This window comes from Mesorhizobium sp. WSM4820, from assembly GCF_055811075.1.
Genome location: NZ_JBVVQN010000012.1, coordinates 1 through 56,312, shown reverse-complemented (window position 1 = coordinate 56,312; position 56,312 = coordinate 1). Strand labels below are relative to the sequence as shown.

The 56,312-nt window shown below is 62.2% G+C and carries 55 protein-coding genes (1 of these 55 running past the window's edge); 22 read left to right on the top strand and 33 right to left on the bottom strand.

Going from position 1 to position 56,312, the window contains the following annotated elements; translation table 11 throughout:
• Window positions 1-321 carry the 5' portion of a c-type cytochrome, methanol metabolism-related gene (locus tag AC0L2R_RS19860; RefSeq protein WP_023797676.1) on the bottom strand. 201 nt of this gene lie to the left of the window's left edge, so the window shows 321 of its 522 coding nt (coding positions 1-321); its start codon is at window positions 319-321; the stop codon falls past the left edge of the window.
• Between the two features lie 183 nt (window positions 322-504).
• Window positions 505-2,403: a methanol/ethanol family PQQ-dependent dehydrogenase gene (locus AC0L2R_RS19855; protein ID WP_473510981.1), complete on the bottom strand. Its 1,899-nt coding sequence runs from the start codon at window positions 2,401-2,403 to the stop codon at window positions 505-507.
• 673 nt (window positions 2,404-3,076) lie between these two features.
• Between AC0L2R_RS19855 and AC0L2R_RS19850 the strand changes: the two genes are divergently transcribed.
• Window positions 3,077-3,430, top strand: coding sequence for a hypothetical protein (locus tag AC0L2R_RS19850; protein WP_023797678.1), 354 nt, complete (start codon window positions 3,077-3,079; stop codon window positions 3,428-3,430).
• Window positions 3,431-3,476: 46 nt separating this feature from the next.
• On the opposite strand, the gene AC0L2R_RS19845 is transcribed toward AC0L2R_RS19850, so the two are convergent.
• From AC0L2R_RS19845 to AC0L2R_RS19820, 6 genes are all read right to left on the bottom strand, one after another.
• The gene (locus AC0L2R_RS19845; protein WP_473510980.1) at window positions 3,477-4,340 is read right to left on the bottom strand and encodes a quinoprotein dehydrogenase-associated SoxYZ-like carrier; all 864 of its coding nucleotides are present in this window, start codon (window positions 4,338-4,340) and stop codon (window positions 3,477-3,479) included.
• A gap of 113 nt (window positions 4,341-4,453) precedes the next feature.
• Window positions 4,454-5,425 (bottom strand): quinoprotein relay system zinc metallohydrolase 2, encoded by a 972-nt coding sequence (locus AC0L2R_RS19840; RefSeq protein WP_473510978.1) that lies wholly within the window; start codon window positions 5,423-5,425, stop codon window positions 4,454-4,456.
• 36 nt (window positions 5,426-5,461) lie between these two features.
• Window positions 5,462-6,202, bottom strand: coding sequence for an ABC transporter ATP-binding protein (locus AC0L2R_RS19835; protein ID WP_128173417.1), 741 nt, complete (start codon window positions 6,200-6,202; stop codon window positions 5,462-5,464).
• Window positions 6,171-6,950: an ABC transporter permease gene (locus AC0L2R_RS19830; protein WP_287259163.1), complete on the bottom strand. Its 780-nt coding sequence runs from the start codon at window positions 6,948-6,950 to the stop codon at window positions 6,171-6,173. Before AC0L2R_RS19830 ends, AC0L2R_RS19835 begins: the two co-directional genes overlap by 32 nt.
• Window positions 6,951-6,994: 44 nt before the next feature.
• Complete coding sequence (locus AC0L2R_RS19825) at window positions 6,995-7,978, bottom strand: ABC transporter substrate-binding protein (protein WP_473510977.1); 984 nt, start codon at window positions 7,976-7,978, stop codon at window positions 6,995-6,997.
• 42 nt (window positions 7,979-8,020) lie between these two features.
• Window positions 8,021-8,230, bottom strand: coding sequence for a hypothetical protein (locus tag AC0L2R_RS19820; RefSeq protein WP_473510975.1), 210 nt, complete (start codon window positions 8,228-8,230; stop codon window positions 8,021-8,023).
• Between the two features lie 594 nt (window positions 8,231-8,824).
• Between AC0L2R_RS19820 and AC0L2R_RS19815 the strand changes: the two genes are divergently transcribed.
• Window positions 8,825-9,205 (top strand): c-type cytochrome, encoded by a 381-nt coding sequence (locus AC0L2R_RS19815; RefSeq protein ID WP_027151302.1) that lies wholly within the window; start codon window positions 8,825-8,827, stop codon window positions 9,203-9,205.
• Between the two features lie 80 nt (window positions 9,206-9,285).
• On the opposite strand, the gene gph is transcribed toward AC0L2R_RS19815, so the two are convergent.
• From gph to AC0L2R_RS19765, 10 genes are all read right to left on the bottom strand, one after another.
• Entirely contained in the window at window positions 9,286-9,975 is a 690-nt protein-coding gene (gene gph, locus AC0L2R_RS19810) for a phosphoglycolate phosphatase (RefSeq protein WP_473510973.1), read from the bottom strand.
• Between the two features lie 8 nt (window positions 9,976-9,983).
• Window positions 9,984-10,541: a thioredoxin family protein gene (locus AC0L2R_RS19805; protein ID WP_027151304.1), complete on the bottom strand. Its 558-nt coding sequence runs from the start codon at window positions 10,539-10,541 to the stop codon at window positions 9,984-9,986.
• Window positions 10,542-10,562: 21 nt separating this feature from the next.
• On the bottom strand, window positions 10,563-11,249 hold the full coding sequence (gene rpe, locus AC0L2R_RS19800; RefSeq protein ID WP_473510971.1) for a ribulose-phosphate 3-epimerase: 687 nt from the start codon (window positions 11,247-11,249) through the stop codon (window positions 10,563-10,565).
• Window positions 11,250-11,310: 61 nt separating this feature from the next.
• Window positions 11,311-12,249 (bottom strand): CbbX protein, encoded by a 939-nt coding sequence (gene cbbX / locus AC0L2R_RS19795; RefSeq protein ID WP_473510969.1) that lies wholly within the window; start codon window positions 12,247-12,249, stop codon window positions 11,311-11,313.
• A gap of 8 nt (window positions 12,250-12,257) precedes the next feature.
• The gene (locus tag AC0L2R_RS19790) at window positions 12,258-12,692 is read right to left on the bottom strand and encodes a ribulose bisphosphate carboxylase small subunit (RefSeq protein WP_023797690.1); all 435 of its coding nucleotides are present in this window, start codon (window positions 12,690-12,692) and stop codon (window positions 12,258-12,260) included.
• A gap of 18 nt (window positions 12,693-12,710) precedes the next feature.
• Entirely contained in the window at window positions 12,711-14,204 is a 1,494-nt protein-coding gene (locus AC0L2R_RS19785; RefSeq protein ID WP_023797691.1) for a ribulose-bisphosphate carboxylase large subunit, read from the bottom strand.
• A 21-nt stretch (window positions 14,205-14,225) separates the two neighbouring features.
• Window positions 14,226-15,305 (bottom strand): class II fructose-bisphosphate aldolase, encoded by a 1,080-nt coding sequence (gene fba, locus AC0L2R_RS19780; RefSeq protein WP_473510968.1) that lies wholly within the window; start codon window positions 15,303-15,305, stop codon window positions 14,226-14,228.
• Window positions 15,306-15,318: 13 nt separating this feature from the next.
• Window positions 15,319-17,325, bottom strand: a complete 2,007-nt coding sequence (gene tkt / locus AC0L2R_RS19775) for a transketolase (RefSeq protein WP_473510967.1) — start codon at window positions 17,323-17,325, stop codon at window positions 15,319-15,321.
• A 10-nt stretch (window positions 17,326-17,335) separates the two neighbouring features.
• The gene (locus tag AC0L2R_RS19770) at window positions 17,336-18,208 is read right to left on the bottom strand and encodes a phosphoribulokinase (protein WP_023797694.1); all 873 of its coding nucleotides are present in this window, start codon (window positions 18,206-18,208) and stop codon (window positions 17,336-17,338) included.
• A gap of 5 nt (window positions 18,209-18,213) precedes the next feature.
• Complete coding sequence (locus AC0L2R_RS19765; protein WP_023797695.1) at window positions 18,214-19,260, bottom strand: class 1 fructose-bisphosphatase; 1,047 nt, start codon at window positions 19,258-19,260, stop codon at window positions 18,214-18,216.
• Between the two features lie 119 nt (window positions 19,261-19,379).
• Here AC0L2R_RS19765 and AC0L2R_RS19760 point away from each other — a divergent pair, with 119 nt between their 5' ends.
• Window positions 19,380-20,336: a LysR family transcriptional regulator gene (locus AC0L2R_RS19760; protein WP_473510966.1), complete on the top strand. Its 957-nt coding sequence runs from the start codon at window positions 19,380-19,382 to the stop codon at window positions 20,334-20,336.
• A 43-nt stretch (window positions 20,337-20,379) separates the two neighbouring features.
• Here AC0L2R_RS19760 and AC0L2R_RS19755 read toward each other — a convergent pair whose 3' ends face one another.
• From AC0L2R_RS19755 to AC0L2R_RS19735, 5 genes are all read right to left on the bottom strand, one after another.
• Complete coding sequence (locus tag AC0L2R_RS19755) at window positions 20,380-20,934, bottom strand: TetR/AcrR family transcriptional regulator (protein ID WP_473510964.1); 555 nt, start codon at window positions 20,932-20,934, stop codon at window positions 20,380-20,382.
• A 202-nt stretch (window positions 20,935-21,136) separates the two neighbouring features.
• Complete coding sequence (locus AC0L2R_RS19750; protein ID WP_473510963.1) at window positions 21,137-24,256, bottom strand: efflux RND transporter permease subunit; 3,120 nt, start codon at window positions 24,254-24,256, stop codon at window positions 21,137-21,139.
• Window positions 24,257-24,258: 2 nt separating this feature from the next.
• A complete protein-coding gene (locus AC0L2R_RS19745) occupies window positions 24,259-25,368 on the bottom strand; it encodes an efflux RND transporter periplasmic adaptor subunit (RefSeq protein WP_473510961.1) in 1,110 nt (369 codons plus the stop codon).
• A 35-nt stretch (window positions 25,369-25,403) separates the two neighbouring features.
• Complete coding sequence (locus AC0L2R_RS19740) at window positions 25,404-25,814, bottom strand: hypothetical protein (protein WP_473510959.1); 411 nt, start codon at window positions 25,812-25,814, stop codon at window positions 25,404-25,406.
• 436 nt (window positions 25,815-26,250) lie between these two features.
• Window positions 26,251-26,709, bottom strand: coding sequence for a nuclear transport factor 2 family protein (locus AC0L2R_RS19735; protein ID WP_473510957.1), 459 nt, complete (start codon window positions 26,707-26,709; stop codon window positions 26,251-26,253).
• Between the two features lie 83 nt (window positions 26,710-26,792).
• Here AC0L2R_RS19735 and AC0L2R_RS19730 point away from each other — a divergent pair, with 83 nt between their 5' ends.
• From AC0L2R_RS19730 to AC0L2R_RS19715, 4 genes are all read left to right on the top strand, one after another.
• The gene (locus tag AC0L2R_RS19730) at window positions 26,793-27,371 is read left to right on the top strand and encodes a TetR/AcrR family transcriptional regulator (RefSeq protein WP_473510956.1); all 579 of its coding nucleotides are present in this window, start codon (window positions 26,793-26,795) and stop codon (window positions 27,369-27,371) included.
• Window positions 27,372-27,418: 47 nt separating this feature from the next.
• A complete protein-coding gene (fabF, locus tag AC0L2R_RS19725) occupies window positions 27,419-28,723 on the top strand; it encodes a beta-ketoacyl-ACP synthase II (protein WP_473510955.1) in 1,305 nt (434 codons plus the stop codon).
• Window positions 28,724-28,793: 70 nt separating this feature from the next.
• Complete coding sequence (locus tag AC0L2R_RS19720; protein WP_473511203.1) at window positions 28,794-29,609, top strand: oxidoreductase; 816 nt, start codon at window positions 28,794-28,796, stop codon at window positions 29,607-29,609.
• Between the two features lie 259 nt (window positions 29,610-29,868).
• Window positions 29,869-30,069, top strand: coding sequence for a hypothetical protein (locus AC0L2R_RS19715; protein ID WP_023797709.1), 201 nt, complete (start codon window positions 29,869-29,871; stop codon window positions 30,067-30,069).
• A 23-nt stretch (window positions 30,070-30,092) separates the two neighbouring features.
• Here AC0L2R_RS19715 and AC0L2R_RS19710 read toward each other — a convergent pair whose 3' ends face one another.
• The 6 genes from AC0L2R_RS19710 to AC0L2R_RS19685 all read right to left on the bottom strand — a co-directional run bounded on the left by AC0L2R_RS19710 (window position 30,093) and on the right by AC0L2R_RS19685 (window position 35,279).
• Window positions 30,093-30,722 (bottom strand): hypothetical protein, encoded by a 630-nt coding sequence (locus AC0L2R_RS19710; protein ID WP_473510953.1) that lies wholly within the window; start codon window positions 30,720-30,722, stop codon window positions 30,093-30,095.
• Window positions 30,722-31,597 carry an ABC transporter permease gene (locus AC0L2R_RS19705; RefSeq protein ID WP_473490797.1) on the bottom strand — a complete coding sequence of 292 codons (876 nt, stop codon included), beginning with the start codon at window positions 31,595-31,597 and terminating at the stop codon, window positions 30,722-30,724. The genes AC0L2R_RS19710 and AC0L2R_RS19705 overlap by 1 nt, the downstream gene beginning before the upstream one ends.
• Complete coding sequence (locus tag AC0L2R_RS19700; protein WP_473510952.1) at window positions 31,594-32,382, bottom strand: ATP-binding cassette domain-containing protein; 789 nt, start codon at window positions 32,380-32,382, stop codon at window positions 31,594-31,596. Before AC0L2R_RS19700 ends, AC0L2R_RS19705 begins: the two co-directional genes overlap by 4 nt.
• A gap of 85 nt (window positions 32,383-32,467) precedes the next feature.
• A complete protein-coding gene (locus AC0L2R_RS19695) occupies window positions 32,468-32,962 on the bottom strand; it encodes a cupredoxin domain-containing protein (protein WP_473510951.1) in 495 nt (164 codons plus the stop codon).
• Window positions 32,963-33,035: 73 nt separating this feature from the next.
• Entirely contained in the window at window positions 33,036-33,962 is a 927-nt protein-coding gene (locus AC0L2R_RS19690) for a YVTN family beta-propeller repeat protein (protein ID WP_473511202.1), read from the bottom strand.
• A gap of 66 nt (window positions 33,963-34,028) precedes the next feature.
• Complete coding sequence (locus AC0L2R_RS19685) at window positions 34,029-35,279, bottom strand: ABC transporter substrate-binding protein (RefSeq protein ID WP_287190915.1); 1,251 nt, start codon at window positions 35,277-35,279, stop codon at window positions 34,029-34,031.
• Window positions 35,280-35,504: 225 nt separating this feature from the next.
• On the opposite strand from AC0L2R_RS19685, the gene AC0L2R_RS19680 reads away from it, so the two are divergent.
• Genes AC0L2R_RS19680 through AC0L2R_RS19665 form a run of 4 tightly spaced genes read left to right on the top strand, consistent with a single transcriptional unit; the run spans window position 35,505 to window position 39,882 of the window.
• Window positions 35,505-37,346, top strand: a complete 1,842-nt coding sequence (locus AC0L2R_RS19680; protein ID WP_473510949.1) for a (5-formylfuran-3-yl)methyl phosphate synthase — start codon at window positions 35,505-35,507, stop codon at window positions 37,344-37,346.
• A gap of 3 nt (window positions 37,347-37,349) precedes the next feature.
• Window positions 37,350-37,901, top strand: coding sequence for a flavoprotein (locus AC0L2R_RS19675; RefSeq protein ID WP_473510948.1), 552 nt, complete (start codon window positions 37,350-37,352; stop codon window positions 37,899-37,901).
• Window positions 37,894-39,288, top strand: a complete 1,395-nt coding sequence (locus AC0L2R_RS19670) for a DUF6513 domain-containing protein (RefSeq protein WP_473510946.1) — start codon at window positions 37,894-37,896, stop codon at window positions 39,286-39,288. Before AC0L2R_RS19675 ends, AC0L2R_RS19670 begins: the two co-directional genes overlap by 8 nt.
• Window positions 39,289-39,291: 3 nt before the next feature.
• Window positions 39,292-39,882, top strand: a complete 591-nt coding sequence (locus AC0L2R_RS19665; protein WP_473510944.1) for a DUF447 domain-containing protein — start codon at window positions 39,292-39,294, stop codon at window positions 39,880-39,882.
• A 181-nt stretch (window positions 39,883-40,063) separates the two neighbouring features.
• Here AC0L2R_RS19665 and AC0L2R_RS19660 read toward each other — a convergent pair whose 3' ends face one another.
• Together AC0L2R_RS19660 and AC0L2R_RS19655 are read right to left on the bottom strand one after the other, a co-directional pair.
• Window positions 40,064-41,146 (bottom strand): FAD-binding oxidoreductase, encoded by a 1,083-nt coding sequence (locus AC0L2R_RS19660; RefSeq protein ID WP_473510942.1) that lies wholly within the window; start codon window positions 41,144-41,146, stop codon window positions 40,064-40,066.
• A gap of 89 nt (window positions 41,147-41,235) precedes the next feature.
• Entirely contained in the window at window positions 41,236-42,093 is an 858-nt protein-coding gene (locus AC0L2R_RS19655) for a LysR family transcriptional regulator (RefSeq protein WP_287119401.1), read from the bottom strand.
• A gap of 134 nt (window positions 42,094-42,227) precedes the next feature.
• On the opposite strand from AC0L2R_RS19655, the gene AC0L2R_RS19650 reads away from it, so the two are divergent.
• The 7 genes from AC0L2R_RS19650 to AC0L2R_RS19620 all read left to right on the top strand — a co-directional run bounded on the left by AC0L2R_RS19650 (window position 42,228) and on the right by AC0L2R_RS19620 (window position 49,959).
• A complete protein-coding gene (locus tag AC0L2R_RS19650; protein ID WP_031254382.1) occupies window positions 42,228-43,310 on the top strand; it encodes an amidohydrolase family protein in 1,083 nt (360 codons plus the stop codon).
• Between the two features lie 12 nt (window positions 43,311-43,322).
• Entirely contained in the window at window positions 43,323-43,676 is a 354-nt protein-coding gene (locus AC0L2R_RS19645; protein WP_027155059.1) for a Rieske (2Fe-2S) protein, read from the top strand.
• Between the two features lie 112 nt (window positions 43,677-43,788).
• Window positions 43,789-45,396, top strand: a complete 1,608-nt coding sequence (locus AC0L2R_RS19640) for an ABC transporter substrate-binding protein (protein WP_473510940.1) — start codon at window positions 43,789-43,791, stop codon at window positions 45,394-45,396.
• Window positions 45,397-45,461: 65 nt separating this feature from the next.
• Complete coding sequence (locus tag AC0L2R_RS19635) at window positions 45,462-46,508, top strand: ABC transporter permease (protein WP_473510938.1); 1,047 nt, start codon at window positions 45,462-45,464, stop codon at window positions 46,506-46,508.
• The gene (locus AC0L2R_RS19630; protein WP_023797726.1) at window positions 46,505-47,389 is read left to right on the top strand and encodes an ABC transporter permease; all 885 of its coding nucleotides are present in this window, start codon (window positions 46,505-46,507) and stop codon (window positions 47,387-47,389) included. Before AC0L2R_RS19635 ends, AC0L2R_RS19630 begins: the two co-directional genes overlap by 4 nt.
• The gene (locus AC0L2R_RS19625) at window positions 47,379-49,031 is read left to right on the top strand and encodes an ABC transporter ATP-binding protein (protein WP_023797727.1); all 1,653 of its coding nucleotides are present in this window, start codon (window positions 47,379-47,381) and stop codon (window positions 49,029-49,031) included. The genes AC0L2R_RS19630 and AC0L2R_RS19625 overlap by 11 nt, the downstream gene beginning before the upstream one ends.
• Window positions 49,032-49,530: 499 nt before the next feature.
• Window positions 49,531-49,959 carry a YybH family protein gene (locus AC0L2R_RS19620; protein WP_287249332.1) on the top strand — a complete coding sequence of 143 codons (429 nt, stop codon included), beginning with the start codon at window positions 49,531-49,533 and terminating at the stop codon, window positions 49,957-49,959.
• Between the two features lie 348 nt (window positions 49,960-50,307).
• Here AC0L2R_RS19620 and AC0L2R_RS19615 read toward each other — a convergent pair whose 3' ends face one another.
• A complete protein-coding gene (locus AC0L2R_RS19615; protein ID WP_473510936.1) occupies window positions 50,308-51,582 on the bottom strand; it encodes an RNA polymerase sigma factor in 1,275 nt (424 codons plus the stop codon).
• Window positions 51,583-51,613: 31 nt separating this feature from the next.
• The gene (locus AC0L2R_RS19610) at window positions 51,614-51,964 is read right to left on the bottom strand and encodes a YciI family protein (protein ID WP_023797731.1); all 351 of its coding nucleotides are present in this window, start codon (window positions 51,962-51,964) and stop codon (window positions 51,614-51,616) included.
• Window positions 51,965-52,782: 818 nt separating this feature from the next.
• On the opposite strand from AC0L2R_RS19610, the gene AC0L2R_RS19605 reads away from it, so the two are divergent.
• From AC0L2R_RS19605 to AC0L2R_RS19590, 4 genes are all read left to right on the top strand, one after another.
• On the top strand, window positions 52,783-53,862 hold the full coding sequence (locus AC0L2R_RS19605) for a mechanosensitive ion channel family protein (RefSeq protein ID WP_473510935.1): 1,080 nt from the start codon (window positions 52,783-52,785) through the stop codon (window positions 53,860-53,862).
• A gap of 70 nt (window positions 53,863-53,932) precedes the next feature.
• Window positions 53,933-54,655: an RNA polymerase sigma factor gene (locus AC0L2R_RS19600; protein ID WP_473510934.1), complete on the top strand. Its 723-nt coding sequence runs from the start codon at window positions 53,933-53,935 to the stop codon at window positions 54,653-54,655.
• A gap of 158 nt (window positions 54,656-54,813) precedes the next feature.
• Entirely contained in the window at window positions 54,814-55,677 is an 864-nt protein-coding gene (locus tag AC0L2R_RS19595) for a ferritin-like domain-containing protein (protein ID WP_473510932.1), read from the top strand.
• A 36-nt stretch (window positions 55,678-55,713) separates the two neighbouring features.
• Entirely contained in the window at window positions 55,714-56,022 is a 309-nt protein-coding gene (locus AC0L2R_RS19590) for a twin-arginine translocation signal domain-containing protein (RefSeq protein WP_091593897.1), read from the top strand.
• Window positions 56,023-56,312: the final 290 nt, after the last annotated feature.

Sequence of the window (56,312 nt, the reverse complement as noted above, 5' to 3'; positions counted from 1 at the left end):
CTCGGCGACGATCGAGATGAAAGTGGCGTAATCCATTGTTTTCAGGCTGTTGAGCAAGGCCGGCGCATAGCTCGAACCGGTGCCGTCCGGTCCGTGACAGACATGGCAATCGGAGTGATACCGGCGGTAACCGCTGAACGTGTACCAGTCGACGGCTCCGTTTTCGATCTTGAAGGTCGGATTTCCCTCCGCGTCGAAATGCTTGCCGCCTTCTTCCGTCACGGCCTTGGCTTTTTCAGCGCTGTCCTGGGCATGCGCGAGGCTTGAACTTGCCAGAGGCAGCGCCAGGGCGAGAGCGGAAATTACAATGCGAACGGACATTCAGCTACTTCCTTGATTTCTTGATTTCGCCTGCACACGGTATTGCTGTCGTGAAGCGGCATGGATCGATGTGGGTGCGCGGCGAAATTGAGAGCCCGGTCCTGGCTTCCCGGTGATCCGGGCTCTCGCTTTTCAAGCCTTGGTCTTCTCAAAAAACCGAGGCGTGCCTATGGTTCCCGTGTCTCAGTCCGGGAGACCGAAGACGGTGAGCTGGCCGCCCAGCGTCGTGTAGTCGGCAAGTGCTGCGTAGCCACCGACCGCGCCCAGACCAGCAGTCCCAACGACCGCAGCCTCGTCGCCTTGCGCACGGCCCTGATCGACGGCGCCATGCCAGGCAGCGGCGTTTTCGGGCGAAAGCAGTCCGCCTGCCAGACCGATACCGGCCCATCCGCCGACGCCGGACAGAACGGCAATGTATTGCTTGCCGCCATGCTCATAGGCCGTGATGTTGCCGATGATGCCGGACGGGGTCTTGAACTTGTAGAGTTCATTGCCGTCATGATCGACTGCCTTGATGTAGCCCTCGAGCGTGCCGTAGAAGACGACGTCACCGTCGGTCGCCAGCGCGCCCGACCAGACCGAGAACTTCTCGGGCTTGGACCAGACGATCTCGCCCTTGGCAGCATCCCAGGCAATGAAGTTGCCCATGTGGTCGGCTCCAGCGGGAGGATACATCGACACGGTGGCGCCCACGTAAGGCTGACCGGCGGTGTAGCTCACCTTGTAGGGCTCATAGTCCATGCAGACATGGTTTGTCGGCACGTAGAACAGACCGGTCTTCGGCGAATAGGTCGCCGGCTGCTGGTCCTTGGTTCCAAGCGCGGCCGGGCAGATGCCCGTCGAGTTGGTGTCTTCGCCGTTCTGCTGGGTCGAATATTTGGCGACCACCTGCGGGCGGCCGTACTGGTCGCTGCTGGGGTCCATGTTGACTTCCGTCGCCCAGTTCACTGCCGGATCGTATTTCTTGGCGACGAGAAGCTCGCCATTGGCGCGATCCATGGTGTAGGCAAAGCCATTGCGGTCGAAATGCACCAGCACATCGCGCTTGGCCCCCTTGATGTCCATGCCGTCGACAAGGATCATCTCGTTGACGCCGTCATAATCCCACTCGTCATGCGGGGTCATCTGGTAGAGCCACTTGGCCATCCCGGTATCCGCATCGCGAGCCATGATCGTCATCGACCAGCGATTGTCGCCTGGCCTCTGGACCGGGTTCCAGGTCGATGGATTGCCGGTGCCGTAGTAGATCAGGTTAAGCTTGGGATCATAGGCGTACCATCCCCAGGTCGTGCCGCCACCGGTCTTCCACTGCTCGCCTTCCCAGGTGTTCGTGCCCGAGTCCGCGCCGACTGGTTTGCCGAGATGGGTGGTCTTTTCGGGATCGATCAGGGTTTCTGCATCGGGTCCCGTCGAATAGGCCCGCCAAGCAAGCTTGCCATCCGAAAGATTGTAGGCCGAGAGGTGGCCGCGAACACCATATTCGGCGCCAGAGATGCCGACGATAACCTTGTCCTTGACGACCACAGGCGCCGACGTGCCGGATTCGCCCTTTCCGCCGTCGATCTGATCGCCGTTCTTGACCGTCCAGACGACTTTGCCGGACTTGGCATCGAGCGCCACGACGGTGGTGTCGGCCTGGTTGAGGATGATCTTGCCGTCACCATAGGCGACGCCACGGTTGACCGTGTCGCAGCACATGATGCCAATAACATTCGGGTCTTGCTTGGGCTCGTATTTCCAGAGGATCTTTCCGTCATCCTTGAGATCGAGAGCATAGACGGTGTTCGGGAACGGCGCGTGGACATACATCACATCGCCGATGACCAGCGGCCCGCCTTCATGGCCGCGCAGCACGCCAGTGGAGAAGGTCCACTTGACCTGCAGGTTCTTCACATTGTCCTTGGTGATCTGGTTGAGCTTGGAAAAGCGGGTGTTGGCGTAGTCACCCGTCTGCATCACCCAGTCCTTGGGATTCTCGGCCATTTTCATCAGTTCTTCATTGGCCGACGTCATGTGGACCGCGCCGAACGACATGAGCGCCGCGGTCGTTAGTAGGTAGGCAGTTTTCGCTAATACACGCATCAAAGTCCTCCCAGGGTGCACAATGACGAATCGTCCGTTGAGCCCACCAGGGCTTGCCCAAGCGATTCATGTGGGGGAAGTATTTCCGGCAGCGTGTCACGACCTAAGCCGAATGAGCAGAGGGCACCGTTACTGCCCATCCCACCTGGCCTACGAAAGACTGTCGCCGCTCCCTAATTGACGGTGACGCCCTTGAAGCCGGAAACAGGATGAAGCTATGTCATCCCCAGAAGGAAGGCAAGAAAAATCACTTCCATCTATGTTGCACTGCAATATAGAGAAATAGATATGAAAAAATCCGGACTGAAAGCTATTGATCGACTGTGGATGAAGCGCGATTTATATAAGTGGTTAAATTTTACGTATTTTTTGGGCAAAATGTATTGATTTTTATTTGGGAATATTCGCTTGATCGTATGATTTTAAGTATGCGCGCGTCGCTCCCTCTGGCGATAGTGGAGGAGACCTGAAATCAAGCTCAGCACCAGGATTCGGAGCCGATGTTCGTGCTGTCGGGGAGGCCTTTTGCCGGCCGGGACGGCCCTGTCCTTTGGTACTATATGGCCTGCATGAGAACTTGACGGGCGTGGCGGCAGGAGGCCAACTGGTGCGGTGATCCGTCTCGATCCAGCGGGCTCGATCCGTCACGTTCCGGGCCAATCGGAGGTTCCCCATGATCAGATATGTCGGCTTTTCGAGCTTGCCGCTGTTGCTCACGTCGGCCCTGGCCTTCGCCAATCCGGCCGGCGCCGCCTCAGATTATCCGACGGTGACGGTTGTCGACTATGTGCTCGGCTGCATGCAGACGAATGGCCAGACACGTCGGGCGCTGGAGAGCTGTTCCTGCTCGATCGATGTCATCGCCTCGATCCTTCCATTCGAGGATTATGAAAGGGCCGAGACCTTCAAGAGCATGTCCCTGACGACTGGGGAGCGGTCGGGGCTGTTCCGCGAAAGCGCGCCGGCAAAAGCCGCAAGCACGGGACTGAAGCGCGCGCAGGCGGAAGCTGACGTGCGCTGCTTTTAGACGCTGTGTAAGACCGCCGACGGCGGCTGCATACGGTTTCGAGGCTTCAAAGCCCCGTAGCCTCCAGCGGCCATTGATTGCGAAATACCTTGCCGTCCGTATCGATCGCTTCGACCTGGATTTGGCCAGTGCCGTGCGCGGTGAAATCGAACCGGAAATTGGGATCTTCCGAAATCGATATCCCCCCTTCCATCGACAGGATCAGCCGGTCGGCCTGCGAGACCGACAGTTTCTGAACGAAATGCGCGGGGATGAAATACTGGGTCAAGGGGTTGCGCTGCAGGCCCGAATTGTTCGGGTGGCGGATCATCAGCTGCAATTCCTGCGCCTTTGTCATCGTCTCTTGCGGCGGGAATTGGCGCAGCTTCATCTGCCCCATCGTTGCCATCGCTTCGTCTTGGTTCTTGAGCGCCGGGGCGGAGCATCCGCCTGACGCCTTGACGAAGGTCTGGGCCATGTGAAGCTCGCCGCCCTGCGTCTCTGCTATGGCACGCAGATAGGAATAGTCGTCGACGCGCACGCGCGTCGACAGATGTGTCACACCGGCGTCCTTGCCGATCTCGAACGTCGCCGCTACCGGCGCTGGATTGACGTCGATGATCAAGGTGACGGATTTGATGCCGGCGGGCGCCTTGGCCGGGTCGATATAGATGTCGACGGGCACGATGGCGGCATCCTGCGCCCGCTTCGGCGCCTCGATCCTGACGACGCCGCTATCGACCAGAATTGCCCGATCGCCGAACACGTCGCCTTTCATATCCTGCCAGATCCTGTCCGAAGAGGCGGTTGTCTGCTGGGCGTTGGCGGCGCCGGAGGCGCCAAAGAGCGCACCGACGGCCAGGATGATCGCGGCGAAGATGGCTGGCAGCGGCAAGCCGAGCTGCCGGCTCCGGTAAGCGTGGTTCTGCATTTCGATGCCTCCACCAATGTCAGAGAGGTGGTGCCCAGGCCGATGTCGAGGATAGACCCTTGACGATGCGTTTGGCAAATCGATCCACCACGTCCAGCGTTCGTCGCTGTGACCTATTCCCATTCGAGTTCGGCAAAGGCGGCTGTTGCATTGCGCTCGTTGTAGTCGTCGAACAGATGCCAATTGCTCCGTTCGCTTGCGCCGGCGGTCTTGACGGCGTCGCGGAGCGGCGTCCCGTCGGCGATCGCCTTGCGAATATCGCGCGCCAGAATTTCGAAATAGCGCCGCTCTGCCATCAGCGCCTGCGGCCAGTCGGCCGGCACCGGGCCGTGACCCGGCACGACGCGCGTGGCGCCAATCGCGGCGAGCCCATCCATCTGGCGGAGCCAGCCGAGCAGCGATCCGTCGAGCGTCGGCAAGGAACCGATGAAAACCAGATCGCCGGCAAACAACGTGCGGGTCGCGCTGTCGAAGACGGTCAGGTCGTTGTCGGTGTGAGCCGCCTTCCATGCCTGCAATTCGAGCACGCGTCCGCCGAGGTCGAGCTGCAGGCGATCGTCGACCAGCGTCGTCGGCGGTATGATCTCGATCCCTTTGATGAGCGCGTCGCCGATCTGTTCGCGAAAGTTCTGCAGGTAGAAGGCGCCGCGTGCCTCGAGGGCGCGCGGCAGATTGTGGTGGCCGACGATGGTGGCGCCGATTTGCCGGAACGCCGCGTTGCCGAAGACATGGTCGGGGTGCATGTGGGTGTTGATCAGGTAGCGGATCGGCTTGGCGCTTATCTTGCCTATTTCGGCGATGAGGGCGTTCGCCTCGATCAGGCTGCCGCCGCTGTCGATGACGGCGACGGCGTCGGCGCCGACGACGACGCCGAGGTTGGAGATCGCGCCCTGGTTGGCGGCGCTCATCAATTCATCGACGCCCTGGAACGCGAAGACGCCGTCGGCGACTTTCCTGAGCTTGAATTCAAGGCCATAGGCTGCGGCGAGAGCGGCCCGCCCGAGGCAACAGGGCAGCATCGCGGCGCTGACCGCGGTGCAGGCGAAGCCGTTCACAAGCTTGCGTCGTATCCTGTCGATCGGCATGGCTTCCTCCCGATATGGTTCCGAACTGTAAGGCGATCAGGCCACGCCCGGAAATTTTTGCTGGAACGACCGTAAAAGGTCGCTCATCACCTGTGGATTGCGATAGTGCCGCGGCAGCCTTACGTCGAACATGCCGAGGACATGCGCCGGCCGCTGCGCGAGCACGATGATGCGGTCCGACAGCATCAGGGCCTCCCGCAGATTGTGGGTTACCATCAGGGCGGTCGTGGGCCGCGCCGACCACACGGTCAAAAGCAGGTGCCGAAGCCGCTCGGCGGTCCGTTCGTCGAGCGAGGCAAAGGGTTCGTCCAGGAACAGCACCGCCGGTTCGGTGGCGAAGGCCCTGGCAAGCGCTGCCCTGCGTGCAAGGCCGAGCGAAAGCTCGGCCGGATAGAGCGAGCGCATGCCGGCGAGGCCGAGCGTGTCGAACAGCCCGTCGAGGTTCTTCGTTCTCAGGCTTTTCGGCAGCGCCAGCCTGACATTCTGCTCCACCGTCCGCCACGGCAGCAAGACCGGCTCCTGGAACACGGCGGCGATCCGGTCGGAGCCGCCTTCAGGCAGCTGGAACGAGCCGGAAAAGTCCTTGTCCAACCCAAGCAGGATGCGCAGCGTCGTGGTCTTGCCGCAGCCGGACGGCCCCAGCAGGCAGGCGAATTCGCCTTGCCGGACCTCGAAGGAAAGGTCCTGGAGCGCCGTGATCGAGACGCCTTGCGCGGACCTGAAAGTCTTTTCGGCGATGTCGACCCTAAGCGGGACGACGGCGCCAACGGGTTGCATGTCGTTCAACGGGCTGCACCAGAAGGAGTTCGATGACAAGCATCACCGCCACGAAAGTCAGGGTGTAGGCAAGTATGGCGGCGACGTCGAAGAGCTGGAAATAAAGATAGATCTGGAAGCCGACGCCGTTGGAGCGGCCGAGCAGTTCGACCACCAGGACGATCTTCCAGATGAGAGCGATGCCGGATCGTGAGGCGGCGGCAAGATAGGGCTGCAGTTGCGGCAGCAGGACATGGCGAGCGCGGTCGAGGAGACCGAAGCGGTAGACGGCGGCCATTTCGGCGTAACTCGGATCAAGCGCTCTGGCGCCCTCGCGCATCGTCACCACGACATTCGGGATCTTGTTGACGGCAACCGCGCCAATCGCCGCCGCTTCGTTGAGGCCGAACCAGATGTAGGCAAGCACTATGACCACCAGCGCGGGAATGTTGAGGAACAGAACCACCCAGGGAGCGAAGAACCGGTCTGCGCTGCGGTGGCTGCCGAGGAGGACGCCGATGACCGAGCCAACGACCATAGCGACGACATATGCCGCGGCAACCCGGCCGAGCGTCGCGCCGAGATGGTAGAAAAGATCGCCGTTCGCCGCCTCTGCGAGCAGTACCTGCCAGACCTGTCCCGGCCCTGGAAAGGCACGGCTCGGCCAGGCATTTGCCGCAAGGCCCCACAGCAGGCCAAGCCCGAGCAGAGAGGCCGCGACCGTCAGCACCGGTGTCAGCGCCGCTGCCAGGCCGGATTGGCTGGACATGCCGGCCGCAGCGCCAGGCGGGCGATCGCCGGTGTCAGGTGCGCTCATTGCGGGGGTACCTGCCAGAACGTGCCGGGCGCCATCTCGGGCGCGCGGCCGACCAGCTTTTCGCCGCCGATCTCGGCCAGCACACGATAGAGCTTGCCGGCGTCGGCCGCATCCTCGGCGACCGGGCGTCTGGGAATGCCTTCGCGGTAGCGGTTACGCAGTTTTGCCAGTTCCTCGCCTTGCGCGCGGATATCAGGCGCAAGGCGCAGCCACTCGTCGTCGGATCGGGCCAGCAAGTCCTTGGACTGCGCCGAAGCCTTGATGAAGCCGCTGATAGCGTCCGGATGTTCGTTCGCCCATTCGTCATGAAAGACATAGCCGAGCGCCGATACGGCGCCCGAGGCTCCGAGCGCTTTCGCCGCAGCATCGGCGCCGATCAGGCGACGAAAGCCGTTGGCCTCGAGGCGGGCGCAAAAATGCCAGAAATTGAGCACCGCATCGAGCTCGTCCTGCATCGCCTTTTCCGAAATCAGCGGCGGCGCGCCAAAGACGATGTCGCTGGTTGCCGCCAGGTCGAGGTCGTGATCGCGTCTGGCCAGCGCCTGGATCAGCAGCCAGCTTTTGTCGAGCGGTCCGCCGGCGACGCCGAGCTTTTTTCCGCTGAGATCGGTGATCGTGCGGATCGGCGCTCCCTCCTTCACCATGATCGCCCCGACGGCGGTCGAATAGGGGACCAATGTGAGGTCGACGCCTTCGGAGCGCTGGCGCGAGACCCACAGCCAGTCGGAGACGATCATGTCGATCGCACCGGCCAGCAAGGCGACGTTGGTTGCATCCTCGCCGGCGAAATCGACGACCTCCAGATCGATGCCGTTGGCTGTGTCGAACTTGTGGTGCTTCAGCGTGTCAAGCGCCCAGCTCACGGTGCCGAATTTCAGCACACCGATGCGAACCCGGTTCGTGGCGAATGAGGGCTTTGGGACAAGTGCCGCGGCTGTTCCAAGAGCCGCCAGCCGGAGCGTTCCTCGACGCGAAATCATGATGATGTCTCCTCCCGGGGCCATAACGGGCCGGGGCGCCGATCAGATCGCACGGTCTTTGTTCGGCAAAGCGCATTTCCAGCGCTTGACCTTGAGGGTCGGGTGTTCCTGCGACCATTTCGCGATTTCGGTGGGCGCCAGCATCATGCATTGGAACAGAGAGCCGCGGCTCTCGAAATAGAGACGTTCGTCTCGGCAATTGCCCGGATTGGCAATCAGGCAAACCGTCAAGATGAGGTCGACCATATCCATTCAGCACCTCTTGCGCGCTTGAAGACGCCCGCTTTGACGAGTTCCGGCCCGATCCGCGAGCCTGGACAAAATCGCCAACTGCCGGAGTCCCGAGGTGCCCATGGAAAACCGGAATGGTTTGAGGCTACGCGCTCGCCCGATGGCCGTCAATCGCGCCGTTGGTGAAGTTGCCGATCTCCCCCCTTGTGGGGGAGATGCCCGGCAGGGCAGAGGGGGGTGCTGTCCCTCCGACCTGTCGATCAATTACAGCCACACCCTCAGGCTGATTTCCGGTTGGGATGGATAAAGCCGAAAGTTGGCGATCCTTCCCACCCCCCTCTGTCCTGCCGGACATCTCCCCCGCAAGGGGGGAGATTGGATGTCGCTTCGGCTTTCGCCAGCCTTCAACGCTGGAAGGCAGCGCAAACCCGAAGCGACTGCCTTGAACTTGGGTAGCGGTTGACATCGCTCATCGGCCGGGTAGCTTCCAGGATGCAGGCGTTGCAACTCCACAAGGGAGACGTTTTCGCTCTGTATAAAACGATGCATGCCGATGATCAGACAAAGGCATGCGCTAATCGTCCAGGGCACCTTGACGATCAATGAGGAAATGCCATGCGTGCAGTCGCATTTTTCGCCGTCGTGTCCGTTGCGACGTTTATTACAAACCAATCGCAGGCACAGGATGCCGCGGCGGGTGAGAAGGTCTTCGCCAAATGCAAGGCCTGCCACGTCGTCGACGAGGACAAGAACAAGATCGGTCCGTCGTTGAGCGGCGTTATCGGCCGGACGGCCGGCACGCATCCGGGGTTCAAATATTCCAAACCGATGGCCGAGGCGGGTAAATCCGGCGTCAAATGGGACGAAGCCACGCTGACGAATTATCTTCGCGACCCGAAGGGCATGATCAAGGGTACGAAGATGGCGTTTCCCGGCCTCAAGAAGGACGAGGATCTCGCCAACGTCATCGCCTATCTGAAGCAATACTCCAAATAACCCGGTTTTTCCGCAGGAAATAACTTCGCCGGCCGTTCGCAAACTGCGCTCGGCCGGCGCGCCCGCAGTGGTGGCGCCGGTCAAGCGGCGTCTTGCAGCCTGCGCATCGCGGAAGGCAGGTCGAGCAAGCCATCGCAAACCAGGTCGGCGCCAAGCGCTTCAACGGCAATTTGGGTGTAGCCGCCACGCAGCAGGATAGCGGGCATGCCGGCGGCGCGGGCGGCGGCCACGTCGGTGCCGCTGTCTCCGACCATCAGTGCGTCACGAGGCTCGACCTGAAGCTGGTCGAGCGCCAGCAGCAGAGCGTCGGGCGCCGGTTTCAGGCAAGTTACCGCGTCTCCGCCGACGATCGCGCCGAGATGCTCCGTCAGCCCGAAATGCAGCAGGATTTCGCGAGCCGCCAGCTGCGGCTTGTTGGTCACCACGCCCATGGCTATTCCGCTCAAATGGAAGTGGGTGAGAACCTCCCTGACGCCGGGCATCAGTGTCGTCAGGCCGGTCAGATGTCTGCGGTAGATCGGCGCCATGGCACGGTTGGCCTCGTCGAGGGCGCTGCCGAGGAGCGGTGCGCCGGATGCCGCGAAGGCTCGCTCGATCAGTTTCCTGACGCCGCCGCCGATCATCGCCCTGACCTGTTCCAGGCGCAGCGGCGGCAGATCGCGACCGGCCAGCAATTCGTTGACCGCGGCGGTTATATCGGGCGCCGAATCGACCAGCGTGCCGTCGAGATCGAACAGGATCGCCTTCGGCGATCGAAACGGCCTACTCATGCCGACGTTCATGCGGCGTCCTTCCACTTGATCGAGCAGCCGATCGAAGCGATCTGGTCCAGCGGTCCGTCGCCGGTTCGGGCAATCTGCCTCATCGCCTCGAAAAGGTCGCGTCTTAGTCCGGGCGGTCCAGCGTCGCGCCGCGCCGCGTCCAGCCTGCCGCGATATTGCAGCGTCAATTCGCTGTTGAGCCCGAAGAAATCCGGAGTGCAAACGGCTCCATAGGCACGCGCCACCGTCTGGCGCTCGTCGTGGAGGTAGGGGAAAGTGAAGCCGTTCGTCCTGGCGAAGAGCTTCATGTTGTCGAAGGAATCATCCGGGTAGGCGTCGGCATCGTTGGCGTTGATCGCGACAAAGCCGATGCCTTCTGGCTTGAGGTCGTCGGCATCGCGGACGATGCGGGAAATCACCGCCTTCACGTAAGGGCAGTGGTTGCAGATGAAGGCCACCACCAGCCCGTTCGGACCGGCGTGGCTGAAGATCGAATGCGACTTTCCGTCGACACCCGGCAAGACGGCATCGATGGCTTGCCAGCCGAAATCGCAGACGGGTGGGATTGCCCCCATGTTGTGCTCCGATGAAATGGTTTACGCGGCTTTCCGGATCGCGCCGTCGGCTGCCTGCCTGATGGCGCCGATATTGGCGCCGTAGGCCGCCTCGCTGCCGCCCTTGAAGATGGCCGAGCCGGCGACCAGCACATTGGCGCCGGCCGCGGTGACCAGCGGGGCGGTCTCGGGGGTGACGCCGCCGTCGATTTCGATGTCGATCGGGCGATTGCCGATCAGCGCCTTGACCCGCCTGACCTTGTCGACGACCGCCGGAATGAACGCCTGGCCGCCGAAGCCCGGATTGACCGTCATCAGAAGCACCAGATCGAGCCGGTCGAGCACATATTCGATGACGCTTTCCGGCGTCGACGGGTTCAGCGACACGCCGGCCTTCTTGCCGAGATTCCTGATCGCCTGCAGCGAACGGTCGAGATGCGGCCCGGCCTCTGCGTGCACGGTGATGATGTCGCAGCCGGCATCGGCGAAGGCGGCGAGATAGGCGTCGGCCGGCGCGATCATCAGGTGACAGTCGAAGACCTTGTCGGTTCGGTCACGGATCGCCTTGATCACCGGCGGACCGAAGGTGATGTTGGGCACGAAATGACCGTCCATCACGTCGAGATGGATCCAGTCGGCGCCCGCCCGGACGACTGCTTCGACCTCGTCGCCGAGCCGCGAGAAATCCGCAGAAAGCACCGAGGGGGCGATGATTGTCTTGGTACCCATGGTCGTCGGCTCCATTCCGTCTTCGGTTTCCGGTCGCTGCACACCAACCGGCGTCATCGTGTCAGCGCGCCTTCGTCTCCGGTTCGCCTTCGAGCTTGCCTTCCGCGAACACGCGGCTGCCGCGAATATCGGATTCCTCAATGGTGATAAGGTCGGTCTTCGTCAACACCCGGTCGCGCGACGTGAAAAGCCGGTTGGCCTGGCGAAGCCGCGCCCGGTCGAGCCCATTGCGGACCGAGCGAGCGTTGGAGAAATGTGGCAGCCGCATGCGGATCGGCAGGTACTCTTCGAGCGCCTTGGCCGCCGCCTCGCTGAGACGATAATTCTGTTCCGCCAGCATGATCTCGGCGATCGATTTGAGCTCGCCGACGCCGTAGTTGGGAAAGTCGAGGTGGTGGGCGATGCGCGAGCGCATGCCGGGATTGCTGTTGAAGAAGCGGTCCATCTTGTCCTTGTAACCGGCAAGAATCACAACCAGGTCGTCACGGTTGTTTTCCATGCATTGCAGCAGGATCTCGATCGATTCCTGGCCGTAGTCACGTTCGTTCTCGGGCTTGTAGAGATAGTAGGCCTCGTCGATGAAAAGCACCCCACCCATGGCGCGCTTGATCACTTCGCGGGTTTTGGGCGCGGTGTGGCCGACATACTGGCCGACGAGATCGTCTCGCGTCACTGCGACCATGTGGCCCTCGCGGACATAGCCGAGACGATGCAGGATTTCGGCCATCCTGAGCGCCACGGTGGTCTTTCCGGTGCCGGGGTTTCCGGTGAAGTTCATGTGCAGGGTCGGCGCGCCCGAGGTCAGGCCGAACTTGCGGCGAAGCCGGTCGACCAGGAGCAGCGCCGCGATCTCGCGGATGCGGGTCTTGATGGGCTTCAGGCCAACGAGTTCGCGGTCGAGCTTGCCCAGCACCTCATCGATGTTGGACGCCTCGAACTCGGCCTGCAGATCGACCGATTCGTCCGGCGCGGCAGTGCCCTTTGCTATCGCGTCCAGCATGGTTTCGGCTAGCTCCGCTCGCCTTCGGGCCTGTCGGTCGCATAAGGCACGATCGAATAGCCCTGGCTGCGGCCGTCGCGCTCCTGGCGCAGCAGCCGGAACCCGGGTTCGTTGGGCGGCCGGTTGACGATGAACGACATGCGCGGCGCTTCCCAGCCCTTGCTCGAATCGAAGGCGGTGACCCGGACATACATGTTGGGCATGGCTTTCCGGCAATTGTTGACTTCAAGCAGGATGCCCGCCGGGTCCTTCAGGTCGAACATCGGGTTGCCGTACATTTCCCAATAGGTGTTTCGCGGATGCGGATCGTCCGTGTACTCGACGCTGACCGCCCAGTGGTTTTTCAACGCGTATTTGATCTGCGCCGAAATCTGCTCATCGGTCAGGTCGGGCAGGAACGAAAACTGTCCCTGCGTGACCTTGTTTCCCGGATTGGTCATCATGGCGACGGTTCCTTTTGTCTAGAAGCTGGGCGTTGCGGTTGGCACGAAGTCGGCCGTGTCGGTCGATTCGTAGTTGAAGGTGACGTCCTTCCAGGTCTCCAGGGCCGCCTTCAGCGGCGTGCACCATCTGGCCGCCTGTTCGAGGATTTTGGTGCCTTCGCGCAGATAGTCGCGGCCCTCGTTGCGGGCGAGGATCATCGCCTCCAACGCGACGCGATTGGCCGTTGCGCCGGCCTGGATGCCGTCCGGATGGCCGATCGTGCCGCCGCCGAACTGCAGGACGACGTCCTCGCCGAGATAATGGATCAGCTGGTGCATCTGGCCGGCATGGATGCCGCCCGAGGCGACGGGCATCACCTTGTTGAGCGAGGCCCAGTCCTGGTCGAAGAACAGCCCGGTTTCGAGGTTCTGCGGCGTGCGCTCCTCGCGCAGCGTGTCATAGAAACCCTTGATCATCAGCGGGTCGCCTTCCAGCTTGCCGACCACCGTACCGGCATGGATGTGGTCGACGCCGGCCATCCGCATCCATTTGCAGATGACGCGAAAATTCATGCCGTGGTTCTTCTGGCGCGAATAGGTCGAGTTGCCGGCGCGGTGCAGGTGCAGGATCATGTCGTTGCGGCGTGCCCATTTGGCCATCGACTGGATCGCCGTGTAGCCGATGACCAGGTCGATCATGACGATGCAGGAGCCAAGCTGCTTTGCGAATTCGGCGCGCTCGTACATCTCCTCCATCGTGCCGGCGGTGACGTTGAGATAATGGCCCTTGACCTCGCCGGTGGCGGCCGACGCCTTGTTCACGGCCTCCATGCAGTAGAGGAAGCGGTCGCGCCAGTGCATGAACGGCTGCGAGTTGATGTTCTCGTCGTCCTTGACGAAGTCGAGGCCACCCTTCAGCGCCTCGTAGACGACGCGGCCATAGTTGCGGCCTGACAGGCCAAGCTTCGGCTTCGTCGTCGCGCCGAGCAGCGGCCGGCCGAACTTGTCGAGCCGCTCGCGTTCCACCACGATGCCGGTCGCCGGGCCCTGGAAGGTCTTCAGGTAAGCCACCGGGATGCGCATGTCCTCGAGCCGCAAGGCCTTGACTGCCTTGAAGCCGAACACGTTGCCGATGATCGATGCGGTCAGGTTGGCGATTGAGCCCGGCTCGAACAGGTCGAGGTCGTAGGCGATGTAGGCGAAGTACTGCTGCTCGGTCTTGGTGCCGGGACCGGTGTTCGGCACCGGCTCGGATCTGAACGCCTTGGCGCGGTAGAGCTCGCAGGCGGTCAGCCTGTCGGTCCACACCACCGTCCATGTCGCGGTGGAGGATTCACCGGCGATGGCGGCCGCAGCCTCCTCGTGGTCGACGCCTGGCTGCGGCGTGATCCGAAACATGGCGATCAGGTCGGTCTCCTTGGGCCGGTAATCCGGCTCCCAGTAGCCCATTTTCTTGTAGGGGATGACGCCCGACTTGTAGCGTTCCTTGCCTTCCTTGAGCGTGCCAGCTGACGGCATGTCGATCTTGTTCATGACAGGTCTCCTGTTTGCCGCTCAGGCGGCTTTCGCGGTTGCGATTTGCGGGTCGAGTTTTTCCGCGGCATAACGTTTGGCCATCTCGTCCATGGCGATGACCCTGATCTTCGAGGCGTTGCCGGCGGTGCCGAAGCGCTCGAAGCGATCGCGGCAAAGGTCGCGCAGGGCATCCATGGCGGGTTTCAGGAATTTGCGCGGGTCGAATTCGCGCGGGTCCTCCGTCGCGACGCGGCGGAACTGCCCGGCCATGGCCATGCGGCAATCGGTGTCGATGTTGACCTTGCGCACGCCGTAACGGATGCCGCGCTCGATCTCCTCGACCGGAACGCCAAAGGTCTGGGGCATCTCGCCGCCATATCGGTTGATGACGTCCTGCAGTTCCTGCGGTACCGAGGAAGAGCCATGCATGACCAGATGCGTGTTGGGCAGCTTTTCGTGGATCGCCTCGATCACCTGCATGGCGAGGATGCCGCCGTCGGGCTTGCGGCTGAATTTGTAGGCGCCGTGCGAAGTGCCGCAGGCGATCGCCAGCGCGTCGACCCGGGTGGCGGTGACGAAGTCGACCGCCTGATCGGGATCGGTCAAAAGCTGGTCGTGGGAAAGCGCGCCTTCGGCGCCATGCCCGTCCTCGGCCTCGCCCTGGCCGGTTTCCAGCGAGCCGAGCACGCCGAGCTCGCCTTCGACGGAAGCGCCGACCCAATGCGCCATGCGTGCGACACGTTCGGTGATGGCGACGTTGTAGTCGTAGCTCGCCGGCGTCTTGGCGTCCGCCATCAACGAGCCGTCCATCATCACCGAGGTGAAGCCGTGGCGGATCGCCGAAAGGCAGGTGGTTTCGTTGTTGCCGTGGTCCTGATGGATGCAGAGCGGAATGGCCGGATGCATTTCGGTCAACGCCTCCATCATCTTGGCCAGCATGATGTCGTTGGCATAGGAGCGGGCGCCGCGCGAGGCCTGGATGATGACCGGTGCGTCGCAGGCCCTGGCCGCCTCCATGATGGCAAGGCCCTGCTCCATGTTGTTGATGTTGAATGCCGGAACGCCATAGCCGTGCTCGGCGGCATGGTCGAGAAGCTGGCGAAGGGTGATGCGGGCCATTTTGGGGTCCTTCCTAGATGATGAGCTTCAGCGCCGCTGCGGCGACGGCTTCGGGCGTGATGTCAAAATGCCGGTAGAGATCCGGGGCAGGGGCGCTGGCGCCGAAACCGGCCATGCCGACGAAAGCACCGGTGTCGCCGATCCAGCGGTCCCAGCCGAGCCGTGCTGCGGCTTCGACGGCGACGCGCGGCGCCGAGCCGAGGACCGCCTTGCGGGTGTCGGCATCCTGTTCCTCGAACAGCTCCCAGCACGGCATCGAGACGACGGCGGCGGCGATGCCGTGCTCGGTCTCCAGCCGTTCGGCGGCGGCAACGGCGATCTCGACCTCCGAGCCGGTGGCGATCAGCGTCACGGCGCGGTGCCCGGCCGGCTCGCGCAGGACATAGGCGCCCCGGCTGGACAGGTTCTCTTCGCTATCTGTGTGGCGCAGCATCGGCAGGTTCTGCCGCGAGAGCACCAGCACGCTCGGCCGGTTCTTGCTCTTCAGCGCCAGTTCCCAGCACTCCGCCGTTTCGATGATGTCGGCCGGACGGAAGACGTTGAGGTTGGGCGTTGCCCGCAGCATCGCCAGGTGCTCGATCGGCTGATGGGTCGGGCCGTCCTCGCCGAGACCGATGGAATCATGGGTCATCACATAGATGACGCGCTGGCCCATCAGCGCCGAGAGCCGCATCGCGCCGCGGGCATAGTCGGCGAAGCACAGGAATGTGCCGCCATAAGGCACGAAGCCGCCATGCAGCGCGATGCCGTTCATGGCCGCGGCCATGCCATGCTCGCGGATGCCGTAGTGGATGTAGCGGCCGGCATAGGCACCAGGCGCTATGCGAGCCATGCCCTTGGTGATCGTCAGGTTCGAGTGCGTCAGATCGGCGGAGCCGCCGACGGTCAGCTCGGTTGCGGCGTTGATGGCGCCGAGCGCCATTTCGGAGGCTTTTCGCGTTGCGACCTTGGTCGCCTTCTCGACATGCTCCTTGCGGAAAGCGCCGAGCGCTTCGAAGACCGCGTCGGGCAGGGTGCCGGCGACCGCACTCTCGAAGGCCTGGCGCTGCGGCGAGGCGGCAAACCGCTGCTCCCAGGCGTGCCGCGCCGCTTGCCCGCGCTCGGCAATTTCGCGCCAGGCGAACAGGATGTCGTCCGGCACCTCGAACGGCGCGCAGGCCCAGCCGATGTTCTCGCGCGTCGCGGCGATCTCGGCATCGCCCAGCGGCGCGCCGTGCGTCTTTTCCGAGCCGCCCAGGTTGGGCGCGCCCTTGCCGATCACCGTTCGGCAGGCGATCAGTGACGGCCGGTCCGACTGCTGCGCCGCTTCGATTGCCGCAGCGACGGCTTCCGTGTCGTGGCCGTCCACCGACTGCACATGCCATCCGGCGGCTTCGAACCGTGCCGGCTGGTCCATCGATGTCGACAGCGACGTCGGTCCGTCGATCGAGATCGCATTGTCGTCCCAGAAGACGATCAGCCGGGCGAGCTTCAGGTGACCGGCAAGGTCGATCGCCTCGTGGCTGATGCCTTCCTGCAGGCAGCCGTCGCCGGCGATCGCGTAGGTGAAATGATCGACGAGATCGGCGCCGTGGCGGGCAGCCAGCATGCGCTCGGCCAGCGCCATGCCGACGGCGGTCGAGATGCCTTGTCCGAGCGGACCGGTCGTCGTCTCGATGCCAAGCGCATGGCCATATTCGGGATGTCCGGCGGTGCGGCTGCCCAGCTGGCGAAACCGCTGCAATTGCTCGATCGGCATGTCTTCGTAGCCGAGCAGGTAGTGCAGCGCATATTGCAGCATCGAGCCGTGCCCGGCCGAAAGCACGAAGCGGTCGCGATCGGGCCAGTTGGGCGCCGACGGATCGATGTTGATGAAGCGGCTGAACAGCACCGTCGCGACATCGGCCATGCCCATCGGCATGCCCGGATGGCCGGAATTGGCCTTTTGGACGCTGTCCATCGCCAATGCACGAATGGCGTTCGCCATGTCGCGCTCCGAGACGGCGGCGACGGGCTTCAGGGCTGCTGCTTGGCTGTTCATGGCGTCCTCCTCACGACACACGGTTCTTGCGTTCGATCAATTGCAGGATGAGCGGCGTCAGGATCAGCTGCATGGCAAGATCGAGCTTGTTGCCTGGCACCACTATGGAATTCGGCCGCGACATGAACGAGTCGTGGATCATCGAAAGCAGGTAGGGGAAATCGATGCCGCGGGGATTGGCGAAGCGGATGACCAGCATCGATTCGTCGGGCGTAGGGATCCAGCGCGCGATGAACGGGTTGGACGTGTCGACGATCGGCACACGCTGGAAGTTGATGGCGGTCTGCGAGAATTGCGGGACGATGTAGCGGACATAGTCCGGCATGCGGCGCAGGATGACGTCCATCACCGCCTCGGTGGAATAGCCGCGTGTTGCCCGGTCGCGATGGATCTTCTGGATCCATTCGAGATTGATGACCGGCACCACGCCGATCCTGAGGTCGGCATGCCGGGCCAGGTCTATCTTGTCGGTGACGACGCAGCCGTGCAGGCCCTCGTAGAAGAGCAGGTCGCTCGGCGGGAATTCGCGCCATTCGGTAAATTGTCCGGGCGGCGTGCCGTACTGCTTCTCCTCGTCCTCGTCATGGATGTAGGTGCGGGTCTTTCCGGTTCCACGGCGGCCATATTCCTCAAACACCTCTTCGAGGATTGCGAGTTCGTTGGCCTCGGCATGGAAGTGGGTGAAGTTCGGATTGCCCGCCTTCTCCTCCTCGGCCACCTTGACCTTCATCGTGGCGCGGTCGTAGCGGTGAAAGGCATCGCCTTCGATGAAGGCGGCGTCGATGTTCTCGCGCCGGAAGATGAGCTCGAAGATGCGCTTGACCGAGGTGGTGCCGGCGCCCGACGACCCGGTGATGGTGATGATGGGGTGCTTTGCCGACATGATGTTCAGGCCCTGAACAGGCCGCGGCGGCTGAACAGCGGCGCACGCTCGCCGATCGCGCTGGGCTCGGTGTGGTAGCGGGTGATGCGTGCGACCTCGCGCGCCGATCCGAACACCACGGGCACGCGCTGGTGCAGGCCCTCGGGCTCGATTTCGAGGATGCGGGTGATGGTGTCGGTGGCGGCGCCGCCTGCCTGTTCGATGAGATAGGCGATCGGGTTGGCCTCATAGACGAGGCGCAGCCGTCCCTGGCGGTAACCCTTGCGCTTGTCGCCTGGATACAGGAAGACGCCGCCGCGCATCAATATGCGGTAGCAGTCGGCGACGAGGGAGGCGATCCAGCGCATGTTGAAGTCCTTTCCGCGTGGGCCTTCAGTACCTTCGAGGCAGTCGTCGATGTAGAGCCGCACCGCCTCGTCCCAATGCCGGTAGTTGGCGGCGTTGATGGCGAACTCCTGGGTACGCTGCGGGATAATCCGGCTCTCGTAGGCCTGGACGAAGGTGCCGAGCCTGGTCGAGAGAACGAAGACATGCGTGCCGCTGCCGAGCGACAGGACCAGCGCCAGCTGCGGCCCGTAGATGAAGAAACCGGCGCCCAGCTGCTTCACGCCCGGCTGCAAAAAAGAGGCGGCCGGATTTTCGTCCGGCGCGCCAGTTGCAGGGAGGAGCGAGAAGATCGTTCCGATCGACACGTTGGTGTCGATGTTGGAAGAGCCGTCGAGCGGGTCGATGGCGATGGCGAGAGGCGCCTGGCTGTCGAGCAGGACCGGCTGCTCCAGTTCCTCGGAGGCGTAGAGCGCGACCGGAGCGTGGCGCATGGCGTCGAGGAAGATGTCGTCGGCGAAGATGTCGAGATCCTTCTGGATGTCGCCGTCGGCATTGGCGCTGCGGGTCCCGGCAAAGGCGGTGCCGAGCACCCCCTGATTGATGGTGTTGCGGACCTTGGTGGCGGCCTGCGTCAGCTGACGAACGGTCGCGACGACTGCCGAACGCAGTTCGTCGGGTGGGCCGAGATAGGAATTCAGAAATGCGTCGAGCGTTGCCGCTGGCATCGTAACCTCCCGATCCAGCCGCAACTCCTCCGGCCGGATTGGGGGATGAGAACAAACTGCCATGGATAAGTAAAATTCAATAACTTTACTTTCGCACTAAAAAAAATTTAGTATGGCGCATGAGAAACCTCACGCTCAAGCAGTTCAAGACCGTTCAGGCCATCATCAGCCATGGAAAAATTGTTAGCGCGGCCAAGGTGTTAGGCTTGTCTCCTCCAGCAGTGACGATCCAGTTGCGGCAGGTCGAGGAGGAGTTCCAGCTGGCCTTGTTCGACCGGACGTCGGACGGCATGCGTCCGACTGCCGCAGGTCTGGCCTTCGTCGAGACGGCGCAGGCGATCGAGGAGCGGCTTCGCCTGCTCGAAGACAAGATGGATGCGATCAAGGGCGTGCGTATCGGCAGCTTGCGGCTCGGCGTCGTTTCCACCGCCAAATATTTCGCGCCGCGGCTGATGGCCGGCTTCATGAAGGAACATCCCGACATCGACATGCGGCTCGCCATCGGCAACCGCGCCGAAACCATCAACAGTCTGAAGAACCACGACATCGACATCGCGCTGATGGGACGCCCGGCGAGGGAAGTCCCGGTGCGTGCCTCGGTCTTCGGCGATCACCCGCTGGTCATCATCGCGCCGCCCGACCACCCGCTGGCCTCGGTACGCGAGATATCCAAGGAGCGGATCGCCGAAGAGCATTTCCTCATCCGCGAGCCCGGCTCCGGCACGCGCATCTCGCTGGAAATATTCCTCAGCGACGTGCCCGGCCGCATCGACGATCTCGGCGTCGAGATGGGCTCGAACGAGACGATCAAGCAGGCGGTGATGGCCGGGCTCGGCATTGCCTTCATCTCTGCCCACACCATCGCCGCCGAAACCGAAGCCGGCCGGCTGGTCATCCTCGACGTCGTCGGCATGCCGATCCGCCGGCAATGGTTTTCGGTGATGCGCAGCGATCACGCCATCTCGCCGGCGATGGCGACGTTCCACGATTTCCTGATGCGCAAGGGCGCGATGTACCTGCCCCTGTTCGGCAAGCTCTATCCGCACGAGGGACCGAACACAGGAGGTCGCGCCTGAATTGAGGGCGGAATGCGTCGCTGGCAGCTACCTGCCAGGGCGGCTAGTTCGATTTGCCGAGAGCTTTCAGGACAAAGCGAATCTGCGTGCGCAGGCCCGCTTCGGTGTCTTCGCCGTGTTGAACGCAGTGCTCGATCAGAATCGGGTGGAAGAACGGCGTGAACGCGGCGTTGACCGCACGCGCCGCTTCTGCCGGGTCCTCGACCTTGAGTTCGCCCGCCTCGGTCCCCTCACGAATGATCGCCTCAAGGATTTCCAACATTCGCTCGACATGCGCCTTGATGACCGCCCGATTCTCGCGCAGGGCGGCGACGATCAAGTCGTGCATGCTTCTTTCCTTGATCAATTTCGACTTGTTGTGCTGGTGAACGGCGGTCAGGAGCCGGTCGAGTTTCTCCAAGGCCGGCGCGTTGGTGCGTGCGATCGCAACGGCGATGTCCGCGACCTCGTTCACGACCTGCCTGCAGATGGATTCGTTGATTGCATCCCTGGAGGAAAAGAAACGGTAGACGTTCGCCCGGCTCATGCCGAGTTCGGAGGCGATGTCGGCTACCGACGTCTTATGGTAGCCGATGCGGCGAAAATGCGCCTCTGCCACCTCCAGGATGCGAGCGCGCACCTCGTCGGGATCCGTTCGCGTTCCGACCGGATGATTCATCGATGTCTCCAGAGCTGATGATGGATCTGCCGGGCTCGCCCTGAACGATCATTTTGCAAGCGTAAGGTCGTGCGACTGGCCCTGCGTATATTCAGGCAAAGCCAGCGCCGAAATCTTGATCCGCCTGCTCGACAACAGGGCCCTATTCAGCAGCAATTGCTGTTTGCTTTTCCAATTCATTCGACGAGCCGGATGGTTCCTCATGGACGTCGTCTGCAGTTGGCTTGATCCGGAACCATGCGGCATAGAGCGCGGGAAGGAAGAGCAGGATCAGCACCGTGCCGACCGCCGTGCCGCCGATCAGCGTATAGGCCATCGATCCCCAGAAGACGGAGTGCGTGAGCGGGATGAACGCCAGCACGGCGGCGAGTGCCGTCAGGATCACGGGCCTGGTGCGTTGCACCGTCGCCTCGATGACGGCGTGATAGTCGTCAAGGCCGGCAGCTCGGTTCTCCTTGATCTGTTCGGTCAGGATCAGCGTGTTGCGCATCAGGATGCCGGCCAGTCCTATCATGCCCAGAATGGCGTTGAATCCGAAGGGCTGGTTGAAGGTGAGCAGCATCGGCACGACGCCGACGAGACCAAGCGGCGCCGTCAGCATCACCATGGCCATCGTCGAGAAGGATCGCACCTGCAGCATGATAACAATCAGCATGGCGGCGATCATTGCCGGAAAGACTTTGCCCAGTGCGGTGTTGGCCTTTTCAGCCTCCTCGATCGATCCGCCCAGTTCGATGCGATAGCCGGCCGGAAGGGATGCGATCAGCGGCTGAAGGGCCTTCGCGATCTCCTTGGAAACCTCTGGAGGCTGAGTCGCTTCGTTGATATCCGAGCGGATCGTGATGACAGGCGTGCGATCACGGCGCTTCATGATCGGCTCTTCCAGACGGATTTCCGAATGGCCGATCTGGTCGAGCGGAATCGGGCGACCGTCCCGGGTCATCAGTGAGAAATCCGCCAAACGTGTCGGATCCAGCCGCTCGCCGCCGGCGCTGCGTGCGACGATGGGGACGTTGCGGATCTCCTCGCGAACCTGCGTAACGGGGATGCCGGTGAGCAATAACTGGAGTTGCTGGCCCACCTCCGCCGGCGACAGGCCGATGAGGTTCAGTCGATCCTGATCCGGGACGAAGCGGAGCACGGGTGTGCGATTGCCCCAATCGCGGTTGGCCTGACGCACGTCCGGGACGCCCCGCATGATGTCGAGGGTCTTCTCGGATATGCTGTAGAGCTGCGCGGGATCAGGTCCGATAATCCGGAACTCGACCGGGAACGGCGTGTAGGGGCCGAACACGAGTTGCGTGACGCGGACATTGGCCTCGGGTGCAAGCCCCTCTGCCACCGCCTCGCGAAGGCGGTGCTTCAACACCTCACGCGCCTCGGCGTCCTGGGTCAGCACGACGATCTTGGCGAAGGCAGGATCAGGCAACTCCGGCGCCATTGCGAAAAAGAAGCGGGGTGCGCCCTGACCGACATAGCTCGTGACGATCTTGGCCTCGGCCTGGTCGTCCAGCCAGCCTTCGAGCTTCTCGACCGTAGCGGTCGTCGTCTCGATGCTGGTGCCTTCCGGCAGGCGAACCTCCACCAGCACTTCGGGTCGGTCGGATGTCGGAAAGAACTGCTGTTTGAGAGACCCCATGCCGACAACGGAAAGCACGAAGGCGATAGCGACGATACCGGAGATTGCGAATTTGTGGCGCACGGCAAACGTGATGAGCCGCCGCAAGCGCCGATAGTTCGGCGTGTCGTAAATCGCTTGGTGACCGCCTTCGACCGGTTTGATGTCGGGCAGCATCTTGACGCCGAGGTAAGGTGTGAAGACCACCGCGACGATCCAGGAGACGATGAGGGCGAACCCTACGACCCAGAAGATGTTGCCGGCATACTCGCCGGCCGTCGAGCGCGCGAAGCCCACCGGCAGGAACCCGGCGATCGTCACGAGCGTCCCGGACAGCATCGGCGCCGCAGTGTGGCTCCACGCATAGGCCGCCGCCTTGATGCGGTCCATGCCTTCTTCCATCTTCACCACCATCACCTCGATGGCAATGATGGCGTCGTCGACGAGAAGACCGAGCGCCAGGATGAGGGCACCGAGCGTGATGCGGTCGAAGAACCGGCCGGTCTCCAGCATGATGAGGAACACGACGGCAAGCGTCAGAGGGACGGCAGCCGCCACCACGATGCCGACGCGCCAGCCGAGGCTCAACAGGCTCACCAAGAGCACCACACCGAGCGCCATCGCAAACTTCATCATGAATTCGTCGACCGCAGAGGTTATGTTGACGGCCTGGTCGGTCACCTTGTCGAGCGTCATCCCGAGCGGCAGCGTCTGTGCGATGGCCGCCGTCCTGTCCTCCAGCGCCTTGCCGAGCGCGAGACCATCCCAGCCCTCCTGCATGACAGCCGCGAGCATGATGGTGGGCTCACCCTGACGTCGGATGAGGTAGGTGGGAGGATCTTCATAGCCGCGCCGGACTTCGGCGATATCGGAGAGCTTCAGCGTCCGCCCCGCAGCGGCAATCGGCGTGTCGGCGATCGCCTGAACGCTGTCGTAAGCGCCGTCGACCCGGATGAAAACCCGCGGCCCCTTTGTGTCGATCGAGCCTGCCGGCGTGAGGGTGTTCTGCCGCTGCAAGGCGGCGACGATGTCCTGCGCCGATACGCCGAGGGTAGCCAGCTTGGCGTAGGAAAATTCGACGAATATCTGTTCGGGACGTTCACCGAGGATGTTGATCTTCTTGACGCCGGGCACGTGCAGGAGGTCCTGGCGGATCGCCTCGGCCTGCCTCGCCAGCTCACGCATCGGCATGCCCTTCGCCTTCAGCGCATAAAGGGCGAAGCTCACATCCGAATATTCGTCGTTGACGAAGGGCCCGAAGACGCCGGACGGCAGGTTGCGGGCTTCATCCCCAAGCTTCTTGCGGGCCTGGTAGAACTCCTCCTGCACGACAGATGGCGGTGTGCTGTCCTTCAGCGTGACCATCATATACGCGTAACCCGGCCGTGTGGTCGTCTCGACCCGGTCGTACCAGGTCAGTTCCTGAAGCCGCTTCTCCAACGGTTCGGCGACGAGGTCCTGCATCTCGCGCGCCGTCGCGCCCGGCCATGCCGTCGTGACCGTCAGGGTCTTGATGGTGAAGTTGGGGTCCTCCGCCCGCCCGAGCATGACGAAAGCGTAGGCGCCGGCGGCGACCAGCAGGAGGATGAAGAACAGCGTGACGGCGCGTTCACGAACGGCGATCGCGGAAAGATTGAGGTTCATTATCAGTTGCCCCTGATTTCGGACCCAGTCCTGACGCGAGCGCCCTCCTGCAGGAGATGGGCGCCGAGCGAAACAATCGGATCGCTGGAGTTCAGTCCGGAGACCATAGCGGTTTCGCTGGTCACACGAACAAGCTTGACGGGCTGAAACTTTACGGTCGAGGTGGCGTTGTCCAGGACCCAAACGCCTGTCTTCTCGCCGTCATCGAGCACGGCTCCCAGCGGCACCTGGACTTCCCGCTGGCGTGCCTGGCCCGCAAGCCGAATGGTTACCGTCGCGCCAAGCGGTGCTGCCGCGGCCTCACCGTCGAGCACATAACGGGCCTCATAGGTACGGGTCCGGGCATCGGCGGAGTTCGACAATTGCCGCAGACGTGCCGTATAACGACGGCCATCGCCGCCATACACGCTGGCCTCGGCCGCCGACCCAATCGCCGGCCGGATCGTTTCGGGAAGCGCAACCACCGCTTCGCGGGAGCCGGCCTTGGCGATCCGGACCACTGTCTGGCCGGCGGAGACGACCTGTCCCGGCTCGCCAAGCGTTTCGACCACCGTTCCATCCGCGTCCGCCCGCAGGACCGCGTAGATCGCTTCGTTCTCGGCGACCCGTGCTTCGGCTTCGGCGGCGGCGAGTTGCGCCTCGGCCGTATCGACCGCGGCCTTCGCCTGCTCGTAGCGCTGTCGGGGGACCCATCCATCCCTGAGCAAACTGGCGTATCGCCGTTCATCCGGTTCCGTCTGAACGACTGTTGCGCGCGCTGCGGCAACGGCGTTGCGCTTCGCCGTGAGCGCGAGGCGAAGGTCGGTGTCGTCGATGCGCATCAGTGGCTGACCAGCTTTGACCTCCTGACCCACATCCACGAGCCGCTCCACGATTTTGCCGGGGACGCGAAAGCCGAGATCGCTCTGCACCCTCGCTCCGACAATACCGGTAAAGCCGCGTTCGGATCCGGTCACCGGCGCTGCCGTCACCAGTCTGACGATCGGCGGTTCCTGCCTCGGGTCGCCTACGGCGGAGGCTCCCTGCGTAGGAATGGCAAGTGTGGCAAATGCCGCCGCTCCTGACATCGCGATCAGCACGCCCCCCAGCACAACAGCGGGTCTCTTTTTCACGTTCGTCGCCTCTCAAGAAAGATTGGGTTTGACCTTTACATCGGCCCGACGGACGCGAGCCCAGCACGCAGGCTGCCGTCTGCAAGGCGGGTCGGTGCATTGGCATCGGCGCGCATGCCTGTCTCGGACGACACCGTCACCTCCTCGCCGGACCGCGAGAACGCGTAGAGCGGGCCGCGGTGGCCGGGCATCGAAAATGCCACGGAGTCGCCGTCGGCGAGGCCCATGACGACGCGCTGCGGATCGCCGCCGGTCTTCGGCGCGAAGGTGGCGGTGACCTCCAGGAGGTCGCCCTCGGTCGGGACGTAATAGACGACCATGTCGAGGTGGCCCTCGTGCAGGCTGCCGGCTTCGATCGGGCTTCCTATGGTGGCTTCCTCGGCAAACGCCGGGGCGGCAAGAAACAGCGTGGCCAAAACCGAGGCGCTCAGGGTGTTGCGGATCATCTCGTATCTCCTTCGTTTTAGATTGCGTTCGAACTCTATAACTGAGTTAGATTACGAATGCAATCTAAAAAATGAAAATTTATGATGCATGTGAGTCGCGTGGCGCATCGCGTAGACAGAATGGAGGGCTGCCCGATTGACGTGCTCGGTTCGGATGCCGCCAGGCAGGGCGCCGACGTGAGGCATCATTCGAGGCCGGGGATCAGGGAATATTCTGGGACGCTCGGTAGCTGGGTTGGCGAGGGCAGGGGCAAGGAGCCCAGCTGCAAGGCCATTCTCTCGACAATATTCGGCGCGGTGCTCCTCTCGCGACCGTCAACGACGAGCGGCTGTCGAAGCGGTTCCCGCAAGCGGCCGCCGAGAGCGCGCTGATGGGTCGGCATGGCCACGGGTAGCGTACCCGCGGTTACACTGCGGCCCGCTGACTGCGCTTCTGCTAGCCAACAATTGGTTCGGCGACAGCTTCTTCAAGGCCAGTTGCCGCCTGGGCGGCAAGACCGCGGGCCGCTGCCTGTGAATCGTAGAATTCCTCTAGCGCATAGACTCGGCCCCACCGCAGGGTGAACACGTGCAGGCCACTGTTGACGTAGGACGCGTCGCCGTTGAGCAGCGTTGCCGTGCCGTCCCACTGGGCAAATACGGTGGTATGCCACGGCCAGCCCGTCACCCAGACGTGGTTGACCGTGAGATGGAGATTGGGCAGGACGCGGCCGAGGCGCTCAAACCAGCGGCGCACGGCTTCCTTGTCGTGGCGCTCACCACCAAGCGCGTGGGCGCCGGAAACGCGGTGATGGACATGCGGCACGAGTGCTTTTACCGCCTCATCCCAGCGATGGTTGTTGACGTGGTCGAAGCTCTGCCGGATCGATTTCCCGATGATATGACTATATAGCATTTGACCTCTCCTCCAAATTGGATTGCGTTCGTACTCTATATCTGTTATAGATGTCGAACGCAAGCTAATTTAAGGAGGTCTACATGCGTGTGAGTCGCATTCAGGCGGCGGAAAACCGCGAAACCGTGATCAATGTGGCAAGCCGGCTTTTTCGGGAGCGCGGCTTTGACGGCATCGGCCTCAAAGACCTGATGCAGGCTGCCGGGCTGACCCAGGGCGCGTTCTACAAGCAGTTCGCCTCCAAGGACGATCTGGCGGTGCAGGCGTCGAGGCGGGCGATGGAGAGCGCCACGCTGCGGTGGTCGGCCGCGACTGCGGCAAAATCCGAGGATCCGCTTGGCGCGGTGATCGCATTCTACCTCAGCATGGGCCATCGCGGAGAAAAGATGGACGGCTGCCCGATTGTCGCGCTCGGCTCGGATGCCGCCAGACAGGGCAGCGAGGTGAGAGCGTCGTTCGAAGCCGGGATCAAGGAGCATCTCGAAATCCTCGGCCGTTTCATTGCCGAGGCCAATGCTGAGGAGCCCGACAGAAAGGCCATGGCCATTCTTTCGACGATGGTCGGTGCGCTGATGCTGTCGCGCGTCGTCAACGATCCGGATCTCGCCCAGGCCTTCCTGGACGCGGCGACCGAACAGGTTCGCGAAGCAGCCGGCGCTTGAACGGCGCGCGCAGCGCCGGCGGCGCAGCCAAATCGATAGGAAAATAGATGCGACGGATTGTTGTTACAGGCATGGGAGCGGTCACGCCCCTTGCTGCCGATGTCGAAACGTCGTGGTCGCGGCTCCTGGCCGGTCGCTCGGGCATCCGCAGGCTTCCGGACGATGTCGTGGGAGACCTGCCGGCGAAGATCGGCGGGGTGGTTCCCTCGCTGGAAGACGATCCGGAGGCTGGTTTCGATCCGGGTACCGTCCTGGCTGCGAAGGACCAGCGCAAGGTAGACCGGTTCATCATCTTCGGGCTCGCCGCTGCACAAGAGGCCCTCTCGCAAGCAGGATGGACGCCTGTCTCGGAAGCGGATCGCCTGCGCACGGCCACGATCATCGCGTCCGGCATCGGCGGCTTCCCCGCCATAACCGAGGCGGTGCGCACGGTCGACCAGCGCGGCGTCCGCCGCCTGTCGCCGTTTACGGTGCCGTCCTTCCTGGTAAACCTCGCGGCGGGCCACATCTCGATCCGCCATGGCTTCAAGGGGCCGCTCGGCGCACCGGTGACGGCGTGCGCGGCCGGCATCCAGGCGATCGGCGATGCGGCTCGCCTCATCCGCGCCAACGAAGCCGATATCGCCGTGTGCGGCGGAACCGAAGCCTGCATGAACATCGTCAGTCTCGGTGGGTTTGCTGCCGCACGCTCCCTTTCAACCGGCTTCAACTGGGCGCCGGCTCAGGCGTCACGGCCGTTCGACGTGTCGCGGGACGGCTTCGTCATGGGCGAAGGAGCCGGCGTGCTGGTCGTCGAGGCGTTGAGCCACGCGCTGGCGCGCGGTGCGAAACCGCTCGCCGAGCTCGTCGGCTACGGCACGACGGCGGATGCTCATCACGTCACCTCCGGTCCCGAGGATGGCGACGGGGCGCGCCGAGCCATGCAGATCGCAATTGCCCAAGCCGGCATTTCGCCGCGTGAGGTTCGCCACCTCAATGCGCACGCGACCTCCACGCCGGTCGGTGATCTCGGGGAAATGGCGGCGATCAAAACACTCTTCGGCGCAGATTCCACCATAGCCGTCAGCGCAACCAAATCGGCGACCGGACATTTGCTCGGAGCCGCCGGCGGGCTTGGAGCCATCTTCGCAATCCTGGCGCTCAGGGATCAGGTGGCGCCGCCAACCCTCAATCTGGGCGCGCCGGATCCAGCCGGCGACGGCATCGACTTCGTCGCAAACCAGGCCCGGCCGATGACAATGGACTACGCGATCTCAAACGGCTTCGGCTTTGGCGGCGTCAACGCCAGCGCGCTGTTCCGGCGCTGGACGGATGAACTCGCCGGTGCGAACGCCAGAGGCGCTCATAACTGACGCCTCCGACCTTCGTGCTTCTCCCACGCCAATCCAAAATCAGTCCAACCCAAAGAAAGAAATGATTTCCATGAACAAGACCAATCCTGGCGTCGCCCTGGTGACGGGGGCGTCCTCCGGCATCGGGCGCGCGACGGCCATAGCTTTGCAAAGCACCGGTTTTCGCGTGTTCGGCACCAGCCGTCGCGCAGCCGCCAAAAACTCCGACGGCCTGACCATGCTGTCCTGTGACGTGACCGATGACGCGTCGGTGGCGAAACTGGTCGATGACGTGCTGGCCGAGACCGGGCGCATCGATCTGCTCGTCAACAATGCCGGCATGGGTCTGTTTGGTGGCGCGGAAGAGTCCTCAATGATCCAGGCTCAGGCACTGTTCGATGTGAACGTCTTCGGCGTGCTCCGCGTGACCAACGCGGTCCTGCCGATAATGCGCCGACAAGGCAAGGGTAGGATCGTCAATCTGAGTTCGGTGCAGGGGTTCATCCCAGCTCCCTATTTCGCGCTTTATGCGTCGACCAAACATGCCATCGAAGGCTATTCCGAATCGCTCGACCATGAACTGCGCCCGTTCGGGATTCGCGTTGCATTGGTCGAACCCGCTTATACCCGCACGTCCTTTGAAGATAATCTAGCCAAGCCGGACCAGTTGCTTGATATCTATGACGCTGCGCGCGCTGGCATGAACGCAGTCGTGCGGAAAGCAATGGAAAAAGGCGATTCGCCCGAATTGGTCGCCAAGACGGTTTTGGCGGCTGCGACCGATCCCGTTCCGAAGAGGCGCTATGCCGCGGGAAAAATGGCGCGCCAGGTCAGTCTCCTGCGCCGTTTCGTCCCCGCATCCGCATTCGACAAGAGCCTGCGCAAGCAGAACGGGCTGCCGGTCTGACGACATCTAAGACACCCCGTGAAGATCGGAATCATCGACGCCGGAAACATCGGCGCCGCATTGGCGCAGCGCAACCTGAAGCAATTGCCGACCGGCGGTTGTAGGTGTTAGATAAGCGATATGTTATATTGCGGTGCGAAAGAGCGGGGGCACGTCCTTTCACACCCGTAAGCGATTTGTATGTGCGACCCTGCAGACTGGTCGGTATCACTGAAACTCCCGGGCATGGGGTTCGGGATTCGATGGGGGTAATGGGGCAATGCTTTATACGCTGGTTATGATGGTCTGCTTGACGGATGTGCCGCAGACCTGTGAACAACGCGAACAGATGGTGGACGGCCTGGCGATGAACCCAGGGACCGCCTTCATGCAGGCGCAGCCGCTGGTAGCCCAGTGGATCGAGACGCATCCCGGTTATTTCGTGCAGCGCTGGCGCGTGCTGCCCGGCCGGGGAACGTAAGATCCGTTGCGGAAATAGAGGGTCTACTTCTTCGCGGCGAGGGTTTCCGAGACGGCCTTGGACAATTGATAAAGCCGCTGCTCGATGATCGTCGGCACTTCACAGACGTAAGTCAGTGATTGGACGCGTTCATTGAAAATTCGCGTTGCGAATTTCAGCTGCTCGGTTCGCCGTTCGATGTCGTCGGGATTCGCATCCGGCTTTGCCCGCAACGCATCGACGTTGGACGCTTCCTTGCGCAAGGCGGCGGCCATTTCGAGCTGCTTGTGGGCGTAACGGGAAATGCCTGAGATCACCTGCGAACGCTCGGCGTCCATGTGATCGAACATGCCTTGCACCAGCATCGCCATTTTCGGCGCAAGCTGCTCGGCCGGCAGCGAGGCGGCGAAATCCTTGATTTTCTTCTGGGCTTCGGCAATCGGCATCCGCCGGGCCGCCACCTCCTCGACCAGGCCGGAGACGGCAGGGTCCTTCGAAAAATTCTTCGCCGCTGGCGGAAGCTCCGGCCCGTTCCAGATCTGGCCGAGCGAGAGTTGCGGCACCTTGCGCTGTATGCAGGGCCAATCCGGATCGGTATTCGCTGCCCTGGCGTTCACGCTCGGCGCGAGCATGGCAACCACAGCCAGGCTGCGAACAAGGCTCATTCGTGCCATCAGCCATTTCCTCCGGTGTCTTGTTTGCGGGTCACCAGGCCGCGCGAAGGGTCGTAGGCGATGATGGCGGCGGCAAGGAACAGAACAGTGCAGCCGGCAACGACGCCCAGCGAAAGCCACTCGATCTGGCCGTAGAAGGCGAAGCGGATCAGTTCGACGGCATAGGTGAACGGATTGGCGAGGCAGATCTTGTGCAGCAGCGGGCTCGCCTCCTGGATGCGCCACAACGGGTAGAGCGCCGGCGAGGCGAAATAGCCGGGAAAGATGACGAAGTTCATGATGCCGGCGAAATTTTCGAGCTGCTTGATCATCGACGACAAAAGCATGCCGAGCGCGCAAAGCATCATGCCCGACAGGAACAGCGCCGGCAGCACCATGAGATAGCCGATCGGCGGCGCCTTGACGCCCCAGAACCAGGCAACGATCAGGAACGCATAGACCTGTGCGATCGATACGGAGACGCCGGCGAGCATCTTCGACACCAGCAGGAACCAGCGCGGGAAGGGGCTGACCAAAAGGGTGCGCATGTTGCCCATCTCGCGGTCATAAACCATCGACAGCGAAGACTGCATGCCTGAGAACAACAGGATCATGCCGCACAGGCCCGGCGTGATGTAGACCTCGTAGAGCACGTAGGTCTTGTAGGGCGGGATGATCGACACGCCGAGCACCTGCCGGAATCCGGCGGCAAAGATGAACAGCCAGATGAGCGGCCGAACCAGCGAGGATATGAAGCGCTCGCGCTGGTGCAGGAAGCGCAGGCATTCCCGCAGGACGACGCCTTTGAGGCAAATGAGATAGTGGCGCAGGCCGAATTTTTCGAACTTTGCCGGGATGATGCCGGCGACTTTTTCGGGCATTGAAGGAGCGCTCATGGCGATATCCCCGCGGTGCCGGCCGCCTCGATGCGGCTGAGCCTGGAAAAGGCGTCGCGGATCGAGCCGGCGCCGCTCGTCCTGACGACATCGGCCACCTTGCCCTTGGCGACCAGTTCGCCCTGGCTCAGCACGACGACATGGTCGCCGTCGTCAACCTCGTCGATCAGATGCGTTGCCCACAGCACGCCGATGCCCTCGGTTTCGACGAGCTTGCGGATGGTGGCGAGAATGCCGGCGCGCGACTGGATGTCGAGACCGACCGTCGCCTCATCGAGCAGCAGCAGCGACGGGCGGTGGAGCAGCGCCCTGGCGATCTCGATGCGCCGCATCTGGCCGCCGGAAAGGCTGCGCGCCTTGTCATGCTGACGGCCCGGCATGTCGACGATATCGAGCAGCGCGGCAATGCGCTGCCGGGCCTCGCGTCCGCCGATGCCATGCAGCGCGGCGTGGTAGGAGAGGTTCTGGTAGACGCTGAGATCGAGGTCGAGCGTGCGCGCCTGGAACACGATGCCGACCCGCCTGAGCGCCTCGCCCGAAGCGCGGCTGACGTCATGGCCGAAGATGCGGATCGATCCGCGGCGCGTGTCGTAAAGATGGCTGATCAGCGAGAACAGGGTCGTCTTTCCTGCGCCGTTGAGACCGAGAAGAACGGTGAACGTCGCCGGCGCGATCGAGAACGAGACGTCGTTGAGCGCCGGCTTCGAACCATAGGAATGGCTGACGGCGGCGACGTCGAGCGCCGCCACCTGATCTCCCGGTCCGCTTGTCCTCACATGCTGCACGCCGGCTGGCTCCCTTGTCGTCGACAATAGTCTGGCCCAAGTCTAGCCCACGGGGCGCGATCGCGCAGGTCCTGCTTTTCAAACCTTACTTGATCGTGATCGTGCCCTTCATGCCCTTGTCGGCGAGGTCGGGCACCGACCATGTGTAGATGCCGGGCCTCACGGTGGTGAACTGTACCTGGATGGTGCCGTCGGCGTCGAATTCGAGCCATGCGGGTGCGCCGTTCATGTGCACCTCGAGGTCGTTGATGACGATCTGGTTGTTCCACACATTGCGGAACAGGTCGGTGTGGAATTTGTACTCCAGCCCGCCGGCCGCGGTGATCTTCCAGCGATAGCCCTGGCCGGCGATCAGCTCAAAATCCTTCTGGTTGGCGGTGAACTGGTCTTCCTTGCTGCCGAGGATAAGTTCCGGCACGTCCTTGCTGGCCCGGGTCGCCTTCTCGGCTTTCGGACTGGCCTCCGTGCTGGCCGCTCCGGCGGCGGCGTCATCGTCATCGCCGTCCTGCGCCGAGACCTGGCCCTGGGTGAGCGCCATGCTCACCAGCGCGGCGAAAGCGACTGCCCGAAATTTCCGCATGATTTCCTGCCCTTCTGCTGTTTTTCTGTCGGCTTGATTCACTTGGTTTATTCAACGGTTCATTTGGCGGAATTCAATTGGGCGAGACGACGACGCCCCACGGCAGCGCGCCGACGGTCACCGACTGCACCGGCTCGTCGGTCGCCACGTCGATGAAGGTGATGTCGTTCGACACGCCGTTGGTCGAGATGATGGTCTTCTGGTCCGGGGTGAAAGCAAGCTGCCAGACGCGTTGGCCGACCAGCACGTATTTCTCGACCTCGTATGTCTGGGTGTTGACCACCGCGACGCGGTTGGCCGGCCCGAGCGCCACATAGGCTTTCTTGCCGTCGGCGGTGATGCGCACACCGACCGGCTGGATGGATTCGGGCCTCAGGCCGGCAACCTCGAAGGTGATCTTCTGGACGACTTCGCGCGTTTGATTGTCGATCACCGAAACCGTGCCTCCGATCTCGGCGCTCACCCAGGCCTGCTTGCCGTCGGGGGTGAACTCGACGAAGCGCGGACGCGCGTCAACCAGCACGTTGTCGGTGATCTCGTGCGTCGACGTGTCGATGAAATGCGCCATGTTCGTCGTTTCCGACGTGTTGACCATGGTCTTTCCGTCCGGGCTGACACCCATCCCCTCCGGTTCGACGCCGACCGGGATTTCCGCCAGCACCTTCTTGCCCTCGATGTCGATGACGGTGACGAGATTGTCGTCCTCATTGGCGACATAGAGCGTCTTGCCGTCAGGCGACAGCACGAACAGCTCCGGGTCGGGCCCGGAAGGCAAGGTGTCGACGATCTCCAGCGACGCCGTGTCGATGACCTCAATCGAATCATCGTCGCTGGCGCAGAGATAAATGTGCTTGCCGTCGTGCGAGATGGTGATGCCGCGCGGACGCTGCCCGACATTGACGGTCTTCACCACCTGCATCGTCGCGGTGTCGACCACGGTCATCGTGTTGTCTTTCTCGTTGGAGACATAGGCCGTGTAGGCCGACGCCGGACCGGCCATGAAGCCGGTCGCAACTATGGCGAGTGCGCAAGCTCGTCTCTGCACTGAAATTCCTCCCGAACTTTTCTACTTAAGCACGCATTTTGTTTCCGGCTCATCGACCCCGAGCGTATCGAGCTCCGACAGCTGGTGCAAAAATCCCTCCTGCGGCGATGTCGAGACGACCGACCTGGTGTCGCCGAGGAAGATCGGCTGCCGCAACTGCTGGTTCCATTTGCGGAAGGTCAGTTTCTGCCCTTTGAAGGCGGCGATCGAAAAATCGTCGGAGCGGATGAAATCGGCCATCTTGCGCGGGTCGGCGCCCTGCGTGCGGGTCGCCGCCTCGCCGAGGATGCGCACCGCGGTCCACGCCGCCATGTCCTTCGACACCATGCGGCGGCCGTTTGCCTTGGCGAAGCGGTTCTGGATCTGGGTGCCGCCCCATTGCTCGCTGGCCGGATGCCAGGCCAAGGGGGTGAGGCCGGCGGTGCCGGCGACCGGCCGCGGAATCCAGGTGCGGAACGGAACGTAGGTGCCGAACACCTCGCTTTCGTCGGCGACCAGCAGCACATCGTGCTCCGGCAGGTCCTGGGTGAAGACAGGCATCTGCCGCTGGATCTGGACGACGCCGGAATCGGTCCGCCGCGCCGTGCCGGTATCCTCGAACAGTTTTTCGCCGACGATCTCGCCGCCGAAGCGCGTCGCCGCCCGGCGCAGCGCCTCGGCAAAAAGCTGGTCGCGCTCGTGCGAGCCGTAGATCAGCACCCAGCGCCGCCATTGCTTCCAGATGAGATACTGCGCCAGCCCGTCGGCCAGCATGCTGCGCGTCGGGATGGTGTGGAAGATGCTGGCGCGGCATTCCTCCTCGCGAAGACTGTCGTCGGTGGCGCCAGCGTTGAAGATCAAAACGCCGTTGTCGCGAGCAAGATCGGCGATCGACAGCAACTGCCTGGCCGAGAGGTCTGCGACCACATAGCGGTTGCCTTTGGCGATCATTTCCTGGAAGGCCGGGACGACATCGGCATCCGGCTTCACCTCGGTCACGTCGAGGCTGAATTTCTGGCCGAGGAAGCTGCCGGTCGTGTTGTTGTCGGCAATCGCCACATTGCCGCCGGCAACGCCTTCATCGCGCGGCGGGACGTCGAGCACCGACAAGGCCAGCTGCGGCGCATAGGCGCGCAAATAGCCTATCTTGATCTCGGTCAGCTTTTTTTCCGGCTTGGCCGTTGCGGCCGGCTGCTTGCCCGTCGCTTCCTGGGCGAGCGCGCCCGCAACGTTGACGGTCAGGGAAAAAAAGCACAAAAAGGCCGCCAGAGTGCCCGGCACCGCGCTCGTCATCGATAAAATTACCCGTTCTTGCGCTAAAGTCCGATTGTTGTCGGAGCGGCGCGAAGTCAAGGTGCCCGTGATGAGCTTAGCTGACCCGCAAATTTTATCAAACCCTGAAAGTGGACTGCTCACGTCTGCTTTAGTGCCATGCCTGCTCGCCCGAACGGCGGCCGAGCGGATTCTGGTATTCGGGCCCAAAAGCGTCCTTTTCCTCATGCCGGAGAAAGTCCGTCAATGACCAGAATGCTGGCCAGCATCACCGGCGTCGACGAGGCGGAGATCGCGCTTTCAGGCGGTGTCGACATCATCGACCTGAAGGATCCGAAGGCGGGAGCGCTGGGCGCGGTGTCCACGCAGATCATCCGCCGGACGATTTCGTTGATCGCCGGCCGGGCGCCGGTCAGCGCGGTCTGCGGCGACCTGCCGATGGAACCGGAGACGATCCGCGCCAGGGCCGAAGAGATCACTGCCGCCGGCGCCGATTACGTCAAGGTAGGTTTGTTTCCGTCGGCAAATGTTGCGGCTTGTGCGGCGGCGCTCGCGCCGCTCGCCCCGCGAACGAAACTGATCGCCGTGCTTTTCGCTGACCTGGCGCCGGATTTCGAGCTTCTGCCGATGCTTGCCAAACATCGCTTCCATGGCGCCATGGTCGACACTGCCAACAAGGCCAACGGGCGGCTGCTCGACCATCTGCCGCCCGAGCGTATCCCGGGATTCATCGATCGAGCGAAATCGCTCGGCCTCATGGTTGGGCTGAGCGGATCGCTGGAAGCCCCTGATATTCCACGCCTGCTGCCCTTCGCTCCCGATTTTCTCGGCTTTCGCGGGGCGCTGTGCGGCGATTCCGGCCGCGTGGGTTCGATCAGCGCCGAGGCGGTTGCGCAGATCCGCGAACTGATCCCGGAAGCATCCCGGGCCGGCGGCGCGTCGAGCATCGACTACCGCCTGCTGGCGGCGAGGGGCTATTCGCCGGGCACCGACCCGACACTGGGCACCGACAAGATCTTCGTGCGGGACTTTGTCTTGCCGGTCCAGATCGGCGCCTACAGTTTTGAGCACGGCCATACCCAAAAAGTGCGTTTCGACGTGACCGCCGACGTGCTGCAAGTCACCGACCATCCCGAAGACATGCGCCATGTGTTCTCCTACGACATCATCATGGACGGCATCCGCACCATTGTTGCGCGCGGCCACATCCAGCTTAGCGAGGCCCTGGCCGAGCAGGTGGCGACCTACATCCTGGAGAACCCGCGTGTCGTGCGGGTCACGGTAAGGGTGGAAAAACTCGAACTCGGCCCAGGCGGCGTCGGCGTCGAGATCGAACGCAAGCGCCAATCGGCTGGCCGCGGCGTCGCCTCCGGCCCTGCCGGGCGAAAAGACCAAGGCGCTGTTTCCCAGCCGCGACAGGAAAGGCCTGAGGCGATCAGGCGAGCCGTGGTCAAGCCGTCCGTGGTCAAGCTTGGCGGCAGCACGGTCCATGCGGCGGAACTGGAAAGCTGGATCGCGGCGCTGGCGGGCTCCCAGTTGCCGATCGTCATCGTGCCAGGCGGCGGCTTGTTCGCCGACCAGGTGCGCGAGACGCAGATTTACATGGATTTTTCCGACACCGCCGCCCACACCATGGCGATCCTCGCTATGGAGCAGTTCGCCCAGGTCATCCTCGATCGCGATGAAAGGCTGGCGCCGGCACGGTCGCTGGAAGAAATGGGGCGGGCGCTGGACGCGGGGAAGATCCCGGTGTGGCTGCCGTCGTCATTGGCGCTGCCGGCGCCGGACATTCCGGCGTCCTGGGATGTTACCTCCGATTCGCTTGCCGCCTGGCTTGCCGGCAAGCTCGGCGCGAACGCGCTGCTCTTGATCAAGCAGACCGGCGCCTTCTCCGGCAGCGACACGATCGACAGCCTGGCGGTCAGAGGCATCGTCGACGCCGGCTTCGCCGCCATGCTGCCCGACGGTGTCGATGTCCATCTCGCCGGCCCGAAAGATGCCGCCGAGGCCGGGCCGCTGCTCGCGGCGGGCAATCTGCCCGGCATTGCGATCGCGGCCCCGACCCGGCCGGCAAGGAAAGCAGGGTAGGCGATGGCGACGCTGCATACGCCGCGCTGGGCATGGGTTTTGACCGGTTCCGGTCATTTTTTTACGGAGAGCTTTGCACTCATTCACCAGATCGAGCATTGCGATGTCTTCGTGTCGAAAGCCGCCAGCGAAGTGCTGCGCATGTACAAGCTCAAGCTCGATTTCCCGGAGACGACGCGCGTGCTGCACGACAAGACGGCGAGCGCGATCCCGGTCGGCGAATTCTATCACGGCGTCTATCATACGGTGGTGGTGGCGCCGGCCAGCTCCAACACGGTCGCCAAATGCGTGCACGGCATTTCCGACACGCTCGCCACAAACGTCTTTGCCCAGGCCGGAAAATGCCGGGTGCCGGCCATCGTCTTTGCCTGCGACACCGCGCCGGAACTCGAAACCATGGCGCCGCATGGGCTGGTCAAGGTCTATCCGCGCAGCATCGACCTGGAGAATACCAACCAACTGAAGAGTTTTGAGCGAACCCAGGTGGTCGAGTCGTTTGCCGATCTCGAAGCCTCGGTCAGGCGGCGCCACGCCGAACTCGCAAGCCATGGCTGAGCGGCTGGTCTTTCTTACCGGCCATCTGGCCAAGGTCCGGCTGGAAAGGCTGCTGGCCGGACTGGGCGAAACCGAATTTGCCTGGGAGATCATCGACATCGGCGTCAAGGTCGCGGCACTGATGAGCGAAGACATCATCAAGCGGCGGCTTACCTTGGCAGGCGCCGCCGATCGCGTCATCCTGCCAGGCCGCTATCGCGGCGACATCGAGCATCTGTCGAAGCATTTCGGCGTGCCCTTCGTACGCGGGCCCGACGAGATCGCCGATCTGCCGGCCTTTCTCGGCCGGGCGGGCGAGCCGCCTGATCTTTCGCGTCACGACATGCGCATCTTCGCCGAAATCGTCGATGCGCCGATGCTGTCGGTCGAGGGGCTGGTGGCGAGAGCACGGACGCTGGCCGCGGCCGGCGCCGACGTCATCGATCTCGGCTGCCTGCCGGAAACGCCGTTTCCGTTGCTGGAAGAGGTCGTGCGCAAGCTGAAGGCACTGGGATTTCTGGTCAGCGTCGATTCGGCCAGCACCGACGAACTGTCGATCGGCGCGCGCGCCGGTGCGGACTATCTTCTCAGCCTCGATGAGAACACGCTGCCGCTGGCCTTCGATTGCGGGGCCGTGCCAGTTTTGATCCCGGCCACGCCCGGCGACCTGGATTCGCTCGGCCGGGCCATCGAAGCGGCGCAACAGGCCGGCGTCGCCTTCATCGCCGATCCGGTGCTCGACCCGATCCATTTCGGCTTTGCCGCCTCACTCGGGCGTTTCATCGAGGCGCGCCGCCGCTGGCCTGAGGTCGAGCTGCTGATGGGCACCGGCAATCTCACCGAATTGACCGACGCCGACAGTTCCGGCGTTACCGCGGTTCTGGCCGGGCTCTGCTCGGAACTTCAGATCCGAAACGTGCTTGCCGTGCACGTCAGCCCGCACACGCTGCGAACCATCGAGGAGCACGACATTGCCCGCCGCATCCTGTTTGCGGCCAAGAGTGACGGTGCGCTGCCGCGAAGTTACCATCCAGGGCTGCTGCAGGTTCACGACCGTAAGCCGTTCACCGCCTCGACCGAGGATATCACAGCACTGGCGGCGGAGGTGCGCGACACCAACTTCCGCATCATGACCGCCGAGGACGGCATCCATGTTTTCAACGGCAAGGGGCATGCGGTTGCCACGGATGCGTTCGAACTCTTTGCCGGGCTTGGCGTTGAGGCGGATGGAGCACACGCGTTCTATCTCGGCGCCGAACTGATGAAGGCCGAGATCGCGTGGCGCCTCGGCAAGCGCTATGTGCAGGACGAGCCGCTCGCATGGGGCGTCGCCGCGCCGGCTCCCGAAACCGACCGCAGCCGTCTTGCCGAAGCGGGCCCCACGCTTCGCGCGAAGAAAGAGCGCTAAACCATGCCGTTCATTCGCGAATCGATCATCACCACGGTCAACAAAGCCGGCGACCTCCACATCGCGCCGATCGGCATCATCGCCGAGAAGGACGGCTGGGTCATCGCGCCGTTCCGGCCGTCGATCACGCTCGACAATCTCGCCGAAGTGCCGTTCGCCATTGCCAATTACACCGATGACGTGCGCATCTTTGCCGGCTGCCTGACCGGCCGCAAGCATTGGCCGACCGTTGCGGTCGACGGGTTTCCGGTGCCGCGGCTCGCAGCGGCGCTCGCGCATTCGGTCCTCGAAGTCGAAAGCGTGGACGACGATGCCATGCGGCCTCGCCATTTCTGCCGCGTGGTGCAGGAGGAAACGCATGCGCCGTTCACCGGCTTCAACCGCGCCAAGGCGGCGGTGCTGGAACTGGCCATCCTGGTCAGCCGGCTCGGCATGCTGCCGCGCGACAAGATCGAGGCGGAAATCGCCTACCTTTCGATTGCCATCGAAAAGACTGCGGGCGAGGGCGAAAAAGAAGCCTGGGACTGGCTGATGCAGCGTGTCGGCGATCACCTTGCGGCCGAGGATGCCAGCGGCGAGGATGCGCGGGGCTGAACCGGATATGCTGAACCAGGGTAAGCGTCCGGTCTGACGCGTTTTAGCACACGGTGGCGGTGATCCAGCGGCCAAGCGCAGGTTGCCGGAACCGACTCATGAGTGCGCGCCCCGTTTATCCAATCATGTGAGCCACTGGCATGCCCCCAGCGCCGGGCTTGGCCATCAATTCGCAATGAGGTCAGAGATCGAGGCAAACGGTGCCTAGCGGCCGGCTGCAGCAAGCCAGCACATAACCAGCCGCCTTCTCTTCAAGGCTGAGTCCTCCAAGGTCGTCGATCACGACGTCACCTGAGAGCTTGACCGTCCGACAGGTTCCGCAAATGCCCTGCTGGCATGCGGTAGGGATGTAGAGGCCGCTATTGCGCGCCGCATCGAGCAGAGTCTCTCCAGGCGCACACAGGTGCTCCACGCCAGACCGGGCGAAACGGACACAAGTCGGGCCAGCGGCAGCCGATTGAGGAGCCATGGAATTGCCCACGGCGCCGCCGAAACTTTCCTCGTGATACTGGGAGGGTGCGATGCCGATCTCCGCGACACAGGCCCGAACCGTCTGCATAAACGGCTCGGGGCCGCAAACGTAAGACGTGCGCTGGTGAAGGTCCGGAGCCAGCCGCAAGAGCATGGGGCCGTCGATGCGACCGAAAGGGCCCTGCCACGCCGAACCTTCCTGGCTGCAGATGAAGCTTACATCGACATTGGAGAATCGCGCGGCGAGCGCCTCTAACTCGGAGCGGAAGGCGATGTCGTCCGCCGTCCGAGCGCAGTGAATGAAACGGATGTCATGGCCAGATGCCCGGTCGGTTAGCGCCCGCAGCATCGACATAACGGGAGTGATGCCGCTGCCGCCCGAAAGGAAAAGCGGCTTCTCGGATGGTAGATCGTCGAAGTTGAAACGTCCGACCGGCCCTTCGATTTCAATGTTGTGGCCCGGCCGGAGATTGTCGTGAAGCCAGTTGGAAACAAGCCCGCCCTTCGCCCGCTTCACCGTGATCTGCAGGTCGAGCGGTCGAGTCGGCGGCGACGACACCGAGTACGGTCTCGTTACCCGGGTGCCGTCGATTGTCAGGTTCAGGACTAAATACTGGCCTGCACTAAAGCTGAACATGTGGCCAGAAGCAGCTGAAAAGACGAATGTCTTAACGTCGTGTGTCTCATCGATGACGCGCCGGCAGCGCACGAACTGTCTTGAGCTCTCCGCCCATTGCCGTTGACGCAGCGCTGGAGCGAAATCGGTGGCCGAAAAGGGAGCGTGCGCGTTCATGATTGGACTCTGCTTGACCCGACCAGAATGGCAGCCGGGATACTTTCAAAAAAGCGGCAGATGTCGGCTTTACAATCGGATATTTCGATCTAGCTTTCCATGGACATAACGGCCAGATGGAGCGCGCGAATCCCTCTACGGATGATCGGCTCGTGCTTGCGGCGCGCCAAAATAGCGGTGTGAACCGGCTGCTGAAGCGCGGGCGCGCCCTCGACCACAAAAGACGGCCGCTCGGCGGTATACCGCCGAGCATCGTCACTGCGCATATAGCAAGTGCCACCCATGCGCCGCAGCATCGCTTCGGCGAGCGTTTCCGAGCCCATCGAAAGACGGCCTATTGCCAATTGCGGCAGCGCCTCGGCGTGGGCTTTTTCAAGCGCGACCGTGTAGCCCGGCCGGATATACGTATCCGCGTTGACCTCCGACAGGATCCTGGCCGCCGTAGACACCATCACATATTCTTCAACCATGAGAGGATCGTAGGAGATTTCAGGGAGGTATCGGGGCGCGTAGACCACAGCAATATCGAGGTTTCCCAAGCTCAAGTCGGAAATCATCTGCGGCGAGTAGTCGGACTCTACGTGAATTGACGATTTCGGCAGCACCTGGAACAGAGTTTCCACCCAACCCGGCAATATCGATCGCGTCATCCCGACCTGCGCAGCGACGCGCAAGGTGCCCTCGAACCGGTTGAATGCCCGAACGTCATGGCGGGCCTGAGACCATGTCGACAGCATCGCGCGCGCATAGGCTTCGAAACGTCGCCCCGCCGCGGTCGGTTCGGCGCCGGCGCGTCCCCTCAGGAAGAGCTCCGAACCGATGGCCTGCTCTAGGTTCCTGATGCGGGTACTGACCGTCGACTGCGTAACCCCAAGACGATCGGCCGTACGGTTGAAATTTCGCGACTCCATAATGTCGAGAAAGGTCTCAATGTGATCCAGCTGCATGTGGCCTCGCGATCGAAAAATCCGATCGTATTACCTCAGATCACAAGCTTGATCAAATAATTCCCAAGGCGGAAGCTGCGGTTGAAGAAGCCGGCTGGGTTAGCCGGCCTGCCGCGCCAGGGGAGTTGGTTAGGGTGTTCATAGTCGATTGCGATTGTCACAATTACTGGTCGAGCGCTACGGTGCTCGAGCCATATCTTTCCGGCGTCTGGAAAGACATGTTCACAGAAGGCGAAAAAACTGGTCCGAGAGGCGCCTTCCCCCACGGTCACCGTCCGTGGTTTCACCCGCAGGATTTCTCCCGGAAGGACGTCAGGCCCGAGACGGAGGCCGACAACTATCTCGTCATGAAAGAAAAGCACCTCGACAAATACAATGTCGGAGCCGCTATCCTCACCGGCGACGAGCCGATCGAAGCCTCCACGCTAGCCAATCCCTATTACGCAAGTGCACTGGTCAGCGCCTATAACGACTACCAAATCGCCGAATGGCTTCCCAAAGACAGTCGTTTTATGGGCTCCATCATCATCGCGCCGCAGGATCCGAAGCTCGCAGCAGCCGAGATCCGCCGCCTCGGCAACCATCCGCGTATGGTGCAGGTTCTGGCCTCCCAAGGCTCGGTCAAACCCTACGGTGATCCGTTCTACCATCCCATTTTCGAGGCTTGCGCCGAAGTCGGGCTGCCATTCGCGATCCACCTGGGCGGCCATGGCGGCATCAACTGGAATGCGGTGGCACCGGCTCCCACGACCTTCTTCTGGGAGACGCACGCTATTCTTCACATGTCGGCCTTGTCGCATGTGGCAAGCATGATCGCGCATGGCGTTTTCGAAAAATGGCCGGACCTGTATTTCGTGATCATCGAGTGCGGTGTGGCCTGGGTTCCATCGGTATTATGGCGTCTGGACGCAGATTACAAAGCGCTGCGCAAGGAAACGCCGTGGCTGAAGATGCTGCCCTCGGAGTATTGCCGGCGCAATATCCGCTTTTCCACGCAGCCGCTGGAGCAGCCCGCGAACATACAGCATCTCTGGTCCACTCTCGAAGCGATGGACGGCGAGAACACGCTGATGTTTGCCTCCGACTACCCGCATTGGGATTATGACGATGCCAACACGCTGCACATCCCGCCTGCCTGGAGGAGCAAGATCATGGGGTTGAATGCGCTCGAGGTCTATAAACGCATTCCCCGCACGCAAGCGGCTAATGCCGCCTGACGGGAGCAGACAATGGCTGAGAAGACATACATTTGCCGGGTCGAAGAAATCGAGACCGGAACTCCCTACATCGCGAAAATCCGCAGCCTTTCAGTCGGGGTATTCCGCATCGGAAATTCATTCCATGCCTTGCTGAACGTTTGTCCGCACCGAGGCGCTCCGCTTTGCGAGGGACCGCAATGCGGAACCACGGCGCCGGTCGACCAAGCGCAGTTCATCTATCACCGCGAGAACGAGATCGTGCGCTGCGCCTGGCACGGTTGGGAATTCGACATAAAAACCGGTGCGGCCCTGGTCGATCCGGGCGTACGTGCCCGAACATTCCCGGTCACGGTGGAAGCTGGTGAAATCTATGTAACGGCGTAAGATTTGTGTCGAAAACGCTGAAAACCGAAAGGAGGCAAATCGGCTGAATCCGCCAGATCTGCTCGATAATGCCAACAACAAGCATGCGGGAAATCCGCAATGGGAGGAAGCAGTGTCAGAATCTGAATATAAACTCCGCCTGGCGCAAAACCTGATCGGCCGCGGCAAGGTTTCGCGCCGTGATTTCATCCAGCTCGGGCTGGCGGCCGGCCTGACGGTCGCCGCCGGCGTCAAGCTCTTCGTGACCGTGGCGCGGGCCGAACCGCAGCGGGGCGGCTTCGCCAAGCTCGGCATGGCACATGGCGCGACGACGGATTCTATCGATCCGGCCGGCTATCCCGACACCTTCACGCAAACCGCCTTTTCGGGTGCCATGTCCAACAGCCTGACCGAGGTCGACGCGAAAGGCAGCATCCAACCGGATCTTGCCGAAAGCTTCGAGACCTCGGACGACGCGACGACGTGGGTATTCAAGCTGCGCAAAGGTGCGACCTTCCACAACGGCAAGACCGTAACAGCGGATGACGTGGTCGCCTCGATGCAATACCACATGGGAGTCGACACCAAATCGGCGGCGAAGTCGCTGCTGGAATCGGTGACCAATATCAAGGCGGACGGTCCGGAAACGATCGTTTTTAAACTAAACAGCGGCAATGCAGACTTTCCCTACATCATGAGCGACTATCACCTTGTCGTCATGCCTGCCAAGGACGGAAAGGCGGACTGGGAATCGGGCGTCCGGACCGGTGCCTTCGTGCTTGAGAACTTTCAGCCCGGCGTCTCGGCCAAGCTCAAGCGCAATCCCAACTACTTCAAGAACGGCAAACCCTATTTTGACGAGGTGGAGTTTATCGCCATCACAGACCTCGCAGCGCGTATGGCCGCGCTGTCAACCGGCGAGGTGGATTATATCGGCCGCGCCGACCTGAAAACGCTCGGTATGCTGAAGCGCAAGCCGAATATCGAAATCCTCGAGGTCACCGGATACGGCCATTACACGCTGCCGATGAACGTGACGGTGGCGCCATTCGACAACCCCGATGTGCGCATGGCGTTGAAATGGGCCATCGATCGCGAGGAAATCGCGCAGAAGATCTTCCTTGGCCATGCAACCGTCGGAAATGACAACCCGATCGCACCGGCGATCAAGTTCGCCATCAATCCGGAGCCGCAGCACAAGTTCGATCCGGAAAAGGCGCGCTTCCATCTGAAAAAAGCGGGAATCGAAAATCTCAAGGTCGACCTTTCCGTCGCCGACGCCGCTTTCGCCGGCGCCGTGGACGCAGCCGCCCTCATCCGCGAGACGGCGGCCCAATGCGGCATCGATGTCAATGTGGTGCGCGAGGCCGAGGACGCCTATTGGGACAATGTCTGGCTCAAGAAACCGTGGTGCGCCTCCTATTGGAGCGGTCGTGCAACGGCCGACTGGATGTTCACGCAGGCCTACTCGGCCGATTCCAGCTGGAACGAGACGTTCTGGAAAAATCCCCGCTTCAACGAACTGCTGATCCAGGCACGCGCGGAGACCGACGAGGCCAAGCGCTCCGCGATGTATGCCGAAATGCAGCAGTTGACGCATGACGACGGCGGCGCCATCGTCCTGGTCTTCAACAATTTTGTCAGTGCCAAGTCCAAGAAACTGGCGCACGGCGAGCTGGCGCCGAACTGGGAGAATGACGGACTGAAGATGGCCGAGCGCTGGTGGGTAGCCAACGCGTGACGTTTGCCAGGCGAACCGCCCGCGGCGGTTCGCTCTTTCAGGGGAAAGGCTCGAAGGCACCGCCCATGAATCCGGTCGTTAGGACGGTTCTGCAGCGCCTGGGCCTCGGCCTGATCACGCTGTTCATCGTCACCATCATCATCTTTTCGGCGATTGCCATGCTTCCGGGCGATTTCGCCAAGGCGATGCTCGGGCAATCCGCGACGCCCGAGACGGTCGCCGCATTCCAGCGCGAGATCGGCATCGATCGTCCGCCGGTTGAGCGCTATTTCGCCTGGGTCGGGCAGATCGTGCAGGGGGATTTCGGCTCTTCCTTCGCAAGCCGCACCGGCTACCGGCGCACAGTCGCCGAGATCATTGCGCCCCGGCTCTACAACACGATGTTCCTTGCCGTGATGACCGCCCTTATAGCGGTTCCACTCGCGCTGGGACTTGGCATTCTCGCCGCTCTCTACCGCAACAGCTGGTTCGACCGTGTGGTGAACACGGTGACGCTGACGACGATTTCATTCCCCGAATTCTTCGTCGCCTATATGCTGGCCTATCTCATCATCTCGCGCGACACGTTCATCGGAACCGAGTTCGCACAATCTCTGCCCGAGTGGCTCGCGGCCTCGATCAACTGGGTCCTGAACCTGGTTCCCAAATTTCCGACACTGGCAAATATCAGCGACCGAACGCCGTTCTGGGAGCACGTCTGGCGCGCAGCGCTGCCGTCCATCACCCTGACGCTGGTGATTGTTGCCCATATGATGCGTATGACGCGAGCGGCGATTATCAACATGCTGGCAAGCCCCTATATCGACATGGCGCGGCTCAAGGGAATGTCGCCAATGGCAATCGTTCTCAGACACGCCCTGCCCAATGCCTGGGCGCCCATCGTCACGGTAATTGCTTTCAACCTCGCTTATCTCATCGTCGGCGTGGTCGTGGTCGAGGTGGTGTTCGTCTATCCCGGCATCGGCCAATTGATGGTCGATGCGGTGAAGTCGAGGGATGTTCCGGTCGTGCAAGCCTGCGCCTTGATTTTCGCGGCAACCTACATCCTGCTCAACCTGACCGCCGACATCATTTCCATCGCCACCAATCCGAGGCTTTTGCACCCGCGATGACCAGTATCGAACACGCCGTGGCGGTTCCGAGACAAAGGCGCACGCGCGCCTCGCGGGTAAAAACCGCACTCAGAAAGGCTCCCTTCAGCGCCTGGTTCGGCATCGTGGTCATCCTTGGCTATGTCTTCGTCGCGCTGTCGGCGCCCTGGATAGCGCCCTACGGGGAAACGCAGGTTTTCAGCGAAGCCTTCGCGCCCTGGAGCCAGGAATTCATCGTCGGGACCGACCAACTCGGCCGCGACGTGCTCACCCGGCTTATCTATGGCGCGCGCAATACGGTCGGCATCGCTCTCGCGACTACGCTTCTGTCCTTCGCGGTCGGCGTCACTCTCGGCTTGCTGGCCGCGATGTACCGGGGTTGGCTCGACCAAATTTTGTCACGCGCGGTAGACGTGCTGATGTCGATCCCGAGCCTCATCTTCGCGCTGGTGTTGCTATCCATCTTCGGTTCCTCGGTCACCAGCCTGATCCTCATCATCGCCCTGCTCGATTCAACCCGCGTATTTCGGCTGGCGCGTGCGGTCGGGCTGAATGTTGCCGTCATGGAATATGTCGAAGCCGCGCAACTGCGTGGCGAAGGGCCGAGATGGATTCTGACCAAGGAGATCCTGCCCAACGTGCTGCCGCCGCTGATCGCGGAATTCGGTCTGCGCTTCTGTTTCGTTTTCCTCACCATCGCCGCGCTCTCCTTTCTCGGCGTCGGCATCCAGCCCCCGACAGCCGACTGGGGCTCGATGGTGCGGGAAAACGCCACCCTCATCACCTATGGCGACATTACTCCGCTCTTGCCGGCAGGCGCGATCGCCCTTCTCACGGTTTCTGTGAATTTCGTTGTCGATTGGTTCCTGCACACGACAAGCGGGTTGCGCGATGAAAAGTAAGGATTCTGGCCCACGCGAAAAGGGAACGAAACTCCTCAGCGTTCGCGACCTTCACGTCGAAGGGTTTTCCGACGAGCGCTGGCACCCGATCGTTCGCGGTGTGGATCTCTCGCTAAAGCGCGGTGAGGTTCTCGGCCTCATAGGCGAGTCCGGCGCCGGAAAATCCACCATTGGGCTTGCCGCGATGGGATATGCCAAGCCAGGTTGCCGGATAACGCAAGGATCGATCCTGTTCGACGGGATCGACCTCCTCGCCATGAGCGAAACCGCACGGCGGCGGCTCCGAGGCTCGCGCATCGCCTATGTCGCGCAAAGCGCGGCCGCCTCCTTCAACCCGGCCCACCGGCTCCTCGATCAGACCGTCGAAACGGTCGTGGCGCACGGGATCGCCAGTCGCGAGGCAGCGAATCGGGATGCCATCGAACTTTACCGGCGTCTTCACCTGCCGGATCCGGACAGCATCGGCTTCCGCTATCCTCACCAGGTCTCCGGAGGGCAGTTGCAGCGGGCAATGACCGCGATGGCGATGGCCTGCCGGCCCGACCTGATCATCTTCGACGAGCCGACGACGGCGCTCGACGTGACCACACAGGTGGAGGTCCTCGCCTCGATCCGCAAGATTGTCGAAGAATTCAACACTGCCGCGATCTACGTCACGCATGATCTGGCGGTGGTTGCGCAGATGGCGGACCGGATCATGGTTCTGCGCCATGGCCGTACTGTGGAGGAGGCCGAAACACGCCAGATGCTTGCGGCGCCGGCCGAAGACTATACGAGGACGCTCTGGGCGGTGCGAAAGCTAGCCAAACCCGAAGTGCCGGCCGCGGACCATCTGCTCACGATCGATAACATCACCGCCGCCTACGCAGGGAAAGTCAAGGTTCTGCAGGATGTATCGATCAAGGTGCCGCGCGGACGGACGGTAGCGGTCGTCGGTGAATCTGGTTCCGGTAAATCAACGCTCGCCCGCGTCATCACCGGCCTGCTGCCGCCGGTCTCGGGCTCGATCTCATTTGCGGGGCATCGTTTGCCAAGAACACTGAAAGAGAGGCCCAAAGACATTCTGCGCCGCATCCAGATGATCTATCAGATGCCTGACAACGCGCTCAATCCGCGTCAGACCGTCGAGGAGGTCATCTCCCGGCCACTTGAGTTCTATCTCGGCCTCAAAGGGGCGGCGTGCGACCGCCGCGTTGGCGAACTCATGCACATGATCGAGATGGACGAAAGCTTCCTCGACCGCCTGCCGGGCGAACTCTCGGGCGGTCAGAAGCAGCGCATCTGCATTGCCCGGGCGCTGGCTGCTAATCCGGAGCTCATCATCTGCGACGAGGTGACCTCGGCCCTCGACCAGATCGTACAAGAAGAGATCCTGAAGCTTCTTATGCGGCTGCAACAAGAATTCGGAGTCAGCTACATTTTCATCACGCACGACATCGCGACGGTGCGGGCAATCGCAGACGAAATTGTCGTCATGCATCAAGGCAAAGTCGTCGAGCAGGGGCTCAAGACCGAAATCCTGACGCCGCCGCATGCTCCGTATACCGAACTGCTTCTCTCCTCCGTGCCGGAGATGGATCCAGACTGGCTGACGAAGCTGCTGGAAACCCGGGAGCGCAAGCGGGTCGGCGCGGCGAACTGAATCCCAACGTATTGACCGCTTGGCTCCAGTTCTCGCGCGAACGTCGGTTATGCCGCAACCGCGACGTCCAGAATGGTCGCAACAATGTCTGCTTTCAGGCAGTAGCAACGGCCATCTCAATGGGTCGAAGTGAGGCGATCCACGCCGACTAACTCGTGAACCACGCGGCATGCTGCCGGTGCACGAGTGAAGCCAATGATCGAAAGTCTCATGCCGCGTTGGTAACCCGGCTGGAACTAAAGACGCCACCCGCCATGCCCCAACCCAACGCGGTTGATCTCGTTTGACCAGCCATCTTGCTGGTCGGGCTCTTAGTCGTATTGGCACTCGTCGTGGGCCACTAGAGTCCCCGATGATACAATGTCCGGCAGATGAGGGGTCATCACTCTTGATACCACGATGCAACAGCAGCTAGGACCGGCCATATTTGTTACGAATGGTATCGATGTCGGATTGATCGCCCCGGCCTCGTCGTTCCAGAAAATGAAGGAGCAACGATATGTCTGAAAAGGAAGTCTTGTCTGTCATCCGGGGTCAGGAAGACGCAACTGCCAAGGGGGACGCCCGCGCCAACGTCGATGCCATGGACCCGGATGTCGTGGTTTTCGATCTGCCGCCGCCGCTTGCCTATCGAGGCGAACAGGCACGCGACATCGAAGGGATAAATGCTTGGTTTGAAACTTGGCGCAACGGCGTCACCGTTCACATGGCTGACCCGCAGCTCATGATCGACGGCGATCTTGCAGTGGCCTTCGGGCTGTCGCGCATGACTGGCATTAAGACCGATGGCACAAAGGTCGACTCCTGGAGCCGGCGAACCATCGTGCTAAGGCGCATCGCCGGTTCTTGGAAAATCATCCACGAGCATGCCAGCTTCCCTATGGCAATGGACGGAAGTGGGCGCGCTGTGACGGATCTCTTGCCGTAGTTCCGGAACGGCTAACGTCCTCAACAGGGATGTCGGCTTCACGCGGCAAGGGTTCGTAGGTGAACGGTCGATTTGGCGGCGCGTTGCTGACAGTCAGCCTTGCGGCCGTTGGCGGACTTGCGGCTTAGAGGCTGAATGTCAGAAGCGTTCGGGAGCCTATATCCGTTCCCAAAATCGCACATTGAGCGCAACCAGCGGTTCTGACCCTAAGCTGCCGTTTCACCTTGGAAGTTCGGGCCGGGTGGGACAGCGGACGTTCCGCGATATCCAAGTCAGATCTTGCAGGAAAATGACAAAAGCCCGGAAGCAGTCGATCCTGGGTCGATCATGTCCTTGTCTGATCAGGGATTATGATGACATCGCTGCGTCGGCCGCCTCGGCGGCGCGCCGCCTCAACAGGGCATGTTCCCGCCTGTTGCCCGCCAGCGCCGCGGCTGCTTCGAACGCGGCGCGCGCCTCCTCGTAGCGGCCGAGCTTGTGGAGGAGGTCGCCGCGAACGCTCGGCAGCAGGTGATAGCCTTTGAGCGCCGGCTCGCGCGCAAGGCGGTCTACGATCGCCAGCGCCACTTCTGGCCCCTCGGCCATGCCGACGGCAACCGCGCGGTTGAGGTCAATGATTGGCGAGCGCACGACAGCCGCCAGTTCCGCATAAAGTCCGGCGATGCGCGACCAGTCGGTATCGCCCGCTGTCCTCGCCTGGGCGTGGCAGGCGATAATCGTCGCCTGGAGGACGTAAATGCCGCCGGCTCCGCCTAATTCGCGTGCTCGCCCGAGCGCCTGCATCCCGCGCCGGATCTGGAGCTGGTCCCAGAGTGCGCGGTTCTGGTCCAGCATGAGGATTGGCTCGCCCCCTGCATCAGTACGCGCCGCCGTGCGCGAGGCGTTCAGCTCCATCAGAGCGAGCAGTCCATGGGCTTCGGGCTCGTGCGGCACGATGGAGGTGAGCACGCGGCCCATGCGAAGCGCTTCATTGCAGAGCTGGGGGCGCAGCCAGTCCTCGCCGCTCGCCGCGGTGTAGCCTTCGTTGAAGATGAGGTAGACGACCTCCAGCACCGAGGAGAGCCGCTTTGAGAGCTCCTCGCCGCTTGGGGTCTCGTAGGCCAGCCCCGATTCCGAAAGAGTCCGCTTCGCGCGCACGATGCGCTGGGCGATCGTCGCCTCCGGCAGCAGGAAGGCCCTGGCGATCTCCTCGGTTGTCAGGCCGCAGACCATCCGCAGTGCCAGCGCCGCGCGCGCCTCGCGCGATAGTCGCGGGTGACAGGCGGTGAAGGTGAGCCGAAGCAGTTCATCGCCGATGTCGTCGTCCAGGGCCGAGTCGAGGTCGGGCATGGCCTGCTGCTCCTCCTCCATGTCCCAGGCGATAATGTCATGCTTGCGCTCGAGCATCCGGCTGCGACGCAGATGATCCAGGGCCCGGCGCTTGGCGGTCGCCATCAGCCAGGCGCCGGGTTTTTCCGGAACGCCTGTGGCCGGCCACCGCTCAAGGGCGGCCAGCAGGGCTTCCTGCGTCAAATCCTCGGCCAACGGCACATCGCGCAGCATCCTCGCCAGACTGGTGATCAGCCGGGGCTGCTCGATCCGCCACGCGGCGAGGATCGTGCGATGGGCGTCGGCGACCGTCATGGCCGCCGACGCCGTCTGCAGGAACGTCGCCTCAAGGGCCGGCAAACGCGCGGACCTCGCACGTGCCCTCCCAATCCGGCATGAAATCCTTGTGGAGCTGCATGAACTCGACCGCCGACGCCACGGCCTCTTCCTTGTTCCGGAACTCCATGATCGCGTAGCCGCCGATGACCTCCTTCGCCTCGACGAACGGACCGTCGATGACGCTGAGCTTCCCCTCGGCGATGCGCACTTGTGCGCCCATCGCGACCGGCGTGAGCCCGCCCATGTCCACCATGCGGCCGGCCTTGATTTCCCGGTCGGCGAGCTTGTTCATCGCCTCGATGAGTTCCGCCGTCGGCGGTCCAGCGTGGGCGGAAGTGACGAACGACATGAAGCGCATTTGAGAACTCCTCCTGAGGCGAGCCGCGGACGTGGTGGCCGCTGAACAGTCTCGCTAATTAAGTCGACGAACCAGCCCCCGGCGGATCGACACGCGCTTTGAATAAAATCACGCCCAGGCTGTAATGACGATGGGCGAGTGAACAGGGTCGATTGACCAACCCCATCTAACGTCCAACGTCGTGAGTTCCGTTGCCGCGTTATTTTGGCGCCTAGGAGGCTGGTACTAACTTCCGCCAAGGGTCGACTTCCGCCGTTGGACGTCCGTCAATTTAACGGCCGGTTCTGACCCATTCAAGACCTTCATTCTCGGCGTTGCGAATGGCAGCAACGCGCCTAATCTCAGCCGTTCGTCGACGCTCAGCTCGATCCCGAATCCCGCCTTTCGCTCAGTCGTTGTGATGGGCTCGCGTCAATACGTGCAATCCAATGGATTGGCGGCTATCCGCCGGCATGATCCCGCCGCAGGAGCGAAGTCCGCCTCACGCAAGAAACGCGCCGTCCGATGAAGGCCGAGTTGGATTCGAACCAACGGCCGCTTGATGAACAGTCGAGATCTCTACCGGTGAGCTATCGGGGAGCTGCTGATACCAAACTCAACTTAATTTCGGATTGGGCTATAAGGCACTTGCCGAATATGGTGGCCACGTGCTTGCCGCCCTATTTCACCAAAGACGGGCCCGCCGGAATGAAGGCCAGCTGTCGGGGACCGGCAGGGAGCCAGTCAGCGACTGACGTTGGGTCGTTTGCCGGAATGCCGCCGTCGAGGAACGAGAAGGCACTGGCTGGGTGTTGATGGCCACATCGGGAGGTGAACCCATGGAACCGCGCGCCAAGAAACAGGAGAACCTTTCCCGACTCGAACGGGCCGCGCAACAGACTGCTGACCCAAAAACTATGGAACAGAAGGCGAAAAAGCCCGAGGAAAAATTCCGCTTCAGCCTACGCAAGGAAGACGTCTGGTGGACGGTTGGTTTCGCTGCCGCTGCCTTGCTGCTTTTTGGCATCCAAGTCCTGATCAATTGGCGCTTAGAATGGCTTGACGCGCCTTTGCGCGTTCGCGTGCTGAACTACGTCAGGGGCGGCCTTCTCATTTTCGTTATGCTGACCGTTGCGAATGTTATCGAAGTCTTTCTCATTGGCCGAATTCCCAATCGTGTTTCGCGCTTCAACTTGCAACGTATTTTTCGATTAGTCGTCGTCGTCGCCATCGTCTTCGTGACCATTTCAGTCTTATTTGTGAACTGGTACACTGCGGTTGTTTCACTCGGCCTGATTTCACTGATTCTCGGCTTTGCGCTGCAAATGCCGATCTCCAGTTTCATCGCGTGGATTTATATTTTGGCCAGGGCGCCTTATCGCGTTGGCGACCGCATTCGCATCGGCGATGCCCATGGCGATGTCATTGATGTCAGCTATCTCGACACGACATTATGGGAATTCGGCGGCGAACATCTTTGGACCGATCATCCGAGCGGACGCGTCATCAAGTTTCCGAACTCCACCGTGTTTGACGCGCCGGTCTTCAACTATTCCTGGCCGCTGTTTCCCTATATCTGGAACGAAATCAAGTTCCAGCTCGCTTATGAAAGCGATCTGGAATTCGTAGCGAAAACCATGAGAGAGGTCGTCGACGAGCAGATCGGCGACATCATGAGCCAGAAGGTGAAGGTCTATAAGCACATCCTGTCGCAAACGCCGGTGGACGAACTCGAAGTGAAGGAGCATCCCGTGGTTCATTTTCGCGTCAGTGAAAACACCTGGCTCGAGGCCATTGTGCGTTACCTCGTGCCGCCGAAGGAAGCGGGGCGCACCAAAACACGCTTGATCAAGGAAATGCTGGCGCGAATGAATGCAAAACCCGATCGCGTGCTGTTTCCGAAGAGCAATTTGAGGTGAACTTCCTCAGGCCACGCCGCGCGGAGCCACCCCGCCCGCATCGCGGCAGGCTGATGCATCTGGAGCGCCTATGATGAAGCCGACCGGATCCACCGAGGCAGTGAGGATCGAGGAGCTTGACGACGCGGGGCTGGTTGAACACGCGCGACAGCGTGACCCCGCCGCATTCTGGTTAATCATCAAGCGTCACAATCAGCGGCTTCACCGGGTCGCCCGCGCCGTCCTGAACGACGACACCGAGGCCGAGGACGTACTTCAGGAGACCTATATCCACGCCTTCACCCATCTGGCCGAATTCCGCGCGGAGGCGCAGCTGTCGACCTGGCTCACCCGGATCGCGCTGAACGAGGCGCTGGGACGCCGCCGGAAAAGGCGGCCCACCGTCGACGTGAAAGCCATCGAGGGCATGGTCGCTCCGTTCAGCGCCCACAAGCCTGATCCCGAAGAGGCGGCCGCTCTCGCTGAAATCCGCAACCTCCTGGAGCGAGCCGTCGGTGGCTTGCCAGAGCCCTTTCGCATCGTCTTTGTCATGCGAGACGTCGAGGAAATGAGCATTGAGGAAACGGCTTTTCTCTTGGCATTGCGACCTCAGACGGTGAGCACCCGTCTTTATCGCGCACGCCGGCTGCTCCGCGAGGCGCTGCGGGACAAGCTCGCCACCGTGTTCACGGATACGTTTCTCTTCGCTGGCGTCCGTTGTGACCGCCTCGCGCAATCAGTCCTCGATCGGCTCGCAATCCGCCTGGTTCGAAAGGACACCCATCAGTTGAACACGGCGACTGAGCGCACGTAGACGCCGTGCACGCCGAGATTACGCCGGCTCGTTTCCTGGAGCTCTTGTAGCGGGACGCGGGAATATTTTGGCGGCCCGGACCATCTAATCATCAGGCAAATGCACTCGGCGCCGCGGTGCTGACAGCGGCGTTGAATCAACAAACATAGGAGACCGCCATGCAGGGCGCATTTCACCTATCCCGGCGTCAGTCGCTTCAGGGACTTGTCGTACTCGGTGCCGGAGCGGCACTCGGCGGAATCGCACGGTCTTCTCCGGTATTGGCACAGGACATATCGGACGAGGACATTTTCCGCTTTGCGCTCAACCTCGAATATATGGAGGCTGAATACTACCTCCGCGGCACCACCGGAATGGGCATCGAAGCAGCCGATGTTGGTTCGAAACCCGGCGACGTCGTTGGCGGAAAGCAAGTCTCGTTCGAGACGCCGGCCATCGGCGAATTCATGCAGGAAGTCGCCGAAAATGAACTCGCGCACGTCCGCTTCTACCGCAAGACGCTTGGAACGGACGCTGTTGACCGGCCGGCGATCGATTTCGATGCCGGTTTCAAGGCCGTCGCGGAAGCGGCGGGCCTCGGGTCGGACTTCGACCCCTTCGGCAACGAAACGAACTTCGTTCTCGGCGGGATGTTGTTCGAGGATGTCGGCGTCACCGCCTATGCCGGTGCGGCGACGGTTCTAAAAAACAAGGACTTCCTCGCCGCCGCCGCAGGTATCCTGGCGGTCGAGGCCTACCACATGGGCATGGCGCGATCGACGCTATACCGGAAGGGAGAGGAAGCCTGGAAGGCCGCCAACGCCGTCTGCGATGCCCGAGACAAAATCGACGGATCTGACGATAAGGATCAAGGGATCCAGGTGGATGGAAAAGCCAACATCGTTCCGTCGACGCCCGATGCGATCGCGTTCACCAGAACGCCGCAGGAGGTGCTCCGGATCGTCTACCTCACCGACAAGGACGGAGTGAGCAAGGGCGGCTTCTATCCGGAAGGGATGAACGGCACGCTCAAGAGCACCTGAGCCAACTGCGACGAGGGCTGCTCTTGGAGAAAGACCATGAGTAAAGATGATGATGTGAACCACGGATCGGCAGCTTCAAGCCGAGCGCTGTCTCGCCGCAATTTCCTGAAAGTCTCTGTGACCGGTGCGGCGATTGCCAGCGCCGGCGGCCTTTCAGCCTGTATGACTGGACCGATGGCAGCCGGAAAGACAACCAAGGCGCTGGCGCTGTACCAGGACACCCCAAATCGTGGCCGACGCTGCGGTGGGTGTACTCACTTCCGAGAGCCAAACGGGTGCGAGATCGTTGCCGGTGCAATCAGCCCAAATGGCTGGTGCCGTTTCCACGAGCCGCTGCCGGCTTGATGCAACAAATTGCGGTCTCCCGCCTTGTGTCTCGGGCGGGAGCAACGCGACGTCAGCTTCCACGTCCAGAGCGGACGTTGGCCGGCCGGCGGTAAGGCGTCCGCCTAGGGTCATGGGCGTGAATTCGTTCTCGGAGAGCGAACGTCCGCATTGGGTCGATCAGCGGAATGGCCGCTTGTCTGTAACTTCGTCCCGAAAGCGGAAGGGCAGGTTTCGTGAAGAGTTTCGGGCGCCGGCAGGCGTACGAAAGTCCCCGAGGAAGGAACCCGCGGGCCACAGGCGATGGCTAT

Coding starts and splice junctions, on each gene's coding strand:
- AC0L2R_RS19840 (WP_473510978.1), bottom strand. CDS start 5,425: ATGCCGATCGACAGGATACGACGCAAGCTTGTGAACGGCTTCGCCTGC.
- AC0L2R_RS19680 (WP_473510949.1), top strand. CDS start 35,505: ATGACCAGAATGCTGGCCAGCATCACCGGCGTCGACGAGGCGGAGATC.
- AC0L2R_RS19855 (WP_473510981.1), bottom strand. CDS start 2,403: ATGCGTGTATTAGCGAAAACTGCCTACCTACTAACGACCGCGGCGCTC.
- AC0L2R_RS19645 (WP_027155059.1), top strand. CDS start 43,323: ATGGCTGAGAAGACATACATTTGCCGGGTCGAAGAAATCGAGACCGGA.
- AC0L2R_RS19845 (WP_473510980.1), bottom strand. CDS start 4,340: ATGCAGAACCACGCTTACCGGAGCCGGCAGCTCGGCTTGCCGCTGCCA.
- AC0L2R_RS19715 (WP_023797709.1), top strand. CDS start 29,869: ATGCTTTATACGCTGGTTATGATGGTCTGCTTGACGGATGTGCCGCAG.
- AC0L2R_RS19695 (WP_473510951.1), bottom strand. CDS start 32,962: ATGCGGAAATTTCGGGCAGTCGCTTTCGCCGCGCTGGTGAGCATGGCG.
- AC0L2R_RS19635 (WP_473510938.1), top strand. CDS start 45,462: ATGAATCCGGTCGTTAGGACGGTTCTGCAGCGCCTGGGCCTCGGCCTG.
- AC0L2R_RS19785 (WP_023797691.1), bottom strand. CDS start 14,204: ATGAACAAGATCGACATGCCGTCAGCTGGCACGCTCAAGGAAGGCAAG.
- AC0L2R_RS19820 (WP_473510975.1), bottom strand. CDS start 8,230: ATGGATATGGTCGACCTCATCTTGACGGTTTGCCTGATTGCCAATCCG.
- AC0L2R_RS19735 (WP_473510957.1), bottom strand. CDS start 26,709: ATGCTATATAGTCATATCATCGGGAAATCGATCCGGCAGAGCTTCGAC.
- AC0L2R_RS19690 (WP_473511202.1), bottom strand. CDS start 33,962: ATGGCCGGTCCGGCGTCGGCCTACACGGCCTATGTCTCCAACGAGAAA.
- AC0L2R_RS19665 (WP_473510944.1), top strand. CDS start 39,292: ATGCCGTTCATTCGCGAATCGATCATCACCACGGTCAACAAAGCCGGC.
- cbbX (WP_473510969.1), bottom strand. CDS start 12,249: ATGCTGGACGCGATAGCAAAGGGCACTGCCGCGCCGGACGAATCGGTC.
- AC0L2R_RS19830 (WP_287259163.1), bottom strand. CDS start 6,950: ATGTCCAGCCAATCCGGCCTGGCAGCGGCGCTGACACCGGTGCTGACG.
- AC0L2R_RS19595 (WP_473510932.1), top strand. CDS start 54,814: ATGCAGGGCGCATTTCACCTATCCCGGCGTCAGTCGCTTCAGGGACTT.
- AC0L2R_RS19655 (WP_287119401.1), bottom strand. CDS start 42,093: ATGCAGCTGGATCACATTGAGACCTTTCTCGACATTATGGAGTCGCGA.
- AC0L2R_RS19750 (WP_473510963.1), bottom strand. CDS start 24,256: ATGAACCTCAATCTTTCCGCGATCGCCGTTCGTGAACGCGCCGTCACG.
- AC0L2R_RS19610 (WP_023797731.1), bottom strand. CDS start 51,964: ATGCGCTTCATGTCGTTCGTCACTTCCGCCCACGCTGGACCGCCGACG.
- AC0L2R_RS19625 (WP_023797727.1), top strand. CDS start 47,379: ATGAAAAGTAAGGATTCTGGCCCACGCGAAAAGGGAACGAAACTCCTC.
- AC0L2R_RS19740 (WP_473510959.1), bottom strand. CDS start 25,814: ATGATCCGCAACACCCTGAGCGCCTCGGTTTTGGCCACGCTGTTTCTT.
- AC0L2R_RS19620 (WP_287249332.1), top strand. CDS start 49,531: ATGTCTGAAAAGGAAGTCTTGTCTGTCATCCGGGGTCAGGAAGACGCA.
- rpe (WP_473510971.1), bottom strand. CDS start 11,249: ATGGGTACCAAGACAATCATCGCCCCCTCGGTGCTTTCTGCGGATTTC.
- AC0L2R_RS19765 (WP_023797695.1), bottom strand. CDS start 19,260: ATGCCAGCGGCAACGCTCGACGCATTTCTGAATTCCTATCTCGGCCCA.
- AC0L2R_RS19730 (WP_473510956.1), top strand. CDS start 26,793: ATGCGTGTGAGTCGCATTCAGGCGGCGGAAAACCGCGAAACCGTGATC.
- AC0L2R_RS19590 (WP_091593897.1), top strand. CDS start 55,714: ATGAGTAAAGATGATGATGTGAACCACGGATCGGCAGCTTCAAGCCGA.
- AC0L2R_RS19630 (WP_023797726.1), top strand. CDS start 46,505: ATGACCAGTATCGAACACGCCGTGGCGGTTCCGAGACAAAGGCGCACG.
- AC0L2R_RS19815 (WP_027151302.1), top strand. CDS start 8,825: ATGCGTGCAGTCGCATTTTTCGCCGTCGTGTCCGTTGCGACGTTTATT.
- AC0L2R_RS19685 (WP_287190915.1), bottom strand. CDS start 35,279: ATGACGAGCGCGGTGCCGGGCACTCTGGCGGCCTTTTTGTGCTTTTTT.
- AC0L2R_RS19660 (WP_473510942.1), bottom strand. CDS start 41,146: ATGAACGCGCACGCTCCCTTTTCGGCCACCGATTTCGCTCCAGCGCTG.
- tkt (WP_473510967.1), bottom strand. CDS start 17,325: ATGAACAGCCAAGCAGCAGCCCTGAAGCCCGTCGCCGCCGTCTCGGAG.
- fabF (WP_473510955.1), top strand. CDS start 27,419: ATGCGACGGATTGTTGTTACAGGCATGGGAGCGGTCACGCCCCTTGCT.
- AC0L2R_RS19850 (WP_023797678.1), top strand. CDS start 3,077: ATGATCAGATATGTCGGCTTTTCGAGCTTGCCGCTGTTGCTCACGTCG.
- AC0L2R_RS19670 (WP_473510946.1), top strand. CDS start 37,894: ATGGCTGAGCGGCTGGTCTTTCTTACCGGCCATCTGGCCAAGGTCCGG.
- AC0L2R_RS19705 (WP_473490797.1), bottom strand. CDS start 31,597: ATGAGCGCTCCTTCAATGCCCGAAAAAGTCGCCGGCATCATCCCGGCA.
- fba (WP_473510968.1), bottom strand. CDS start 15,305: ATGGCCCGCATCACCCTTCGCCAGCTTCTCGACCATGCCGCCGAGCAC.
- AC0L2R_RS19770 (WP_023797694.1), bottom strand. CDS start 18,208: ATGTCGGCAAAGCACCCCATCATCACCATCACCGGGTCGTCGGGCGCC.
- AC0L2R_RS19825 (WP_473510977.1), bottom strand. CDS start 7,978: ATGATTTCGCGTCGAGGAACGCTCCGGCTGGCGGCTCTTGGAACAGCC.
- gph (WP_473510973.1), bottom strand. CDS start 9,975: ATGAGTAGGCCGTTTCGATCGCCGAAGGCGATCCTGTTCGATCTCGAC.
- AC0L2R_RS19835 (WP_128173417.1), bottom strand. CDS start 6,202: ATGCAACCCGTTGGCGCCGTCGTCCCGCTTAGGGTCGACATCGCCGAA.
- AC0L2R_RS19615 (WP_473510936.1), bottom strand. CDS start 51,582: ATGACGGTCGCCGACGCCCATCGCACGATCCTCGCCGCGTGGCGGATC.
- AC0L2R_RS19675 (WP_473510948.1), top strand. CDS start 37,350: ATGGCGACGCTGCATACGCCGCGCTGGGCATGGGTTTTGACCGGTTCC.
- AC0L2R_RS19600 (WP_473510934.1), top strand. CDS start 53,933: ATGATGAAGCCGACCGGATCCACCGAGGCAGTGAGGATCGAGGAGCTT.
- AC0L2R_RS19760 (WP_473510966.1), top strand. CDS start 19,380: ATGAGAAACCTCACGCTCAAGCAGTTCAAGACCGTTCAGGCCATCATC.
- AC0L2R_RS19805 (WP_027151304.1), bottom strand. CDS start 10,541: ATGGGGGCAATCCCACCCGTCTGCGATTTCGGCTGGCAAGCCATCGAT.
- AC0L2R_RS19710 (WP_473510953.1), bottom strand. CDS start 30,722: ATGGCACGAATGAGCCTTGTTCGCAGCCTGGCTGTGGTTGCCATGCTC.
- AC0L2R_RS19720 (WP_473511203.1), top strand. CDS start 28,794: ATGAACAAGACCAATCCTGGCGTCGCCCTGGTGACGGGGGCGTCCTCC.
- AC0L2R_RS19790 (WP_023797690.1), bottom strand. CDS start 12,692: ATGATGACCAATCCGGGAAACAAGGTCACGCAGGGACAGTTTTCGTTC.
- AC0L2R_RS19605 (WP_473510935.1), top strand. CDS start 52,783: ATGGAACCGCGCGCCAAGAAACAGGAGAACCTTTCCCGACTCGAACGG.